Origin of the sequence: Candidatus Ruminimicrobiellum ovillum (assembly GCF_002392975.1) — a bacterium.
Taxonomy (GTDB): Bacteria; Elusimicrobiota; Endomicrobiia; order Endomicrobiales; family Endomicrobiaceae; genus Ruminimicrobiellum; species Ruminimicrobiellum ovillum.
In genome coordinates this window covers 1-57,671 of sequence record NZ_DGIC01000003.1, presented here as the reverse complement: position 1 = coordinate 57,671, position 57,671 = coordinate 1, and the positions used below count along the sequence as shown (strand labels likewise).

At 32.3% G+C, this 57,671-nt stretch carries 57 protein-coding genes (1 of these 57 running past the window's edge); 52 read left to right on the top strand and 5 right to left on the bottom strand.

The window, feature by feature from the left end; genetic code table 11:
- The 28 genes from B2Y85_RS01615 to B2Y85_RS01480 form a co-directional block, all read left to right on the top strand.
- Positions 1-993: the 3' portion of a S41 family peptidase gene (locus B2Y85_RS01615; RefSeq protein ID WP_372518728.1), read on the top strand. 363 nt of this gene lie to the left of the window's left edge; the window shows 993 of its 1,356 coding nt (coding positions 364-1,356); the start codon falls outside the window, past its left edge; its stop codon occupies positions 991-993.
- Between the two features lie 2 nt (positions 994-995).
- Positions 996-1,421 (top strand): hypothetical protein, encoded by a 426-nt coding sequence (locus tag B2Y85_RS01610; protein ID WP_372518727.1) that lies wholly within the window; start codon positions 996-998, stop codon positions 1,419-1,421.
- On the top strand, positions 1,418-2,443 hold the full coding sequence (tsaD, locus tag B2Y85_RS01605) for a tRNA (adenosine(37)-N6)-threonylcarbamoyltransferase complex transferase subunit TsaD (RefSeq protein ID WP_372518726.1): 1,026 nt from the start codon (positions 1,418-1,420) through the stop codon (positions 2,441-2,443). The genes B2Y85_RS01610 and tsaD overlap by 4 nt, the downstream gene beginning before the upstream one ends.
- A 4-nt stretch (positions 2,444-2,447) precedes the next feature.
- On the top strand, positions 2,448-3,422 hold the full coding sequence (dusB, locus tag B2Y85_RS01600) for a tRNA dihydrouridine synthase DusB (protein WP_372518724.1): 975 nt from the start codon (positions 2,448-2,450) through the stop codon (positions 3,420-3,422).
- Between the two features lie 141 nt (positions 3,423-3,563).
- Positions 3,564-4,037 carry a DUF116 domain-containing protein gene (locus B2Y85_RS01595; RefSeq protein WP_372518723.1) on the top strand — a complete coding sequence of 158 codons (474 nt, stop codon included), beginning with the start codon at positions 3,564-3,566 and terminating at the stop codon, positions 4,035-4,037.
- A 3-nt stretch (positions 4,038-4,040) separates the two neighbouring features.
- Positions 4,041-5,699 carry a DEAD/DEAH box helicase gene (locus B2Y85_RS01590; RefSeq protein ID WP_372518722.1) on the top strand — a complete coding sequence of 553 codons (1,659 nt, stop codon included), beginning with the start codon at positions 4,041-4,043 and terminating at the stop codon, positions 5,697-5,699.
- 1 nt (position 5,700) lies between these two features.
- Positions 5,701-5,925: an FmdB family zinc ribbon protein gene (locus B2Y85_RS01585; protein ID WP_372518721.1), complete on the top strand. Its 225-nt coding sequence runs from the start codon at positions 5,701-5,703 to the stop codon at positions 5,923-5,925.
- An 8-nt stretch (positions 5,926-5,933) separates the two neighbouring features.
- Complete coding sequence (locus B2Y85_RS01580) at positions 5,934-6,632, top strand: hypothetical protein (RefSeq protein WP_372518720.1); 699 nt, start codon at positions 5,934-5,936, stop codon at positions 6,630-6,632.
- The gene (locus tag B2Y85_RS01575; protein ID WP_372518719.1) at positions 6,625-7,953 is read left to right on the top strand and encodes an SPL family radical SAM protein; all 1,329 of its coding nucleotides are present in this window, start codon (positions 6,625-6,627) and stop codon (positions 7,951-7,953) included. The genes B2Y85_RS01580 and B2Y85_RS01575 overlap by 8 nt, the downstream gene beginning before the upstream one ends.
- 11 nt (positions 7,954-7,964) lie before the next feature.
- Positions 7,965-10,619, top strand: a complete 2,655-nt coding sequence (locus B2Y85_RS01570; RefSeq protein WP_372518718.1) for a valine--tRNA ligase — start codon at positions 7,965-7,967, stop codon at positions 10,617-10,619.
- Between the two features lie 15 nt (positions 10,620-10,634).
- The gene (gene rph / locus B2Y85_RS01565) at positions 10,635-11,366 is read left to right on the top strand and encodes a ribonuclease PH (RefSeq protein WP_372518717.1); all 732 of its coding nucleotides are present in this window, start codon (positions 10,635-10,637) and stop codon (positions 11,364-11,366) included.
- Positions 11,366-12,283, top strand: coding sequence for a glycosyltransferase family 2 protein (locus B2Y85_RS01560; protein WP_372518716.1), 918 nt, complete (start codon positions 11,366-11,368; stop codon positions 12,281-12,283). Before rph ends, B2Y85_RS01560 begins: the two co-directional genes overlap by 1 nt.
- Positions 12,284-12,486: 203 nt before the next feature.
- Positions 12,487-14,835 (top strand): DUF7657 domain-containing protein, encoded by a 2,349-nt coding sequence (locus tag B2Y85_RS01555; RefSeq protein WP_372518715.1) that lies wholly within the window; start codon positions 12,487-12,489, stop codon positions 14,833-14,835.
- 1 nt (position 14,836) lies between these two features.
- Positions 14,837-15,433, top strand: coding sequence for an XTP/dITP diphosphatase (locus tag B2Y85_RS01550; RefSeq protein ID WP_372518714.1), 597 nt, complete (start codon positions 14,837-14,839; stop codon positions 15,431-15,433).
- A gap of 2 nt (positions 15,434-15,435) precedes the next feature.
- A complete protein-coding gene (locus B2Y85_RS01545; protein WP_372518713.1) occupies positions 15,436-15,738 on the top strand; it encodes a TIGR04076 family protein in 303 nt (100 codons plus the stop codon).
- A gap of 41 nt (positions 15,739-15,779) precedes the next feature.
- Positions 15,780-16,685: a dihydroorotate dehydrogenase gene (locus B2Y85_RS01540; protein WP_372518712.1), complete on the top strand. Its 906-nt coding sequence runs from the start codon at positions 15,780-15,782 to the stop codon at positions 16,683-16,685.
- The gene (gene pyrF / locus B2Y85_RS01535) at positions 16,682-17,326 is read left to right on the top strand and encodes an orotidine-5'-phosphate decarboxylase (protein WP_372518711.1); all 645 of its coding nucleotides are present in this window, start codon (positions 16,682-16,684) and stop codon (positions 17,324-17,326) included. Before B2Y85_RS01540 ends, pyrF begins: the two co-directional genes overlap by 4 nt.
- 4 nt (positions 17,327-17,330) lie before the next feature.
- Positions 17,331-17,906: an orotate phosphoribosyltransferase gene (gene pyrE / locus B2Y85_RS01530; RefSeq protein ID WP_372518710.1), complete on the top strand. Its 576-nt coding sequence runs from the start codon at positions 17,331-17,333 to the stop codon at positions 17,904-17,906.
- Positions 17,907-18,202: 296 nt separating this feature from the next.
- Positions 18,203-18,790 (top strand): outer membrane beta-barrel protein, encoded by a 588-nt coding sequence (locus B2Y85_RS01525; protein WP_372518709.1) that lies wholly within the window; start codon positions 18,203-18,205, stop codon positions 18,788-18,790.
- A gap of 199 nt (positions 18,791-18,989) precedes the next feature.
- The gene (gene bioB, locus B2Y85_RS01520) at positions 18,990-19,943 is read left to right on the top strand and encodes a biotin synthase BioB (protein ID WP_372518708.1); all 954 of its coding nucleotides are present in this window, start codon (positions 18,990-18,992) and stop codon (positions 19,941-19,943) included.
- Positions 19,940-20,614 carry a dethiobiotin synthase gene (gene bioD, locus B2Y85_RS01515; protein ID WP_372518707.1) on the top strand — a complete coding sequence of 225 codons (675 nt, stop codon included), beginning with the start codon at positions 19,940-19,942 and terminating at the stop codon, positions 20,612-20,614. Before bioB ends, bioD begins: the two co-directional genes overlap by 4 nt.
- A 31-nt stretch (positions 20,615-20,645) precedes the next feature.
- Positions 20,646-21,791 (top strand): aminotransferase class I/II-fold pyridoxal phosphate-dependent enzyme, encoded by a 1,146-nt coding sequence (locus B2Y85_RS01510; protein WP_372518706.1) that lies wholly within the window; start codon positions 20,646-20,648, stop codon positions 21,789-21,791.
- A gap of 2 nt (positions 21,792-21,793) precedes the next feature.
- Positions 21,794-22,426, top strand: a complete 633-nt coding sequence (locus B2Y85_RS01505; RefSeq protein ID WP_372518705.1) for a pimeloyl-ACP methyl esterase BioG family protein — start codon at positions 21,794-21,796, stop codon at positions 22,424-22,426.
- Positions 22,423-23,163, top strand: coding sequence for a malonyl-ACP O-methyltransferase BioC (gene bioC / locus B2Y85_RS01500; RefSeq protein WP_372518704.1), 741 nt, complete (start codon positions 22,423-22,425; stop codon positions 23,161-23,163). The genes B2Y85_RS01505 and bioC overlap by 4 nt, the downstream gene beginning before the upstream one ends.
- Before the next feature lie 55 nt (positions 23,164-23,218).
- On the top strand, positions 23,219-24,574 hold the full coding sequence (gene bioA, locus B2Y85_RS01495; protein ID WP_372518703.1) for an adenosylmethionine--8-amino-7-oxononanoate transaminase: 1,356 nt from the start codon (positions 23,219-23,221) through the stop codon (positions 24,572-24,574).
- A gap of 83 nt (positions 24,575-24,657) precedes the next feature.
- Positions 24,658-25,386: an ABC transporter ATP-binding protein gene (locus tag B2Y85_RS01490; protein WP_372518702.1), complete on the top strand. Its 729-nt coding sequence runs from the start codon at positions 24,658-24,660 to the stop codon at positions 25,384-25,386.
- Between the two features lie 19 nt (positions 25,387-25,405).
- The gene (locus B2Y85_RS01485) at positions 25,406-26,323 is read left to right on the top strand and encodes a SufB/SufD family protein (protein WP_372518783.1); all 918 of its coding nucleotides are present in this window, start codon (positions 25,406-25,408) and stop codon (positions 26,321-26,323) included.
- Positions 26,324-26,359: 36 nt separating this feature from the next.
- On the top strand, positions 26,360-27,043 hold the full coding sequence (locus tag B2Y85_RS01480; protein ID WP_372518701.1) for a hypothetical protein: 684 nt from the start codon (positions 26,360-26,362) through the stop codon (positions 27,041-27,043).
- 450 nt (positions 27,044-27,493) lie between these two features.
- Here the strand turns inward: B2Y85_RS01480 and B2Y85_RS01475 are convergent, their stop codons facing one another.
- Positions 27,494-28,201, bottom strand: coding sequence for a thiamine phosphate synthase (locus B2Y85_RS01475; protein ID WP_372518700.1), 708 nt, complete (start codon positions 28,199-28,201; stop codon positions 27,494-27,496).
- Between the two features lie 77 nt (positions 28,202-28,278).
- Here B2Y85_RS01475 and B2Y85_RS01470 point away from each other — a divergent pair, with 77 nt between their 5' ends.
- Both B2Y85_RS01470 and B2Y85_RS01465 read left to right on the top strand, forming a co-directional pair.
- Complete coding sequence (locus tag B2Y85_RS01470; protein ID WP_372518699.1) at positions 28,279-28,887, top strand: outer membrane beta-barrel protein; 609 nt, start codon at positions 28,279-28,281, stop codon at positions 28,885-28,887.
- Between the two features lie 140 nt (positions 28,888-29,027).
- Positions 29,028-29,627, top strand: a complete 600-nt coding sequence (locus B2Y85_RS01465) for an outer membrane beta-barrel protein (RefSeq protein WP_372518698.1) — start codon at positions 29,028-29,030, stop codon at positions 29,625-29,627.
- Positions 29,628-29,976: 349 nt separating this feature from the next.
- Here B2Y85_RS01465 and thiH read toward each other — a convergent pair whose 3' ends face one another.
- The 3 genes from thiH to thiS all read right to left on the bottom strand — a co-directional run bounded on the left by thiH (position 29,977) and on the right by thiS (position 32,293).
- Positions 29,977-31,107, bottom strand: a complete 1,131-nt coding sequence (gene thiH / locus B2Y85_RS01460; protein ID WP_372518697.1) for a 2-iminoacetate synthase ThiH — start codon at positions 31,105-31,107, stop codon at positions 29,977-29,979.
- A 1-nt stretch (position 31,108) separates the two neighbouring features.
- A complete protein-coding gene (locus B2Y85_RS01455; RefSeq protein ID WP_372518696.1) occupies positions 31,109-31,876 on the bottom strand; it encodes a thiazole synthase in 768 nt (255 codons plus the stop codon).
- A gap of 222 nt (positions 31,877-32,098) precedes the next feature.
- Positions 32,099-32,293 carry a sulfur carrier protein ThiS gene (thiS, locus tag B2Y85_RS01450; protein ID WP_372518695.1) on the bottom strand — a complete coding sequence of 65 codons (195 nt, stop codon included), beginning with the start codon at positions 32,291-32,293 and terminating at the stop codon, positions 32,099-32,101.
- Positions 32,294-32,548: 255 nt separating this feature from the next.
- Between thiS and purM the strand changes: the two genes are divergently transcribed.
- The 12 genes from purM to B2Y85_RS01390 all read left to right on the top strand — a co-directional run bounded on the left by purM (position 32,549) and on the right by B2Y85_RS01390 (position 49,175).
- Positions 32,549-33,508, top strand: coding sequence for a phosphoribosylformylglycinamidine cyclo-ligase (gene purM, locus B2Y85_RS01445; RefSeq protein ID WP_372518782.1), 960 nt, complete (start codon positions 32,549-32,551; stop codon positions 33,506-33,508).
- Positions 33,508-34,101 carry a phosphoribosylglycinamide formyltransferase gene (gene purN, locus B2Y85_RS01440; RefSeq protein ID WP_372518694.1) on the top strand — a complete coding sequence of 198 codons (594 nt, stop codon included), beginning with the start codon at positions 33,508-33,510 and terminating at the stop codon, positions 34,099-34,101. The genes purM and purN overlap by 1 nt, the downstream gene beginning before the upstream one ends.
- Before the next feature lie 117 nt (positions 34,102-34,218).
- A complete protein-coding gene (gene purB, locus B2Y85_RS01435; RefSeq protein ID WP_372518693.1) occupies positions 34,219-35,514 on the top strand; it encodes an adenylosuccinate lyase in 1,296 nt (431 codons plus the stop codon).
- A 144-nt stretch (positions 35,515-35,658) separates the two neighbouring features.
- A complete protein-coding gene (locus B2Y85_RS01430) occupies positions 35,659-38,868 on the top strand; it encodes a cellobiose phosphorylase (RefSeq protein WP_372518692.1) in 3,210 nt (1,069 codons plus the stop codon).
- A gap of 136 nt (positions 38,869-39,004) precedes the next feature.
- On the top strand, positions 39,005-40,915 hold the full coding sequence (locus B2Y85_RS01425) for an aconitate hydratase (RefSeq protein ID WP_372518691.1): 1,911 nt from the start codon (positions 39,005-39,007) through the stop codon (positions 40,913-40,915).
- A 1-nt stretch (position 40,916) separates the two neighbouring features.
- Positions 40,917-42,179 (top strand): glutamate-5-semialdehyde dehydrogenase, encoded by a 1,263-nt coding sequence (locus B2Y85_RS01420; protein ID WP_372518690.1) that lies wholly within the window; start codon positions 40,917-40,919, stop codon positions 42,177-42,179.
- Positions 42,180-42,210: 31 nt separating this feature from the next.
- Positions 42,211-42,786 (top strand): nicotinate (nicotinamide) nucleotide adenylyltransferase, encoded by a 576-nt coding sequence (nadD, locus tag B2Y85_RS01415; protein WP_372518689.1) that lies wholly within the window; start codon positions 42,211-42,213, stop codon positions 42,784-42,786.
- Complete coding sequence (gene yqeK / locus B2Y85_RS01410; RefSeq protein WP_372518688.1) at positions 42,779-43,354, top strand: bis(5'-nucleosyl)-tetraphosphatase (symmetrical) YqeK; 576 nt, start codon at positions 42,779-42,781, stop codon at positions 43,352-43,354. Before nadD ends, yqeK begins: the two co-directional genes overlap by 8 nt.
- 1 nt (position 43,355) lies before the next feature.
- A complete protein-coding gene (locus B2Y85_RS01405) occupies positions 43,356-44,417 on the top strand; it encodes a LytR C-terminal domain-containing protein (protein ID WP_372518687.1) in 1,062 nt (353 codons plus the stop codon).
- Between the two features lie 232 nt (positions 44,418-44,649).
- Complete coding sequence (gene rsfS / locus B2Y85_RS01400) at positions 44,650-45,078, top strand: ribosome silencing factor (protein ID WP_372518686.1); 429 nt, start codon at positions 44,650-44,652, stop codon at positions 45,076-45,078.
- Between the two features lie 22 nt (positions 45,079-45,100).
- Positions 45,101-48,595: a DNA polymerase III subunit alpha gene (locus tag B2Y85_RS01395; RefSeq protein ID WP_372518685.1), complete on the top strand. Its 3,495-nt coding sequence runs from the start codon at positions 45,101-45,103 to the stop codon at positions 48,593-48,595.
- A gap of 73 nt (positions 48,596-48,668) precedes the next feature.
- Entirely contained in the window at positions 48,669-49,175 is a 507-nt protein-coding gene (locus B2Y85_RS01390) for a flavin reductase family protein (RefSeq protein ID WP_372518684.1), read from the top strand.
- A 96-nt stretch (positions 49,176-49,271) separates the two neighbouring features.
- On the opposite strand, the gene B2Y85_RS01385 is transcribed toward B2Y85_RS01390, so the two are convergent.
- Complete coding sequence (locus tag B2Y85_RS01385; protein WP_372518683.1) at positions 49,272-49,967, bottom strand: N-glycosylase/DNA lyase; 696 nt, start codon at positions 49,965-49,967, stop codon at positions 49,272-49,274.
- 289 nt (positions 49,968-50,256) lie between these two features.
- On the opposite strand from B2Y85_RS01385, the gene leuD reads away from it, so the two are divergent.
- The 10 genes from leuD to B2Y85_RS01335 form a co-directional block, all read left to right on the top strand.
- Positions 50,257-50,754, top strand: a complete 498-nt coding sequence (leuD, locus tag B2Y85_RS01380) for a 3-isopropylmalate dehydratase small subunit (RefSeq protein ID WP_372518781.1) — start codon at positions 50,257-50,259, stop codon at positions 50,752-50,754.
- 161 nt (positions 50,755-50,915) lie between these two features.
- Positions 50,916-51,980 carry a 3-isopropylmalate dehydrogenase gene (locus B2Y85_RS01375; RefSeq protein WP_372518682.1) on the top strand — a complete coding sequence of 355 codons (1,065 nt, stop codon included), beginning with the start codon at positions 50,916-50,918 and terminating at the stop codon, positions 51,978-51,980.
- Positions 51,981-52,174: 194 nt separating this feature from the next.
- Entirely contained in the window at positions 52,175-53,191 is a 1,017-nt protein-coding gene (locus B2Y85_RS01370; protein ID WP_372518681.1) for an aspartate-semialdehyde dehydrogenase, read from the top strand.
- An 80-nt stretch (positions 53,192-53,271) separates the two neighbouring features.
- Entirely contained in the window at positions 53,272-53,946 is a 675-nt protein-coding gene (locus B2Y85_RS01365; protein ID WP_372518680.1) for a carbohydrate deacetylase, read from the top strand.
- A 101-nt stretch (positions 53,947-54,047) separates the two neighbouring features.
- A complete protein-coding gene (locus B2Y85_RS01360) occupies positions 54,048-54,575 on the top strand; it encodes a prepilin-type N-terminal cleavage/methylation domain-containing protein (RefSeq protein WP_372518679.1) in 528 nt (175 codons plus the stop codon).
- 42 nt (positions 54,576-54,617) lie between these two features.
- Positions 54,618-55,127: a prepilin-type N-terminal cleavage/methylation domain-containing protein gene (locus B2Y85_RS01355; protein ID WP_372518678.1), complete on the top strand. Its 510-nt coding sequence runs from the start codon at positions 54,618-54,620 to the stop codon at positions 55,125-55,127.
- Between the two features lie 171 nt (positions 55,128-55,298).
- Positions 55,299-55,796 (top strand): prepilin-type N-terminal cleavage/methylation domain-containing protein, encoded by a 498-nt coding sequence (locus B2Y85_RS01350; RefSeq protein ID WP_372518677.1) that lies wholly within the window; start codon positions 55,299-55,301, stop codon positions 55,794-55,796.
- 133 nt (positions 55,797-55,929) lie between these two features.
- Positions 55,930-56,466: a prepilin-type N-terminal cleavage/methylation domain-containing protein gene (locus B2Y85_RS01345; RefSeq protein ID WP_372518676.1), complete on the top strand. Its 537-nt coding sequence runs from the start codon at positions 55,930-55,932 to the stop codon at positions 56,464-56,466.
- A gap of 141 nt (positions 56,467-56,607) precedes the next feature.
- A complete protein-coding gene (locus B2Y85_RS01340) occupies positions 56,608-57,108 on the top strand; it encodes a prepilin-type N-terminal cleavage/methylation domain-containing protein (RefSeq protein ID WP_372518675.1) in 501 nt (166 codons plus the stop codon).
- Positions 57,109-57,205: 97 nt separating this feature from the next.
- Positions 57,206-57,671: prepilin-type N-terminal cleavage/methylation domain-containing protein (locus B2Y85_RS01335; RefSeq protein WP_372518674.1), on the top strand; the 466-nt coding region annotated here is incomplete at its 3' end.

Genomic DNA, 57,671 nt, shown 5'->3' with positions numbered 1-57,671 from the left:
TTGCCGGAAGATAAAATCATTAAAATAGACGATAAATCTACTCAGGATATTACAAGCGATGAAGCGGTAAAACTTATGAGAGGAAATCCCGGAACAAAAGTTGTGTTAACCATATACAGACCTTCCACGAAAGAAGAACTTACATTTACGATAATAAGAAAAAAAATAAAAATAGAAACGGTTAAGAAAAAAATGTTGGAAGATAATATCGGATATATAAGATTATCGGAATTCAATGCACAAAGTTATAACGATGTCAGCAGTATGTTAAAAGAACTTTCAAAAGAAAATATGAAAGCCTTTATTTTGGATTTGAGAAACAATCCGGGCGGGCTTTTGGATTCCGCAATAAATATATGCAGTTTGTTTATTAAGGAAGACAGTTTGGTTGTATCCACAAAATGTAAAGATAAAACTATGGAACAATATTACTATACACAGAAAAAACCGGATTATTCCGATATTCCTGTTGTAGTATTAATAAACAGAGGTTCGGCTTCCGCATCCGAAATCGTTACGGGTACATTACAAGATTATAAAAGGGCACTGGTTATAGGTTCAAATTCGTTCGGTAAAGGAACGGTTCAAACAATACTTCCGTTATCCGACGGCAGTGCTTTAAGATTAACTATAGCAAAATATTGTTTGCCTTCCGGAAAAATGATATCTCATTCCGATAATAAAAAAGATAAGAAAAACGGGGTGGCACCGGATGTATATGTAGAAGTTTCTCCGGAAACGGAAGGAAAGTTGTATATGCAGGCAGAATCCGAAGGAACACCGAAAAATAAAGATAAAAAAGAAGAAATTGTAAGAGATGAAGTTTTGGATACTGCAATAAAGATAATAAAAGCAAATAAAGTTTCGGAATATATAGAAAAACCTTCAAAATACGAGCAAGATTTTCCTAAAGAAGAAAAGAAAGATTTAAAAGAAGAAGATAACACCGAAGCCAAAACCGAAAAAAAAGATTCAAAAAAAGAAGATAAATAAAAATGGCAAAAGAAACTAAAAAGAAAAAAAGTAAATTTTTAATAAAAGTATATTTGTTTATACTCTTTATTGCAGGTATAATTTTAGGCTTTTCATATTTGTCCGCAAACAAAAATACTCTTACCGCAATAGATGTGCCTTTGGATAATAATCTTGTTACGGCTCTTACATCAAGCGGTATAGAACAAATAAATGTTGTTTCACAATTTGTAAAAGAAGTGAAAATAAGCGGTGTTACTTGTAATGAATATTATAAAACAATAAAGCTTTCCGAAAAGCAAAAACCGGAAAACTTTGAACCTATATTTAAAACATTGGCAAGAAACTTTAAAATAGATTTATCAAAAACAAAGTATAAAGACGGTTCTATTCAATATACTTTCTACGATAAAAAAAGAACATATTCCGTAGTAACTTTAACAAAATGAGAATATTGGCAATAGAAACATCATGTGATGATACATCTTCTTCCGTTGTGGAAAACGGGAATAAAGTGTTATCAAATATAATATCTTCTCAAATATCCGTTCATGCAAAATATAACGGAGTTGTTCCCGAGCTTGCTTCAAGAGAACATATAAAAAATGTAAATATTGTGTTTGAACAAGCATTAAAACAGGCAAATATTTCTTTTGAAAATTTCGATAAAGAAATAGATTATATAACTTGCACTTACGGACCGGGACTTGCCGGTTCTTTGCTTGTAGGTGTAATGACGGCAAAGACTTTATCTTATATTTATAAAAAACCGTTAATCCCGATAAATCATATAGAAGGTCATATATTTTCCGCGGCAATAGAAAACAAAGAATTAAAACCTCCGTTTTTAGCGGTTGTTATTTCAGGCGGACATACGGAACTTGTAATAATAAAAGATTACGGTAAATATAAATTTTTGGGTGGGACAAGAGACGATGCTTGCGGTGAAGCATTTGATAAAGCCGCAAAAATTTTGGGCTTACCTTATCCCGGTGGTCCGATAATAGATAAACTTGCCGAACAAGGTAACAATGATGCCGTACATTTTACAAGACCGATGATGAAAGGTACTTGGGACTTTTCTTTTTCGGGAATAAAAACCGCAGTACTGAATTATTCAAAAAAAGTTGATATAAAAAAACAAAATATAATTAACGATATTTGTGCATCGTTCAGACAAGCCGTTGCGGAAACGGTTGTTACTAAATCCGTTGAGGCTGCAAAAAAATACGGACTAAAATCGATTGCTTTAGGCGGCGGTGTATCTTGTAACAGTTTAATAAGAAATATGTTTAAAAAAGAGTGTAAGAAAAATAAGATAAATATATTTTTACCGTCTCCTGTTTTTTGTACCGATAATGCCGCTATGATAGCTCATGTTGCATATCATAAAGCACTAAAGAAAAAATATGTTTATCCGAATAAACAAGTTGTTTCGATAAAACCTTCTTTGGAACTCGAAAATTGGTAATATTATGTTAAAACTTCCCAAACTTACCATCGGAAATATTAAATTAAAGAATTGTTTAATGCTTGCACCTATGGCAGGCATTACCGATTTACCGTTAAGACAGTTAGCCGTTGATGGCGGAGCGGGACTTGTATTTACGGAAATGGTGTCTGCAACAGCAATGGTTTACGGAGACAAAAAAACTTACAAACTTTTAACTACATCCGATAAAGAAAAAAATTGTGTTGCCGCACAAATTTTCGGAACCAAACCGGAAATTATGTCTGAATGTGCCAAAAGAGTTCAGGATTTGGGATACAAAATTATAGATATAAATCTGGGGTGCCCGGCAAAAAAAATTACTAAGGTCGGTGCAGGTTCAAGACTTTTGGCAAATCCCAAACAAGTAGAAAATGTTTTATCTGCAGTTGTAAAAGCGGTGTCTGTTCCGGTAACTATAAAAACAAGAATAGGTTTGTTGCAAGGGCAAAATGTTGCACCGGAAATTATTGAGATAGCACAAAATTGCGGAATTAAAATGGTGTCACTTCATGCAAGATATGCTGAATTTGCTCACAGCGGAGATCCCGATTTGGAAGCTTTTGCTTTAGCTTGCGAAGGTGCGAAAATTCCTATAGTTGCTAACGGTGGAATAGTTGATATAAAAACCGCGGAAAAGTTTTTGAAAATAAAAAATTGTTCAGGTCTTATGATAGGCAGAGGAGCAATAGGCAACTATGATATATTTAAACAGATAGAATACTTTTTTGATAAAGAACAAATGACACCTCCTTCAACAATAAAAACAAGGTTAAGATGGTTTAGACAGCATGCAATAGATTCCATACAATATTACGGGAAAGAAAAAGGGCTTGTCGTGTTAAGAAAAATTGCTCCTTATTATATTAAAGGGTTACCTAATGCCTGCAGTATAAGAAACAGTTTTAACAAAATAACAACTCTCGAAGAATTTGACAAAATTTTTAAAAATTTAGAATAACAAAAATATATGTTATTATAAACGAAGTGATGTAATTTATTGTTGTCGTTTCCATACTTCTATACATACATCTGTCCCTCAAAATCGCAAAGCGATTTTCTGCTTTGCGATTTTCGGCAGTATTTGATAAAATAAAAAGATATGAAACTATGTATTAATTTTAAAAATGTTAACAAAAATAATTACACTAAATTTATAAACAAGAAAAATTCGGCAATGGCGGAAAAGTTTAAAACAGTTCCTGTTTCCGAAAGGATTGTTCTTTTACCGCACTGTATGAGAAGCACCAAAAGTTGTAAAGCCGTAGATGAAGGAACTTATTATACTTGTATGAAGTGCGGAGCTTGCAAAATCGCACAAATACAAAAACTTGCCGATGAACTCGGATATAAAAAAGTTTATGTTATGAAAGGCGGAAAAGCCATTTATAATATTTTGGTGGAACAAAAAATAAAAGCTGTTGTTGCCGTTGCCTGCCACTTTGAAGGAGCGCAAGGCATAAAAATGACCGACGGGTTAAAAGTTATGGCTCAGTTTGTTCCGTTACTTAAAGACGGTTGTTGCGATACCGATGTTGATGTTGAAGCGGTTAAGAAAATTATGGAGCAAAAATAAATAATGGATAAACTAAAATTTACGGAACTGAATTTGTCACCCGAGATATTAAAAGCCGTTACGGATATGGGGTTTGAAGAAACGACTCCCATACAATCTTTGGCAATACCCAAGATGATAGAAGGTGTAGATTTAATAGGACAGGCACAAACAGGTACCGGGAAAACGGCTGCTTTCGGAATACCTATCCTTGAAAAAATAGTTCCTAAAGAAAAGAAAGTTCAGGCACTTATTATGTGCCCTACAAGAGAACTTGCAATACAAGTTGCCGAAGAACTTAAATCGTTATCAAAATATAAAAAAGGTATAAATATTGTTCCCGTTTACGGCGGACAACCTATAGTCAGACAAATGTCTGCACTTCATAAAGGTGCACATATCGTAATAGGAACACCGGGAAGAATTATAGATCATATCGAAAGACAGACAATAAAACTCGATAACACAAAAACCGTGGTTTTGGATGAAGCCGACGAAATGTTGGATATGGGGTTTAGAGATGATATAGAATTAATATTGAAAAATTTGCCTCAGGATAAACAGACGGTATTTTTTTCCGCAACTATGCCGAGAGAATTTTTGGTGCTTACAAAAAAGTATCAAAAAAATCCCGTAAACATAAAAGTTGTTCATGAAAAGTTGACCGTTCCTCAAACGGAACAATTGTATTGCGAAGTAAGAGAACATCAAAAACTTGAAGCATTGGCAAGATGCATAGATATGGCAGATGCCAAACTTTCGTTGGTTTTTTGTAATACAAAAAAGAGAGTGGACGAAGTTACAGCACAGTTACAAATAAGAGGTTATTCCGCGGATGCGATTCACGGAGACATGAACCAAACTCAAAGAGACAGAGTTATGGACAAATTCAGAAACTGCAAAATAGAAATTCTTGTTGCTACCGATGTTGCCGCCAGGGGTATAGATGTCGATGATGTTGAAGCCGTATTTAATTTCGATATTCCCCAAGATATAGAATCTTACGTTCACAGAATAGGCAGAACCGGCAGAGCCGGAAGAGCAGGTAAAGCATACAGTTTTGTTGCGGGGAAAGATATATACAAAATAAGAGATATTCAAAGATATACTAAAGTTACAATAAAAAGAATGCCTGTTCCGTCACTTGCCGATGTTGAAAATGTAAGAGTTTCTTCCTTTATGGAAAAACTTAAAGAAACTTTAAAGAAAAACACATTTGAAAAATATATAACTAAAATAGAATCTTTAATAACGGATAACATAACATCCGTGGATGTTGCCGCAGCACTTTTTGAAATGATGTTGCAGGTAGAAAATCCCGAAAAGCATGAAGATATAGATATGACCGTAAACAGTTTTGAAAGAGATTTTTCAAGAGACAGAAATTCCGGGAAAAAATTTTCGAAAAGCAAAAAAAACAGACACGGAATAGCAAAAGAAGCCGGTATGACAAGATTATTTATGAGTATCGGTAAAAGCAAAAAAGTAAGACCGGGCGATTTTGTGGGTGCGATAGCAGGTGAAACGGGGTTAAGCGGAGATATTGTCGGTTCCATAGATATTTTCGACAAATTTTCTTTTGTTGAAGTTCCGAACGAATATGCGCAACAGATTATTGATGCATTAAATAACAGTAATATAAAAGGTCACAAAGTAGCGGTAGAAAAAGCACAAGGAAAATAGTATGCCTTTATTTGAATTTGTTTGTAAAAAGTGCGGTTCGAAATTTGAGAAAATAGTTTTTTCAACGGATAAAGAAGAAATAGAATGTCCGCAATGTAAAAGTAAAGAAGTGGAAAAACAGTTTTCGACATTTTCCGCAGGAAACTCCAATACAACGGTTTCGTCTTGTGCGGCAAAACAAAGTTCGGGATGTTGTAACGGTTGTTGCCACCATCATCACCATTAGGAAAAACAATGTTAGATTTATCACTGAATTTAGGAATTAATTTAAAAGAAATAAAAAAAACTTGTGTAATTTGTCCTGTTTCGGATCATTCTTTGTTTTCTAAATTGGGAAAACCGAAAAGGAAAAACCTTTTCTTTGCGAAAATAATGAACTATGAAAATGTAACCGTAATTTCAACGAAAAATAATTTTTTGGTCGGCGATATAGTTTTATGTTTAAAAAATTCAGCTTGTGAAAATATAATATTGTTCGGCAGTTGCGGCGGTGTCGGAGATGTAAAAATAGCAGATAAACTTATAGTGAAAAAAACATTTAATTTTGAAAGCTTTTCCGAAATGCTTGAAATGAAAAGAAATCCCGATTCTTATTATCCGTCAACTATGTTATTGGAAACTTTTTTATCTAAAACCAAACAAGATATAAAACAGGTTAAATGTATTACATCAAACTCTATAGTTTTACAAAGAACATATAAAGATTGGTTTGATAAGAACAAGATAAATGCTGTGGATATGGAATGTTCGTCCGTGTTTTCTGCGGCTTCTGCGATAAACAAAAAAGCCATAGCATTGTTTTATGTTACCGACCACATATCGGAAGCAAGTCCGTTTGAAACGGAATTGGATGAAAGTCAAAAAGCTAAATTGTTATCCGTTCGCCAGGAACTTGCAGATTCTATTTGCGATTTTATAAGCAACAATGGATAGCAACATTTCTTTAATCAGCCGCAATATTCAACAAAAATTTCCTTTTTTCGGAATAAATAAAGTAAGAGAACTTACAAGACTTGTTTTTGAAATTTCCAAAAAAGAAAACATAAATTCGGTTGATGTAATAAATTCAATAGAAGAAAAATCTTACGAAAAAGTAAAAGAAATTCTTTTAAAAAGAAGATATCCGAAAACTTATTTAATATCAAAAAAAGAAAACTTTTATTTACCCGATATGACTTTAACAAACGAACAGGCAAAATTGGTTTCCGAAAAATTTAATCCTAAAAATGTTTATTATACGAACGAAGTTACAGGTTCCGCTTTATATAAAAGAATAAAAAATCTTTATCCCGATGCAAACTTTGTTGAAATAGAATCGTTAAAAAGTTTTTTAAAAAAAGAAAAATTTTCTGTTGCAAAATATAACGACAGAAGAGAAAATCTTTTTTTGGTAAACGAAAAGTACGACTTTTTTAAGCCGTGTCCGTGCACAAAAAATGTAAGATGCTGCAATTATTCCATATTAAACATAGGTTACGGTTGTTTATACGAGTGCAGTTATTGCTTTTTGCAGGGATACCAAAATGTTGCAGGAATAATATTGCCTTGCAACTTGCCGGACTTTTTAAACAGAGAAAAGATAAAACCGGTTGATAACAAAATGTTTTTTTTGCCGAGAGTCGGCAGCGGTGAATTTACCGATTCTTTAATATTTGATGATATAACACTTTTTTCAAACGACATTGTTAAATTCTTTAAAGAAAATAAAGATATATCTTTTGAATTCAAAACTAAAAGTGTAAACATAGATAATTTGTTAAAACTCGGCGGAAGCGAAAATATTGTGGTTTCGTGGTCCGTAAATGCACAACAGATGATAAAAGAAAACGAACATTGTACACCGAGCTTAAAAGAAAGGTTACAAGCTGCACAAAAGTGCATAAAAGCAGGTTATAGTGTCGGGTTCCATTTTGACCCTGTAATACTGTATGAAGATTGGAAAGACGGTTACAAAAAAACTATTGAAAATATATTTGATTTTATAGATGGAAAATATATAAAATGGATAAGTATCGGTTCTTTAAGAATGGTTGCAAATCTGAAAAAAGTCATAGAAAACAGATTTTCAGATAATAAAATACTCGATGAAGAACTTTTGTTGTCTCACGATAATAAGTTAAGATACGATGATAATACAAGAATAAAAATATACAAGTATCTTGTTGATTTAATAAAACAACATGACAGCAGTGTTGTTGTTTATTTGTGTATGGAAAACAACGATATTTGGAACAAAGTTTATAATAAGATATAAGGGCTAAAATTATGGAAATGGAAAAAGTTTACGATTCAAAAAAAGTTGAAGAAAAATGGGTAAAATATTGGATAGAGAACAAAACGTTTTCTTCTAAACCGGATAAAACAAAAAAATCTTTTACGATAGTTATACCGCCTCCGAATGTTACCGGTTCTTTGCATATGGGACATGCATTAAACGATTCTTTACAGGATGCGATTATCAGATTCAAAAAAATGCAGGGATATAACACTTTGTGGGTTCCGGGAACCGACCACGGCGGAATTGCAACACAAAACGTTGTTGAAAAACTTCTTAAAAAAGAAGGAAAAACAAAATACGATTTGGGACGAGAAAAATTTATAGAAAAAATGTGGCAGTGGAGACAGGAAACAGGTGACACGATATTAGACCAATTGAAAAAGTTGGGTTGCGGTCTCGATTGGGACAGAACAAGATTTACCATGGATGAGGCTTGTTCGAAAGCCGTTAAAAGAGCATTTAAAAAATTTTACGATAAAGGTTTGATTTACAGAGGAAAAAGATTAGTTAACTGGTGTCCGAGATGTAATACCGCTTTATCCGATATTGAAGTTGAATATCATCCCGAAAAAGGTAATTTGTGGTACATAAAATATCCTATAAAAGATTCCAACGAATTTTTAACGGTTGCAACAACAAGACCTGAAACGATGATAGGTGATACTGCCGTTGCAGTAAATCCCAATGATGAAAGATACAAAAATATAGTAGGTAAAACAATAATTCTTCCTTTGGTGGGAAGAGAAATAAAAGTTGTTGCCGATTATATTGTCGATATGCAGTTCGGAACGGGTGCGGTAAAAGTAACACCTGCTCATGACGCTGTTGATTATGAAATAGCAAGAAGACATAACCTTGAAATACTTGAAGTTATTGATGCTAACGGTAACATGACGGATATAATGGAAAAATATAAGGGTATGTCCGCAAAAGATGCAAGGGAACAGATAGTTGCGGATTTGCAGGAACAAGGATACCTTCTAAAAACGGAAGATTACAGTCATTCCGTAGGAAAATGTTACAGATGCGGAACTACAATAGAACCGATAATGTCGGAACAATGGTTTTTAAAAGTTGAAGAAATGTCTAAAAGAGCATCTCAGGCTGCAAAAGATGAAAAAGTAAAATTTTATCCGGCGTCTTGGAAAAAGCCTTACACATTATGGTTGGACAATTTAAGAGATTGGTGTATAAGCAGACAAATTTGGTGGGGACACAGAATACCTGTTTTCTATTGCGTTGATGAAAACGGTAACAAAACAAGTTGTCCTCCTATAGTTGAACAGGATACTCCTGCAAAATGTCCTCATTGCGGTAACACACATTTAGTTCAGGATAACGATGTTTTGGATACATGGTTTTCATCGGCAATGTGGCCGTTCAGTGTATTTAATTGGGGAGAAAACCCGGACAATGAAGAATTGAAATATTATTATCCTACCGGAGTTCTTGTAACAGGTCACGAAATACTTTATTTGTGGGTTGCAAGAATGGTTCAAATGGGACTTGAATTCTTGAACGATATACCGTTCAGAGATGTATTTATTCACGGTATAGTTAGAGATAAGCACGGACTGAAAATGTCTAAATCCAAAGGTAATGTTATTAATCCGTTGGAAATTATGGATCAATTCGGAACGGATGCTTTAAGGTTTGCTTTGGCACAATCCGCAGCTCCGGGAAGAGATATGCAAATATCGAACGATTCTTTCCTTGCCGCAAGAAACTTTGCAAACAAAATTTGGAATGCTTCAAGATTTATTCTTATGAATAAAGGCGAATTGGAAATATCCGATACTCCGCAGGTAAAAGAACTTTCGGATAAGTGGATTCTTAACGAATATAACCAAACAATAAAAACCGTTACAAGAGCATTTGAGGTTTACGATATAGATGTTGCTTCAAGAACTCTTTACGATTTTATTTGGACGAAATTCTGTGATTGGTATATAGAACTTTCAAAAATCAGAATGACATCCGAAAATGTTGAAGAAAAGAAACAGGTGTTGTCCGTTCTTATTTACATATTGAAAGGAACAATAAAAATGCTTGCACCTATTATGCCGTTTATAAGTGATGAGTTGTGGTCAATATTTAATAACACAACGGAAAGTATAGTAAATTCAAGTTTCCCTGTTTATGATGACAAACTTGTTTTTGCAAACGAAGCAAACCAAATGGCTGTAGTTCAGGAAATTGTTTCCAAAATAAGAAATGTAAGAAGCGAAATGAATATTTCACCCGCGGCATTTATTACAACAAAAATAAAAGTGTTGGATGAAAGTAAATTTTCTGTTGTTGAAAATAACCAAGCATACATAAAATCGTTAGGCAAAATAAAAGATTTGGTTATCGGTAAAGATATTCAAAGAGAAAAAAAATCCGCACTTGCTGTTGCTACCGGATTTGAAATGCTTATACCTTTGGAAGGTCTTATAGACATAGAAAAAGAAAAAGCAAGAATAAACAAAGAAATAAAAAATATTATAGCGGAACAGGAAAAATATAATAAAAAATTGTCTAATCCGAAATTCGTAGAAAAAGCTCCTGCCGAAGAAGTTGCAAGAATAAGACAAAAACTTGCGGATACACAAAGCAAGATTGCAACATTGGAAGAAACTTTAAAGAACTACGAAAACTAAAAACGGCAATGTATAATGTACAATGTAGAATGTATAATTTTGGAACGAAATGAGGAAAAGATGAGAAAAATTAAAATAGTAAAAAATTATTTGAAACATGCCGAAGGTTCGTGTATGTTTTCTTTAGGCGAAACAAAAGTTTTGTGTGTTGCAACCGTTGAAGAAAAAGTTCCGCCTTTTATAGAAGCGGAAAAAAGAGAACAAGGTTGGGTAACTGCGGAATATTCCATGATGCCTAGATCTTGCAACGACAGAATTTCAAGAAAAAAATTACAGAACGGCAGAGCACAGGAAATTTCAAGGCTTGTAGGAAGATCTTTAAGAGCCTGTGTGGATTTGGAAAAGTTAGGTAAAAGAACAATAACCATAGATTGCGATGTTATAAGAGCAGACGGCGGAACAAGAACAGCATCAATTAACGGCGGTTTTATAGCGCTTGCTCTTGCACTTAAAAAATTACAGAAACAAAAATTGATAGAAACATTGCCTTTAAAAGGTTTTTTAGCGGCAATAAGTGTAGGTTTTGTAGGTAAACAAATGGTGTTGGATTTGTCCGCAAAAGAAGATAATGTTGCCGATATAGATATGAATGTCGTTATGCTTGATAACGGTGATTTGGTTGAAGTTCAGGGAACAGCCGAAGGTCACACATTTTCAAGAAAAGATTTAGATAAAATGTTGGACAGTGCAAAAACGGGAATATTCCAAGTAATAAAAGCACAGAAAAAAGCATTAGGGAAAATTTAGTGCCTAAAACAGCAATATTAATACCTTGTTATAATGAACAATTAACGATAGCAAATGTAATTAACGAATGTAAAAAATATTTGCCGCAAGCGGAAATTTATGTTTGTGACAATAATTCTACCGATGACACCGCAAAAATAGCAAAAGAATCAGGTGCTGTTGTTATGTATGAAACAAGACAAGGTAAAGGTAATGCCGTAAGAAAAATGTTCAGAGAAATAGATGCAGATTGTTATGTTATGATTGACGGTGACGGTGCACATCCTTTAAGTTATGCTGATGATATGTGTAATTTAGTTTTAAAAGAGAACGTTGATATGGTGATAGGGGATAGATCTGTTGCATATTTTAATAAAAACAAGAGACCTTTTCATAATATAGGAAACAAACTTGTAAGGTTTATTATAAACAAAATTTTCAAAAGTAAAGTTAAAGATATAATGTCAGGTTACAGAGTAATGAGTAAGTTTTTTGTTAAAACATTTCCTGTTTTATCGGAAGGTTTTGAAATTGAAACGGAAATGACAATTCATGCACTCGACAGAAGATTTGCAATAAAAGAAGTGCCGATAGATTATAATGATAGACCCGAGGGCAGTTTTTCAAAATTGAATACTTTTTCGGATGGCATTTTAGTATTAAAAACAATATTTTCATTGTTTAAAAATTATAAACCGTTTTATTTCTTTTCAATAATAGCATTTATATTGTTTGCTGTTTCAATGATATTGTTTGTACCAATATTTATAGAGTTCTTACAAACAAGTAAGGTTCCGAGATATCCGACACTTATTGTTTCGGGTGCAATAGCTACAATGTCTTTAATCATGTGGATTTGCGGTATTATATTACAAACAATAGTCAGAAAACATAATGAAATATATGAAGTTATGCTGAACCAAATAAAAACTAAATGAGTATTCTTTCAAAAAAATTAAAATCATTAATTTTTATTTTTTTTATATCAATTCTAATATCTTCTTCGTTGTGTTTTTTTTATCCGGTAAAGAATAGAATCTTTTTTTCCGTAAAATCGTTTCTTTTTAAAACGCCTGATGTCGGATATTATAATTATAAACAAATTGATAATAAACTTGTTGCTACGGCGGATGAACATTTTTTGTATATTGATAATATAAATTCGTTTATAAAAGACATAAGAATAAATTTAAGAAAACCGTTGGATGAAAATATTTCTTTAAAGTTGTTTGTCGGTGATACGGATTTAGGCAGTTCTCTGTTGGTTTACGAAGCTGAAAATAAGCCTTTGTATCGGTATAATATACATATAGACAGAAATATAAAAGAAATTGTTGTTGTTGCAGGAGACAAAAAGGGAGACAGCTTTTATCTTGATAATATTGCTTGTAACAATAATACTTTTTATTTTTCCGGTATAAATTGGCAAGACTGCTTTTTACAATTGAAAAATATAAACTTTTGGATAAGGTTTTTAATTCTTTTAACATTTTTAATATTCTTGTTTTCGCATTTCTTTTTTAATGTAAATGTCTTGTATAATTGGCTATATAAAAAAAGATATTTTATAGGTTTGGGAATAATTTTATTTGCAATCGTTTTTGAGTTAAATAATTCTTCTATAGGTTTATGGAATTTATTAAGTACTGACTTTTCACAAGAACAATCGGATATTATTTTCGGTAAGGCAAGAGATATTAGATCTGATGAGTATGCTGTATATACACCTATGCTGTTTTCTCAAGATTCCGATTACGGATATTTTAATAATTATTTAAGGGGAACAAAAACAGATGTGTTTATGGTTTACGGTCAGCCCGTAAAAAATATTGTTTCCGTGTTTAGACCGTTTTTGTTGGGATTTCTTTTTTTAGGAACGGCAAAAGGTCTTTCTTTTTTCTGGATATTAAGACTTGTTTTACTGTTTTTAATTTCTTTTGAATTTTTAATGTTGATATCGAATAAAAATAAAATAATTTCTTTAGTCGGAACTCTGCTTATAACTTTTGCTCCTGTCGTTCAGTGGTGGTGGACTCCTTCCGGAATAGTAGAAATAATTATTTATGGAGAATTGTTAATACTGTTGCTTAGTAATTATATTGTGCAGAAATCTTTTATAAAAAGAGTGATAATGATTTTTTTTATAATGCTATTTATTGGAAGTTTTTTGTTTGTTTTATATCCGGCATGGCAAGTTCCGATTGGTTATATTCTTGCAGCGATTATTTTGTGGGCTTTTATCGAAAATTATAAGAATTTTAAATTTGATAAAAAAGATATTTTACCTATAAGTGTTTTTTCAATATTGTTTATTATTGCTCTAATATACATATTTAATAAATCAAAAGAAACAATGGATTTGGTTACTAACACTGTATATCCCGGAATAAGGTTTGAAACAGGCGGGGATAAATATACCGAATTTGATGCAGGTTGTAACTCTTTTGTTCATGTTTTTAGATATTGGGGAAATATATTTTTACCGATTTTTAATACCAATCTAAAAACACAGCCATGTAATTTTGCCGTTTTTTTTGATTTGTTTCCAATTGGGTTAATAGTGCCTGCTATTGTATTATTCAAAGATAAAATAAAAGATAAACTTTTAATTATGCTTTTATGTTTATATTTGTTTTTTGCGGTATGGTGTGCAGTAGGTTTTCCTAAATTTTTAGCTCAAATAACAATGATGAAGGTTTCTCCTGCTTATAGAACATTTGTTGTCTTAGGATTTTTAAATGTTTTGATATTTGTTAGAAGTGTTTCGTTAGTTAAATATAAAATGAACAAAATTTATTCATCTGTTGTAAGTTTTATACTTACCGCATTGATTGTTGTATCAAACATACTTATATATGGACAATACTTTGATATATTTAAAATCTTTATAGTATCTATACTAAGTCTAGTTTTGTTTTATTTAATATTGAGAAACAAAATAGACAAACTTTTCGTATTTTTGATAATGTTGATAATGATGGTTTCGGGGTTGTTTGTAAATCCTATACAAAAAGGAATAAATGTAGTGACCGATTTGGAACTTTCAAAAACCGTAAAAAAAATAGATGCACAAGAAAAAGGTTTGTGGGTGTTTGAAGGACACAATTTTATTTTAAATAATTTTTTGACATTCCAAAAAGTAAGAACATTAAATTGTACAAATACATATCCTAATTTTAAAATTTTAAAACAATTGGATGAGGATAATAAATATAGCAACATATATAACAGATATGCAAATATTTTGATGAATTTGGTTCATGAAAATAACATTATGGACAAATTTGTTCTGTTAAATCAAGATGCTTTCCTTATAAATATTACCGTTAATGATATTTTAAAACTGAATATTAATTATATTATGTCGTACAGACCTTTAGACGAATATAACAATGATAAAATAAAATTTGAAAAACTTTATTTTGCTAAAACAAAAAAGTGTGATATTTATATATATAAAGTAAATAGAGTTAATATTACAGGAGAATAAAATGAAAGAAATAATACTTGCCACTGGAAATAAACATAAAGTTGTGGAAATAAAAGATATTTTAAAAGATTTGTCGGTAACAATAAAACCTATGACCGATTTCGAAAAGTATCCCGAAGTTGTTGAAGACGGACAAACTTTGCAGGATAATGCAATAAAAAAAGCAACCGAAGTTGCAAAATATTTTAATTCTTGGACAATAGCCGATGATACCGGCCTTGAAGTAAATTATTTGAACGGTGCACCGGGAGTATATTCTTCAAGATATGCCGGAGAAAATTGTTCTTATGCGGATAACAATAACAAATTATTGAAAGCACTTAACGGTGTTCAAATGGAAAACAGACAAGCACAATTCAGATGTGTTATTGCATTAAGTGATCCGCAGGGTAATGTAAAAATACTCGGAGAAGGTAAAATAAAGGGATACATTGCCGAAAGTTTATCCGGAACTACGGGGTTCGGATATGATCCGTTATTTTATGTTCCTAAATACGAAAAAACTTTTGCGGAACTCGGTGAAGAAATAAAGAATCAAATCAGTCACAGAGCAATGGCTCTTAAAGATTTCAAAAATAAATTTTTATCTTTAAAATAATTATGAAATCCGTAAAAATTACCGTATTAAAACAAACTCAATACAAAGATTTAATACAAAAGTACGAAAATCCTATAGAACATGCATGCACTTTAAGAGTCGGAGACACTTTTGTTTCGGTAAATGCACAAAAACCGGAAAATTTATGTGACAGTGCATGGGAAAGTATGGAAAAATTTGTTAAAGAACTTGCCGAAGGCGGCGGAAACTTTTTTGACGGTTGGATGAAAAATAAATATTCCGCAATGATATCTTGCAACGATGGGTTCCGTCCGGTAACTTTTTATATTGAAACCGTAGAATAATAATTGAAAAAAATGCTCTTAAAAGATATAATAATACCGTTATGAACAGTTTAAGTACAAACTTTTTAGGAATAAAAATGAAAAGCCCGTTGCTCACCGCATCGGGAACTTTCGGTTACGGTAACGAATTAACGGATTTAATCGATATTACAAAAATCGGCGCCATAGTAACAAAAACCATAACTTTGGAAGAAAGGTTGGGAAACCCGCAACCCAGAATTGCTGAAGTTGCAAGCGGTATGCTTAACACTATCGGACTTCAAAATATCGGTGTAAAAAAATTTATAGAAACGAAGTTGGATGCAATATTGAAATTAAAAGTTCCTATAATCGTAAGTGTTGCAGGCGCTTGTGTAAGTGATTATGCAAGAACTGTAATGGAACTTAACAGATATCCTAAAATATCGGCAATAGAATTAAACCTTTCTTGTCCTAACTTAAAAAAAACAATCATATCACAAGATGTTGAACTTTTAAGTAATATAATAAAAAGCGTAAAACATATATCTAAGTTTCCCGTAATCGCAAAATTGTCACCGCAGGTACAAGATATTGCGGCACTTTCACTTACGGCACAAAATTGCGGTGCTGATGCCGTAACATTAACAAATACATTTCCTGCAATGGCTATAGATATAAACACATTTAAACCGAAACTTTCTACGGTTAAAGGCGGAATGTCAGGTCCTTGTGTAAAACCTATGGCTTTAAGGTGTGTTTTTGATGCATTTCAAAAAGTTTCAATACCTATAATAGGTTGCGGCGGAATAACAAACAGTGATGATGTTATAGAATTTATACTTGCCGGTGCAACTTGTGTAAGTATAGGAACACAAGTTTTGGTGGAACCGAAAGTATTTGAACACACATATGACGGTCTTGAAAAATATTTGAAAGATAAAAAAATAAAGAATATTAAAGAGTTGCAAGGTAAGGTCAAACTATGAACAAAACCATATTGGCATTAGATGTTTTTGATTTTAAAAAAGCGGAAAAATTAGTTAAAGATTTAAGTCCTTATATAGATGTTTTTAAAGTCGGTCCCATACTTTTTTTACAGTCCGGTAAAGAAATAATAAAAATGATAAACGATAACGGTAAAAAAGTATTTTTGGATTTGAAGTTTCATGATATTCCGGCAACCGTTCAAAGGGCGGTGCAATCCGCAAGAGATTTGGGAGTTTACAGTTTAACCGTTCATTCCTGCGGCGGAGAGGAAATGTTAAAACTTGCAACATCTGTTGAAAACAGGCCGAAAATTTGGGCTGTAACCGTTTTAACAAGCCAGGTTACAACTCCGGAAGAAGTTGTAAGAAGAGCAAAACTTGCAAAAGATTGCGGGGTTGACGGAGTAATATCTTCACCGCTTGAAATAGAAACAATAAAATCAAATTGTGGTAAAGAGTTTGAAGTCGTTACACCGGGTATAAGACCTGTTAAAGTTCAAGATGACCAAAAAAGAGTAGCAACTCCGGAATCCGCAGTTAAAGCGGGTGCAAATTTTATAGTTGTCGGAAGGCCTATAATTCAGGCGGAAAATCCTGTAGAAGTTGCAAAGAATATTTACGAATCCATTAAGGAGTTATAATAAAATGAACCAAGAAGAAATGAAAGAGTTGTTTAAAAAACACAATGCATTATTAAACGGACACTTTTTGTTGTCCAGCGGATTACATTCCGATACATATTTTCAGTCTGCACTTATATTGCAACATCCTGAAGTTGCACAAGTGTTGGCACAGAACTTAAAAGAAAAAATTGTACAAGCAGTAAAAGATATAGATGTTGTAGTTTCACCTGCAATGGGCGGAGTAATAATCGGTCATGAAATGGGCAGAGCTTTCGGAACAAGAGCAATTTTTACCGAAAGAGTTGACGGTAAAGTTACATTAAGAAGAGGTTTTTCCGTAAGTAAAGGTGAAAAAGTTCTTGTAGTTGAAGATGTTATAACAACAGGCCTTTCAACAAGAGAAGTTATAGAAAGTTTAAAAGAAACCGGAGCCGAAATTGTTGCCGTATGTTCTTTGGTAGATAGAAGTGCAGGCAAAGTGGATTTCGGTGTTCCGAGATTTTCATTGTTGAGTTTGGAAGTTAAAAGTTATAAACCTGAAGAATGTCCGTTATGTAAGGGTGGGTCGAAACCGATTAAGCCCGGCAGCAGAAAGTAACACATTCAAAAATAATTAAAGCTAAACGGATTTATCTTTTAAGCTATAACTTTATATTTGCCTCCTTCGAGTACCACTCGCTCCGCTACATTTCAGTACACTTCAGTCGTCAAATATTTCGTTATAGCTTAAAATCTGTAAATCCTTTGAATGTAAAGAGAAATGTAACCTAAAATCTTAAGGTCTTAAATGATAAACACAAAAAGATCTTTTTCTAAGGAAATTGTAAATAATATCAGAATTTTAGTAGAATTAAAACAATATTTATGAAGTAAAACTAAAAAAGGAGAAGGTAAATGAGAAAAAGTTTGTTGGCAGTTTTGTTGGCAGTAGCAATGGTAGCACCTGTATTTGCGGCAGATGAAGGAGCAATGGAATTGGATGTTAAGGTTGGTTTTAATCTCATGTCTAATGTAGATGTTGATTATAGTTTTGAAACAGTAAGTGAAAGTGTTGACCCTGCATTTACAGCAGGTGTAGATTTCTTTTATTATGTAATGCCTCAGTTGGCAATCGGTGCAGGTGTACAATATGTTTTCAATTCGGAAATATCAAATTGGGAAGGATTAAAAGCAGGTTGGACAAATCTATATGCTCAAGCAAAATATGTGTTTGAAACAGGAAATGATATTTTTAACAATGTTTATCCGTTAGTTCAAATCGGCTATGGTATTTTAAGAATGGATCCTGAAGATTGGAATGATGTGGATTCAAACGGATTATATTGGGGAATAGGTGCAGGAACAACAATAAAAGAAAATTTTGTTTTTGAACTTCTTTACTCAAATAACAATGCAGTAATTGGAGATCCGCATGGACCTGAAACTGCTGATGTAAAATATTCAACATTACAATTGAAAGTTGGATATAAGTTTGTATTTTAGTCATTGCGAGGCACTATAAGTGCCGAAGCAATCCATAAAATAACAAAAAGCAGGAAGAGCTTTTTCTTCCTGCTTTTTACATTAATTATAAATTGCCGTATTGTCGTTTCCATCTATCCATGCATCCATACATCTTTGCCTCAGTCGTTTTTATTTTTAAAATATTCTATAATCTTCGTTATATGGAGCAGAAAATATTATGTTAAAAGAACTTAGTAATAAAATTTTAAATGAAAATTATCATATAACAAAACAGGAAGCAATATCTCTTATAGATACAGATTTAAAAGAGCTTTCTTTGTATGCCGAAAAGATAAAACAAAAATTTTGCGGTAACAAATTCGATATGTGTTCAATAGTCAGCGGTAAAAGCGGTAAGTGCAGCGAAAACTGTAAGTTCTGTGCACAATCTTCACATTATAAAACAAGCATAAAAGAGTATCCTTTACTTGACAGTCCAAATATATTTAAAGAAGCAAAACATAATGCGGATAAAAAAGTTAAAAGGTTTTCCATTGTTACATCCGGTAAAAAACTTTCCGATACGGAAATAGATTCCGTTTGCCAAACTTATAAAGATATAAAAAACAAATGTGATATTTTGTTATGTGCTTCCATGGGACTTTTGTCTTATGAACAGCTTGTAAAATTAAAACAGGCAGGTGTTACAAGATATCATTGCAACCTGGAAACATCAAGAAGATTTTTCCCAAGTATATGTTCTACACACACTTACGATGATAAAATAAATACAATAAACCTTGCAAAGAAAGCCGGACTTGAAATTTGCAGCGGCGGAATTTTCGGGTTGGGAGAAACTTTTGAAGACAGAATAGATATGTTTTTTGATATTTATAATCTGGGTATAAAATCCGTTCCTGTAAATGTTTTAAACCCTATAAAAGGAACACCTTTTGAAAACAATAAAATTTTATCGCAGGAAGAAATTAACAGAACAGTTGCAATAGCAAGATTTATTTTACCCGATGCATTTATTCGTCTTGCCGGCGGAAGACTTTTATTTAAAGATAAAGGTGTATCGATGTTTTCTTCGGGTGCAAATGCCACAATTACCGGTGATATGTTAACAACTTCCGGTACTTCAATAGATGAAGATTTTGATACAATAAAAAAATTAGGATTTGAAAAATGACAAAATCGATTTTTATAGCGGGAACATCAACCGATATCGGTAAAACTTTCGTTACCGCTTTACTTGTAAAATATTTAAGAGATAAAAATATAAATGCCGGATATTTTAAACCTGTTTTAAGCGGTGCTGAAATTGTAGATAATAAGTTAGTTCCGGGTGATGCGAAATATGTTTGTGATATTGCAGGAATAAATGTTCAACCGCAGGATTTGGTTTCTTATACTTTTAAAACGGCTGTATCACCGCACCTTGCAGCACAAATGGAAAATACAATAATTTCGTTGGATAAAATAAAAATGGATTTTAATAATTTAAAACCCGGATATGATTTTTTGGTTGTTGAAGGGTGCGGGGGAATAATTTGCCAAATTTCTACACAAAAAAATAATGAAATTTTTCTTACGGATATAATAAAAAGTTTAAATCTTGATGTTATACTTGTTGCATCATCAGTACTTGGCACAATAAACTCTACAGTATTAACAGTGGAATATGCAAAAAAGTTGAACATAAATATAAAAGGTATAATAATGAACTTTTATGATAAAGAAAATTTTATGCATGCAGATAACAAAAAACAAATAGAATATCTTACCGGTATCCCGGTAATAGCAACCGTAGAAAAAAATGCCAAAGAAATTTTCATAGATAAAAATTTCTTTGATATATGAAATTGTAGTTTTAGTCGGAGAATTCTTTACAATGAACTTTTACGAACAAGAACTTACTAAATTAAAACAAGATGATTGTTTAAGAAAAATATCTGATATTTCTTATAAAAAAGACAAATATATTGTTGTAAACGATAAAAAATATATAAATTTATCTTCTAACGATTATTTAGGACTAAGTACAAATAAAACTATTATTCAAGATTTTGTTGAGGCAAATAAACAAGATAACGAATTTTTATTTTCTTCCGCATCCGCCCGCCTTTTAACGGGGACATCTTCGATATATTCAAAACTCGAAAAAAATTTAGCAAACCTTTTTAATAAAGAGTCTTGCTTACTTTATAACACAGGGTATCAGTGTAATTTAGGAACAATATCTTCTCTTGTTCAAAAAGGTGATGTTGTTTTTTGTGATAAACTTAACCATGCAAGTATTATTGCCGGTATGAAATTGTCGCAAACAGACTTTTACAGATACAAACATTTGGATTATCAACATTTGGAAACACTTTTACGAAAATACAGAACAAAATATAAAAAAGCTCTTATAGTTTCGGAATCTGTTTTTAGTATGGATGGGGATATTGCCGATATTAAAAAACTTGTTGAACTTAAAAATAAATATGATTGTATTTTGATGATAGATGAAGCACATGCTTTTGGTGTGTTCGGCAACAATTTATGCGGAATTTGTGAAACACAAAATTGTTTGCAAAATGTGGATATAATTACAGCAACTTTAGGTAAAGCGTTTGCATCCGTAGGTGCATTTTGTGTAGCAAACAAAACATATATTGATTATTTTATTAATAAATCAGGCTCGTTTATTTTTTCAACGGCACTTGCTCCTGTAAATGTAATGTGGACAAATTGGCTTATAGAGAATAAAATTAATTTAATAAAAGAAAAACAACAAAAATTAAATACTTTATTTAAACAGGTTCATGAATATATAAAAGATAACGGGCAAACTCAAATAATACCTGTAATTATAGGTCAAAACGATAAAACGATAAAAACGGCAACATATTTACAAGAAAAAGGATATTTTGTGTTACCTGTCAGAGTTCCTACTGTTCCGCCAAATACTGCAAGGTTAAGACTTTCATTAACCGCCGATATAACATTTGAAGAAATGAAAACTTTTTTTGAAATAATAAAGGAACAATTGTAACTATGAAATCTTTATGGTTAAACAAGAAAAACAATAAAAACATAATTGTTTTTTTTAACGGGTGGGGAATGAATGAAACAATAGTTTCTCATCTTGATTATAAAAATAATGATGTTTTAATGTTTTGTGATTATAGAAATTTGGATGTTGAAGTTTTTGATTTATCACAATATGAAAACAAATATTTGGTTGCTTGGTCTATGGGTGTATATATAAGCAACTTGTTTTATGATAAGTTAAAAGATTTTAATAAAAAAACAGCACTTAACGGAACATTTTATCCTATAGATAACAATTACGGAATAATACAAAAAATTTACGATTTAACAGTAAACAATTTTAACGAAACATCTTGTAAAAAGTTTGTGCAAAGAATGCTTATAAATAAAGATTTTGTTTTTGACAGGGCAATACAAGAACTTAAAGATGAACTTGTATCAATAAAACAATATGCAAAAATAGAGTTACAAAAGACTTTGCAATACAATAAAGTTATAATTTCTTTACAAGATAAAATTATACCGACTAAAAGCCAAATGAATTTTTGGAAAGATAAATATGTTGATATTGAAAATATAGATTGCGGACATTATCCTTTTGGTATATTTAATAATTGGAACGAGATAATAAAATGACAGATAAAAAGTTAATCACAGACAGATTTTCCAAGAATTTTTCAACTTACGATGATAATGCTTTTGTTCAAAATATTATGGCATCGAATCTTACAAAGTTTGTTCCCGTGAACAATTTTAATTCCGTATTTGAAGTAGGTTGCGGAACCGGAGTACTTACAAAATATATAAAATCTTTTTTCTTGTATAAAAGTTATACGGCAAACGATATAGTTAAAGAAAGTAAAAAGTATGTTCAAAAAATAATAAAAGATGTTAATTTTGTTTGCGGAGATATTGAACAGGTTAAAATAGATAAAAAGTTTGATCTTATAATATCCAACGCTTGCCTTCAATGGTGTAACAATTTAAATGCAACAATTATAAAGTTGGTAAATATGCTTAACAAAAACGGAATTTTGGCAATTTCAATTTTTGGACAACAAAATTTATGCGAAATAAAGAAATTGTTAAATGTTTCGTTAAATTATCCTAAAATTGCAGATATAATAAACAATGTCGATAATTGTAAAACTGTTTATATAGGAGAAGAAATAAAAAGAATTTATTTTGATAGTCCCATAGATATAATAAAACATTTTAAACAAACCGGGGTAAATGCTGTTTCTTCTGTAAAATTTACAAAAACAACATTGAAAGAGTTTGAAATAAAATACAAAAAACTTTTTATTGAAGATGAAAAATGCTACATAACTTACAATCCGATATATGTCGTACTTCAAAAGAACTTTATCTAAAAATCTTATATTGCTAAAATATCAAGTAATATAATTGCAATTTACGGAGACTACAATGTTTAAAGATAAATCGTTAGAGCAAAAAGATTTGAAATATATTTGGCATCCATGCTCACAAATGAAAGATTATGAAACTTTGCTTCCGATGATAATAGATCATGCCAAAGGTTTATATTTGTACGATATATACGGCAAAAAGTATGCCGATGTTATAAGTTCGTGGTGGTGTAACCTTTTAGGACATTGTAATCCTAGAATAAATAAAGCAGTATCAAACCAATTAAAAAAGTTGGAGCATGTTATATTTGCAAATTTCAGTAACAAGTCAGCAATAGATTTATCCGAAAAACTTATATCTGTTGCACCGAAAGGTTTATCAAAAGTTTTTTTTACGGATAACGGTTCATCTGCTGTTGAATCAGCACTTAAAATGAGTTTTCAGTACCATTATCAAACAGGTAACCCGCAAAAGAAAAAATTTATGGCTATATCCGATGCTTATCATGGTGAAACAGTTGGTGCATTGTCTGTAGGAGGGGTGGATTTATATTCAAAAATATTTCAACCGTTGCTTATAGATATTTTAAGAGTGCAAGGCCCGGACTGTTACAGGTGTCCGTTTAACAAAGATAGAAAAAGTTGCAATGCCGAATGTTTTTGTTATGCCGAAAAAGTATTGGAAAAACAGCATAAAAATATTGCCGCATTTATAATAGAACCTATGTTGCAAGGTTCTGCAGGTATGCGAATTTATTCACCGAACTATTTAAAAAAGTTAAGAAAAGTATGTACAAAATATAATATCCATTTAATAGCGGACGAAATTGCTTCCGGTTACGGAAGAACCGGTAAAATGTTTGCATGTAATCATGCAGATATAACACCGGATATTATGTGTGTGGGTAAAGGGTTAACAGGCGGTTATTTACCTATGGCACTGACATTAACCAACAATAAAATTTATAAAGCATTTTATGCCGATTATAATAAAGGAAAAATGTTTATACATTCACACACTTTTTCAGGTAATCCGCTTGCAAGTGCTGCCGCTTTGGAAGTGTTGAATATTTTAAAAGATGAAAAAATAATAGAAAAAGCACAAAAAAAAGCTGTATTTTTTAACAACTTAATAAAAGAAACTTTTTCTCAAAATAAGTTCGTTGGCGATATAAGAAGTATAGGTTTAATAAATGCTATAGAGCTTGTTAAAGATAAAAAAACTAAACAGCCGTTGGATTCCAAAAAAAGAACAGGTTACCAAATATATAAACAAGCGTTGAAACTTGGACTTTTGTTAAGACCGTTGGGTGATATTATGTATTTTAATCCGCCGTTAACGATAACCGAAAAAGAAATGAAACAAGTTGTAAAACTTTGTAAACAAGCTTTTATAAATACCGGAATAAATTAAAAATAAATTGGTTTAATGCTTTATTTAAAAAAAATATATTGGTACAATATGAAAACATTTAATAACAATTTTTGGAGAGAACAATGTTAGAATTAAAAAATATTTCTTTTGATGTTATGGTAAACGGACAGAAAAAAGAAATATTAAAAAATCTTAATATAAAATTTGATAATAACAAGTTTATAGTTATTACCGGTCCTAACGGAAGCGGTAAATCCACACTTGCAAAAATAATTGCGGGTATAGTAATTCCCACACAAGGACAAATCTTGTTTGATGAAACAGACATTACGGATAAAAGTATAACCGACAGAGCAAAATCCGGAATAGGTTATGCTTTTCAACAACCCGTAAAATTTAAAGGATTACAAGTTTACGATTTATTAAAAATCGCATCTAAAGGAACTTTAAGTTTGGAACAGGCATGCAACTATTTAAGTAAAGTTGGTTTGTGTGCAGGCGAATATATAAGAAGAGAAGTTAACGGTTCTTTGTCCGGCGGGGAACTTAAAAGAATCGAAATAGCAACTATTCTTGCAAAACAATCGAAACTGTCCGTTTTTGATGAACCTGAAGCCGGAATAGATTTGTGGAGTTTTCAAAATTTAACAAAGATATTTAATTCTATGAGACAAAATATCAATAACGGAACAATAGTTGTTATTTCTCATCAGGAAAGAATTTTGGAAATTGCGGACGAAATTCTTGTTCTTGCGGACGGTAAGATAACAATGCAGGGTTCAAGAGACGAAATTTTACCGAAAATTTTAGGAACGGAATCAGCAGTTACAACTTGTGCAAAACTAAATTAGGAGCATCAAAGATATGGAAATGAACGAAATACAAAAAAGATTAATAGCCGAAGTTGCCGATTTACATGATGTTCCTATGGGAGCATACAATTTCAGAGCTAACGGCAAACTTGCAGGCAGAAATACTACCGCCAATATAGATATTCAAACAAAAACAGAAGGCAGCGGAATAGATATAAGAATAAAAGATAATACCAGAAACGAAAGTGTTCATATTCCCGTAGTTTTAAGTGACAGCGGGTACAAAGAAGTTGTTTATAACGATTTTTATATAGGTGAAAATTGTGATGTTGTTATAGTTGCCGGTTGCGGTATAGATAATTGCGGTAACCAGGATTCGCAACATGACGGTATTCACAGATTTTATGTAGGCAAAAATTCTAAAGTGAAATATGTTGAAAAACATTTCGGGTCAGGTACCGGAACAGGCAAAAGAATATTAAATCCCGGAACGGAAGTTTATTTGCAGGATAATAGTGTTATGGAAATGGAAATGGTACAAATTAAGGGAGTAGATAACACTAACAGACAAACCGTTGCAAAACTTAATAAAGGAGCAAAACTTATTGTAAGAGAAAGACTTTTAACTCACGGCAATCAACAAGCCGTAAGCGGTTACACCGTTACTTTGGACGGTGAAGGTTCAACTGCGGATATAGTATCAAGGTCGGTGGCAAAAGAAAAATCTTACCAGAAATTTGAAGTTAAACTTACCGGAAACAATCGTTGCAGCGGTCATACAGAATGCGATTCCATAATTATGGATGAAGGTAAAATATTGGCAATTCCGTCACTTGAAGCAAACAATATAGATGCCGCATTAATTCACGAAGCGGCTATCGGTAAAATTGCGGGGGAACAACTTATAAAGTTGATGACACTCGGTTTAACTGAACATGAGGCCGAGGAACATATTATCAACGGATTTTTAAAATAAAATTTAGAAAGTAAAATTTAAAATAGGGGGAAGTAAATGAAGAAAGGATTATTGGCTTTGTTGTTGGCGGTAGCAATGGTAGTACCTGCATTTGCAGCAAAAGGTGACATGGAAATTGTAGGTAAATTAGGTTTAAATTTAAATCCTAATGTATCGGCAAGCGGTGAATACGTAAGGCAAGGAGCTTTTAAACCTTATTATACAAATTCCGATTGTGATTGCGGTGTAAATATGTCTGCTTTAATCGGAGCGGAATTTTTTTATTATTTAAATAAAAATGTTGCTTTGGGGTTTGGTATAAACAATAATTTTAATGCGGATTTAAAAGGTACGAGTTCGAGTTATTATTCTGGTTATAAAATTGATAGTGAAATCGGTTTTACGAATTTTTATTTTGCCGTAAAACCGAAAATAGATTTGAAATCGGAAAAACTTAACAGTGTATACTTTTTAGGACAATTAGGTTATGGACTTTTAAGATTTGATAGTACTTATATAAATTCTGAAAACAACAAACTCAACCTTGCAGAAGTAGATAGTAACGGACTTTATTGGGGAATTGGTGTGGGAGTTGAAATTAAAAACTTTATATTGGAATTATTATATTCGGTTAATTATGGCACAATTAAATTAGATAAAATTATTGCGGGTGATAATATTACAGCAGATTTAACATATAAAACTCTTGCTCTAAATATTGGTTACAAGTTTTCTTTATAATTATTGCGACATTATCTTTTGAATTTATACTTTGTTACAGCACGGCTCATTTACCTTTTAGTGTAAACTTCGCCGTGCTGTTGCCTTGTCTAAATTCAAAATATTTAGTCGCTCAAAAATTGTTGTGAACAATTTTTGAAATGTTGTTTTTTCCTGTCCTTATATTAATTGCTAATTGCTGTTCCGTCTGTCATCCCGAACTTGATGCGGGATCTCTGCTTTTGTCGTTAATTATAAATTATAAATTGTAAATTATAAATTGCCGTTCCGTCTGTCATTGCGAGCCGATTTATCGGCGTGGCAATCCATAAAAATAATAAAAGACGGGAAGATGTCTCTTCTCGTCTTTTACATTAATTATAAATTATAAATTTCCGTTCTCGCCGTTGCCGTTCTAAACCATAAGCAAAAAAATCTGTAAGATTTTTTTAATAAGCTTTAAGCTGCTGTTCATATCTTCCAATCTTCCAATCTTCCAATCTTCAAGAAATCACTCTGTGATTTCTTCATAAAAACCGACATTGAACAAACGCCTTCGATGTTTATACCTTTCAGTTGTTTTATTGTATTTTTGTTTATTCCGCCTATTGCAAATACGGGAATTTCTACATTGGCACAAATCTCTTTTAAAAATTCTATACCTCTCGGCTCTAATCCTTTTTTACAGTCTGTTTCAAAAATATGTCCCGCAATAAGAAACAAATTTAAACTGTCATTGCGAGGCGACTTGTCGCCGTGGCAATCTGTTTGTTGTGTTTGTAGTTGTCGTTTATTATACATTCTACATTGTACATTATACATTGTCGTTTCTTTCTTCCAATCTTCTGCCATTTTCGCTTCTTCCAACGAGTGTACCGAAACAGCAACGGTATCAAACGAATTTAAAATATCTTTGTTGTTAAAAAAATCTTTAAATGAAACCTGTATGTTTTTTATATTTAGTTTTTTTGCAATGTTAATTTTTGTGTTTATAAAAAACAATACATTATTTTTTTTACAAATATCATTACATTTAACGGCAAACTCTTCGTAGGTTTTATCATCCAAATCTTTTTCTCTTAAAACCAAGGCATAAAGATTTTGTTTGCAAATATATTCTATTTGCTCGAAAAAATCATTTCTACATAATAGTCGGTTGGTTATACAAACGGTTTTCATAATTTCTGTTGACTATAAGATATAAAATAAATACAATAAAAACAATAATGAAGTAAATTTATAAAAGGAGGAAGTAAATGAAAAAAGTAGTTTTGGCAGTATTGTTGGCGGTAGCAATGGTAGTACCTGCATTTGCAGCAAAAGGAGATATGTCCGTAAATGCAAAGTTAGGTTTGGGCATAAATAATAGTGTGTCTATTGATATGGTAGATGATATTTATTATAAGTTTGACATGGAAATGCCTGTTTCGATTGGTGCGGAATTTTTTTACGGATTAATGGATAATTTGTCTGTAGGTTTAGGTGTAAATTATGGTTTTGATTCTAAATTTAAAAAATCACCTTTTCCTCCTGATATAGAGGTAGGAGCAACAAATATTTATGCAGCGGTAAAACCCGAAGTAAAATTAGAATCTAATATATTTTCAAGTATATATTTAATAGGACAATTAGGTATATCTATGTTGAGAGCGGAAATTGATGATTCACATGCACCTGATTTAGATATGAAGAGCGGTTTATATTTAGGTTTCGGTATAGGAACAATAATAAAAGATTGTTTTATTGTTGAACTTGTATGCTCATCGGCTAACGGAACATTAGAGAAATTCTTTTTGGGCGGTGAAGATGTTGATGTGCAGTATACAGCAACAACAATTAATGTAGGTTATAAATTTGCATTGTAAGCAGTTTGTGGTTTGTAGTTGATAGTTTGTAGTTAATATAAATTTTGTGAAACAAAATTTTACCGAAAACTATAAACTGTAAGCTCTAAGCTATAAGCAAAAAATTATGAAATAATTTTTTATATAAGGAGAAAAAAATAATGAAAAAAAGTTTATTGTCTTTAATATTGGCAGTAGCAATGGTAGTACCGGCATTTGCACAAAAAGGAGATATGTCTATCAACGGAAAATTGGGTTTGGGTGTAAGTAATAATTTAAATATAAGTTATGATAGTATGCCGGATGGTATGCAAGAAGGTTTTAAAATGGAAATGCCTGTTTCAGTAGGTGCGGAATTTTTTTACGGATTAATGGATAATTTATCCATAGGTGCAGGTATAAATTATAATTTCGGTTCCGAGTCTAAAGCTGATATGGGAGGCACAAAGCCCGAAGCAAAAACAGTTAACTTTTATTTGGCAGTAAAACCTGAATTTAAAGTAGAATCAAATATATTTTCAAGTGTATATTTAATCGGACAAATCGGCGGAAGCAGTATTACTGTGGAAGCAAACGGTGAATCCGATACTGCAGATATCGGAATACATTTAGGTTTCGGTGCGGGAACAATAATAAAAGATGCATTTATAGTTGAATTGTTAATATCTTCATCTAACGGCAGTATGTCCGAAGATGGAATGAATGGTGATTTACAATATACGGCAACAACGATTAATGTAGGTTACAAATTTTCTTTATAATAAAAAAACAATTAAATAAAAACACAGAAAGAATTTTTCTTTCTGTGTTTTTTTTTGTTTTGTTATTATAGCGAAGCGACTTTATCTTTTGAATTATAACTTTGTATTTGGCTCAATCGAGTACCAATGCTTCGCTTTCTTTTACGTACACTTCATTCGCCAAATACTTCGTTATAATTAAAAATCTTAAAAGTCTTCGAGAGTAAAGAACAAGGTACACAAAATCTTTTCTGTTTTTTTTGTGTCCTTATATTCCTATTGATAATAAATAGTTTGTCATCCCGTACTTGATACGGGATCTCACAGTTGGTTGTTAATTATAAATTGTCGTCTTGAATTACTAATTGTTTTATAGTCTAATGTGGTTACTGAACACAGGATAAAGTCCTTTTTGTTTTATCGTATCCACAATTTCCGCAACTGTTCTTGAATCGGAAATTTCAAATTGTTCGTCACCTTTAGCATCGTCTTTATGTCCGCCTACGGAAGTTTTTACACCTGCCGAAATTTTTGTTGCACATACACCTATAACATTATCTCTGAAACCTGCTCTTTCTCTTGTGGAAATTGTAATATCGGAAAACGGCATAAATAATCTGTAAGCACACAATGCCTGGAACAATTGCTTTTCGTTAACATAGTGCGGGTTTTGTTCTTTATGTTCGTGAATGTAAGGTCTTAATCTGGGAACGGAAAAACCTATTTTAAGATCCGGATATTTTTGTTGTAACAAATAAGCATGAACCGCGGTGGAAAAAGCATCTTTCCTGAAATCGTCTAACCCGAAAAGAATACCTAAAGATACACCTCTCATACCTGCAAGAGCTGCTCTTTCCTGGGCATAAAATCTGTACTCAAAAACGGATTTCGGTCCTGCCAAATGTAACTGTTTATATCTGTCTTTGTTGTATGTTTCCTGATAAACACAAACAAAATCCGCTCCGCATTGGCAAAGATATTTATATTCATCGGTATTTAAAGGATAAATTTCTATAGATATGGAAGAAAAATATTTTTTTGCCAGTTTTACTGCTTCACCGATATATTCCACACTTGATGCCGTTCTTGATTCGCCCGTAAGAATAAGAATATCTTCAAGTCCTGTTTGAGATATTGCTTTAAATTCTTTTTCTATTTCTTCAATTGTAAGTTTGCCTCTGTGTATATTGTTTTTGCAATTGTATCCGCAATAAGTGCACTGATTTTCGCAATAGTTTGAAATGTATAAAGGTGTAAACAAAGATATACTTGAACCGAAATGTTTTCTTGTTTCATATTGCGCTTTGTGTGCTATTAAGTTTAAAAAATCCGTCGCTGCGGGAGATAACAAAATTTTTAAATCTTCAATATCCAAAATTTCTTTGTTTAATGTTTTTTGAACATCGTTTTCGGTATAGATATTGTAATCATAGCCCTTAGTTAAGTTTAAAACTTGTTCCAACATATCGGAGTTTATTTGTTCCATATTTTTGTAATACATTTTATTTGTCCTCCAAAAAGTCTATCAAAGGACTGGATGCTTCCGCTTTAAAATTTAACACTCTGCCAAGACCTGCAAGATAAGCTTTTCTTCCCGCAATAATTGCAAGTTTAAAAGCTTCTGCCATTTCGTTTATGTTTTTAGCAGTTGCAATTGCTGTGTTTACCATAACGGCGGCAGCACCTTCCTGCATAATTTCACAAGCTTGAGAGGGTGACCCGATACCTGCATCAACAATTACAGGCAATTTTATTTCATCTATAATTATTTTAATAAAATGTTTTGTAAGAAGTCCTAAGTTGCTGCCGATAGGTGCGGCAAGCGGCATAATTGTTGCAGCTCCCGCATTTGCCAAATCTCTTGCTGCATTTAAGTCAGGATACATGTAAGGCATTACAACAAACCCTTCTTTTGCAAGAATTTCCGTTGCTTTTATAGTTTCATAGTTATCCGGCAACAAAAATTTTGTATCTTTTATAACTTCAATTTTTACAAAATCTCCGCATCCGAGTTCTCTGGAAAGTCTTGCGATTCTAACGGCTTCTTCCGCAGTTCTTGCACCCGAAGTGTTAGGTAAAAGAGTTACCGTTTTAGGTATAAAATCCAATATATTATATTCTGTTTTAGTGTTTGCTCGTCTTAATGCAAGTGTTACGATTTCCGCACCTGCCGATTCAACCGCAGCTTTTACCAAATCCAACGAAAATTTTCCCGATCCTAAAATAAATCGAGAACTAAACTCGTGCCCTGCAATTATTAATTTATCCATAAATTCTCCTATATAACGACCGCAGATTTTAAACTGCACCTTTACATTTGGCTCCTTTATGTGCCAACCGCTTCGCTTTCTTTCAGCACACTGCAGTCGCCAAATGCTTCGGTTCGTATTAAACTTTGCGGTCTTAAAAAATCGCCCTGCGATTTTTAGTAATATTTTTGCTTTGCAAAAATTCCATGCATCTATACCTCTAAAAATTTGCTTTGCAAATTTTTAGCCGCCGCCGACAAAAGTCAGCACTTCCATAACATCCGTATCTTTTAAATTTACAGTGTTATATTTATCTTTGGAAACAATTTTACCGTTTAACTCAATTACAATTCGTTCCAAATTGTAGTTGTTTTCTTTTAAAAAATCGGCTAATGTTTTTGTTTCTTTTAATACTATATCTTTTCCGTTAACTTTCATTTTAACTCCTTAATAAAAAAATAGAATATGAATGAAGTTTTTGCCACCCGAGGTGGTGACCCCCATAACATATTCTATTTAAAATGATAATTTATGATACTATAAAAATTCACCTTTTGTCAAACAAAAAAATATATTGATTTTTCTTTTGTCTTTTATCAATAAATATTCTATAATTATAAAATATATTTTGTCTTTAATTATAAATTATAAAATATAAATTATAAAATGCCTTATAGTGGGGGAAAAATGGCTATTACTTATCAAAAAGCAGGCGTAAATATTGATGCTGGAAACGAGTTGGTTAAAAGACTTAAGAAAAAACTTCCTAAAGTCGGCGGATTCGGAGGAGCATTTCCCGTAGAAAACACGAAATATAATTTGGTTAGTTCCACCGACGGAGTAGGAACAAAATTGAAAATTGCGTTTTTGGTAAATAAACACGATACCGTAGGTATAGATTTGGTTGCAATGAATGTTAACGATATAATTTGTGTTGGAGCAAAACCTCTTTTCTTTTTGGATTATTTTGCTTGCGGAAAATTAAATGTTTCTCTTACGGAAAAAGTTGTAGGCGGCATTATTAACGGTTGCAAACAATCCAATGCTCAACTTATCGGTGGTGAAACAGCGGAAATGCCGAGCTTTTATAAAGGTGAAGAATACGATTTGGCGGGTTTTGCCGTAGGTATAATCGAAAAAGGTAAAGAAATTACAGGTAAAGATATTAAAGAAGGGGATGTTGTAATCGGTCTTCCTTCAAGCGGTCCTCACTCCAACGGATACTCTTTGATAAGAAAAGTTTTTAGTGAAAAAGAATTGAAAAAATATTCCAAAGAATTGTTGGCACCTACAAAAATTTATGTTAAAGAAGTTTTGGCGGCACTTAAAAAATTTAATAACGGTAAAAAGAATAAAATAGTCGGTATTGCACATATTACGGGCGGAAGTTTTTACGATAAAATCGGAAGGATTTTACCGCAGGATGCACATGTAATAATAAACAAAGGTTCTTGGAAAGTTCCTGAAATATTTAACATAATTCAAAAGAAAGGTAATGTTCCGGAAAAAGATATTTACAGAACATTGAATATGGGTATCGGTATGGCAATATTTGTCAGACCGGAACATGCACAAGCCGTTCACAAATTTTTGAAAGGTTCTAAAGTTATAGGATTTGTTCAAAAAGGGAAAAAAGGTGTGGAAATAATATAATGAAAAAGTTAGCGGTATTAGTTTCCGGCGGCGGTTCAAATTTACAATCTATAATAGATTCAACAAAAAGCGGAATATTAAAAAATATTGCCGAAGTTGTTATCGTTATATCAAACAATCCTTCCGCTTACGGACTTGAAAGAGCAAAAAAAGAAAATATAAAAGCAGTCGCTCTTGATTATAAGAATATGGATAAACAGGATTATGACGATAAAATGTATAAACTTATAAAAGAATCCGGTGCGGACATAATTTGTTTGGCGGGGTATCTTAAAAAAGTTTCCGACAAAATTGTTAAAGAATATAAATCAAGAATATTAAATATTCATCCGGCTTTACTTCCGAAATTCGGCGGTAAAGGAATGTACGGACATTTTGTTCACGAAGCTGTAGTAAAAGCTAAGGAAAAAAAGTCAGGTCCTACGGTTCATTATGTGGATGAAAATTATGATACCGGTTCTATAATACTTCAAAAAGAAGTGCCAGTTTATGAAACGGATAGTCCGGAAGATGTGGCTGCAAGGGTATTGGTTCAAGAACATATAATATTTCCTCAAGCAATAAAAAAAGTTATTGAGAAGTTGAATGGGTGAAAGGGTGAAAAGTCGAAAGGTTGGTAGTTGTTATGGCTTAATGTAAAATTTGCAGAGCAGATTTTTTAATAATAAAATACCGAAAGTACTAATTTAAAAAAAGGACGGATTAAAAGTATGATACCAAGATATGCAAAACCTGAAATGGAATCAATTTGGACCGATGATAACAAGTTCAAAATAATGTTGGAAGTTGAGATTTTAGCATCCGAAGCTATGAGCAAGTTGGGAGTAGTTCCGAAATCGGCAATTGCAAAGGTAAGAAAAAAAGCTAAGATAAACAAAGACAGAATAAACGAAATAGAAAAAACGGTTAAGCACGACGTAATTGCATTTTTAACAAGTGTCGTTGAGACGGTAGGTCCCGAAGCAAGATTTTTGCATATGGGTATGACATCTTCCGATGTTTTGGATACTTCACTTGCCGTTCAAATGAGACAGGCATGTTTGCTTCTTATAAAAGAAACTAAAGAGTTAATGGAAATAACAAAAAAGTTGGCTTTCAAATATAAATATACTCCTACAATGGGAAGAAGTCATGGTGTTCATGCAGAACCGACAACATTCGGTTTGAAAGTTGCAAACTGGTACAGCGAACTTAGTCGTTCTCTCGACAGATTAAACTATGCATTGGAAACCGTAAGTTACGGAGCAATTTCCGGCGCTGTAGGAACATTTGCACATTTAAGCCCGAAAGTTGAAGAGTATGTTTGCAAAAAATTAAACTTGAAACCGGAACCTGTTTCAACACAAATAGTTCCCAGAGACAGACATTCAATATTTTTATCAACAATTGCACATGTTGGTGCTAACCTTGAAAGAATAGCTCTTGAAATAAGACATTTACAAAGAACAGAAGTAGCAGAAGCCGAAGAACCTTTTACAAAAGGTCAAAAGGGATCATCCGCAATGCCGCATAAGAGAAATCCGATAATATCGGAAAATGTTTGCGGTTTCGCAAGACTTTTGAGAGGTTATGCAGTAACCGCTATGGAAAACATTGCTTTATGGCATGAAAGAGATATAAGTCATTCTTCGACGGAAAGAATAATGTTGCCGGATGCAACAATGGGACTTTTCTATATTTTAAAAAGAATGCAGGGATTACTTTCGGGATTAAATGTTTATCCTGAAAACATGAAAAAAAATCTTAATAAAACACAAGATGTTATTTGTTCCGGAACACTTTTGTTAACATTGGTAGATAAAGGGTTAACAAGAGAACAAGGATATGCAATTATGCAAAGACTTGCATTTTCGGCAAGAGAAAAAAATGTCAGTCTTGAAGAAGTGGCATTGAAAGATGAAGAAATAAGAAAATATATGAACGAAAAAGAAATAAGAAGAGATTGCGATTTGTCACCGCACTTTAAAAATGTAGATTTTATATTTAAGAGAGTTTTTGGAAAGTAAATACGACAGGTGAAAAGGTGAATGGGTGAAAGGGTGAAAAGTTTTTGGAAAATCTGATAATTAGATTTTTTGCTGTAGTAAAAAATACATTAAACTATTCAACCATTCAACTATTCAACCATTCAACTAAATAAAAGAGGTAATATGAACAAATTCAAGTACTATCTAAACAATGAAGGAAAGTTTACAATTGAAAATTATAATTTGGCACCGACTTTTTCAAGCTTTTTCCCGGGGATTTCCGGAGTAAAAGGTATTCCGATGTGGGCATATTATGTTAACAGAGGGCAGGGAATTTGTACATTCGGTATAAAGAATAAAAATTATGCAATAATGGAATTTTATCCCGCAAATGTAAGTTATAATTTAGTTAATACTTTCGGATTCAGAACATTTTTAAAAATAAAAAAAGGTAAAGAAACAATTTGTTATGAACCGTTCAAAAATAATAGTGCCGATATAAAAGATGTAAAACAAAATATGTATGTTTCCGCTTACGATTTAACGATAGAAGAAACAAATACAAAAATCGGTATCAAAACAACGGCTACATATTTTACGTTGCCTAACCAACCGTTAGCCGGTCTTTTAAGAAAAGTTACGGTTGAAAATATATCCAAACAAAATATTCAGGTAGAAATTGTTGACGGTATGCCGAAAATTCTTCCTTATTATATTAATTCCTGGTCGCAAAAATATATGTCTACAACAATTCAAGCCTGGACGAAAGTTGATAATTTCGATAAAACCGGAGTTCCTTTTTATAAATTGAAAGTTGAAACGGCAGACAGTTCCGAAGTTGTGGAAATTACCGAAGGTAACTTTTATTATTCTTTATTACAAGACAAAAAAGTAAAGAAAGCAGATATCATAATTGATCCGGACATTTTGTTCGGTTCCGATACAAGTTTTGCTTGTCCGGAAAAATTGTTTAATGAAAATTTTGTGTACCCTAAAAAACAGTTTGCGGATAACAAGTATCCTACGGCTTTCAGTTATGCAAAACAAAATTTGAAATCAAAAGACAGCTTTAAAATATATTCTATTGTCGGTCACATTGAAAGTGCAAAATCTTTAAACAGTTTTGTTAAAAAGTTCGACATAAAATATTTTGAAGCAAAACAGGAAGAGAACAAAAATTTAATAAATTCCATTACTTCCAATATGGAAACACATTCTTCAATACCTGAATTTGATATGTATTGCAGACAAAATTATCTTGATAATGTTATGAGAGGCGGTCTTCCGATAGAGTTTAAATATAACGATAAATCCGCAATGTATTATGTGTTTTCAAGAAAGCACGGAGATTTGGAAAGAGATTATAACGAGTTCCAAGTATCACCCAACTATTATTCGCAGGGTAACGGAAATTACAGAGATGTAAACCAAAACAGAAGAAAAGATATTTTCTTTAACCCCAATGTAAAAGACAGTGCGGTAAAAATATTTTATAACCTGCTACAAATAGATGCCTGTAACCCGTTGGTGGTTAAAGGAACACTTTTTGTTCTTGATACAAAAAGTAAAGAATATAAAAATATAATAAGTGATTTAAGTAACAAAAAAGATGAAGAAAAATTGAACAAATTTTTCCAAAAACCGTTTGAGCCGGGTTCACTTGCAACATTTATGGAATTTTCAAACATAAAAACAAAAATAAAGTTTGAAGATTTTATTTCAAAAGTTGTAACAACGGCAAAAGCTCAAAACGATGCAAATCACGGTGAAGGATATTGGGTAGACCATTGGAAATACAATTTCGATATATTGGAAAGCTTTTTAACAATATATCCCGATAAGAAAAAAGATATTTTCTTTAACGATAAATCTTTTATTTATTATGATAACGATCATTATGTTTTACCGAGAAACCAAAAGTATGTTTTAACTCCGAAAGGAACTGTAAGACAATATAATTCCGTAGCAAAATCCGATGAAAAAGCGGAACTTATAGCATCAAGAAAAGTTAACCCCAATGCGTTAAGAACAAATAACGGTAAAGGTGATATTTATTATACGACGCTTGCTTCAAAGTTTATAACAATAATGTCTGTAAAGTTTGCAACTTTGGACAGTGAAGGTATCGGTATAGAAATGGAATCGGATAAACCGGGTTGGTACGATGCATTAAACGGTTTGCCGGGTCTTTTCGGTTCGTCGACTCCTGAAGTTTTTGAGTTGAGAAAGATGATGGTTTTCTTTTCAAATCTTTTGAAAGAAAATAAAGATGAAAAAATATTTGTACCTGTAGAAGTTGCAAAATTGTTTAAAGGACTTTTGTCCTTATTAAAACAAAAACTTTCTTCTTTCGATTTCTGGGATAAAGCAACAACATTAAAAGAAGAGTACAGAAAATCCGTTATATTCGGTATAAACGGTAAAGAAGAACAAATAAATATAAATTCGGTAATAGAATTTATAGATAAAGCTGTAGCAAAAATAAATGCAGGTCTTAAAAAAGCTATAGATCCGAAAACAGGATTATATGTTACTTATTTCAGATATGAAGCAACAAAATATCAGAAGAATAACGAAAAGAATTGTAAAGGATTACCTTGTGTTAAAGTTTTCAAATTCCAAAGATATCCGTTACCGTTATTTTTGGAATCCGAAACACATTATATGAGAATGTCTGAAGATAAAAAGGAAGCAAAACAACATTTTGCATCTATTAAAAAGAGCGGACTTTACGATAAAGAGTTAAAGATGTTTAAAGTTTGTTCTTCATTGCTCAGCGAGTCCAACGAAATAGGAAGATCGAGAGTATTTTTACCGGGTTGGCTTGAAAATGAATCAGTATTTATGCATATGGAATTCAAATATTTGTTGGGCCTTTTAAGAGCTGGTTTGTATGAAGAATTTTTCTCATCCATAAAAACATGTTTTCCGTGCTTTTTAAAACCTGAAGTCTACGGAAGAAGTATACTTGAAAATTCTTCATTTATTTCTTCAAGTGCATTCCCTGATAAAAGAAATTGGGGCAGAGGCTTTGTTGCAAGACTCAGCGGTTCAACAGCCGAGTTTATAGATATGTGGCTTACAATGAGTTTAGGGTATAAACCTTTTTCCGTAAACGATAAAAATGAGTTGGTGTTCAGTTTAAAACCTATAATCAGCGGAGAATTCTTTGATAAGAAAGGCGAATTTAAGGCAAAATTGTTTTCAACAACCGATTTGGTTTATGTAAACAAATCTAAAAAGAGCACATATTTACCGAATATGAATATCAAAAAAATCGAAATTTTATGGAACGATAATTCAAAAGATGTTGTAGACGGTGACGTTGTTGCGGGAAAAAGCGCCGAAAAAATAAGAAACAGACAAGCAAAACAAATAACCGTTACATTCTAATTTAGTATTTGTTTTAAATATAAAAGAGCAGGATTTTAATTTATAAAATTTTGCTCTTTTTTTATGTAAAAATTTCTTATAATTTTGTAAAATATTAAAGATAATAAAATAATACTTTATATATACGGAGTTTGTTATGAATTTAGCAAGAAAAATTATTAAAAAGCATTTGGTTTCGGGATCAATGGAAGTAGGCAGTGAAGTTGCATTAAAGATAGATCAGACATTAACTCAAGATGCAACGGGAACTATGGCATATTTACAGTTTGAAGCAATGAACGTTCCTAAAGTAAAAACGGAACTTTCCGTAAGTTACGTTGATCATAACACATTGCAGTCCGGTTTTGAAAATGCCGATGATCATAAGTTTTTACAAACTATAGCAAATAAGCATGGAATAGTTTTTTCACCTGCAGGTAACGGAATTTGTCATCAGGTACATTTGGAAAGATTCGGTGTTCCGGGTAAAACATTGATAGGTTCCGATTCACACACACCTACGGGCGGCGGAATCGGTATGCTTGCTTTCGGAGCGGGAGGACTTGATGTTGCATGTGCCATGGCAGGGCAGCCTTTTTATATAACAATGCCTAAAATAGTTAAAGTTAATTTAACGGGAAAATTAAGAGATTGGGTAAGTGCTAAAGATATAATTCTTGAACTTTTAAGAATATTGTCCGTTAAGGGCGGGAGAGGAAAAATATTTGAGTTCGCGGGTGAAGGTGTTAAAACGTTGTCTGTTCCGGAAAGAGCGACAATTACGAACATGGGAACGGAACTCGGTGCAACAACTACAATATTTCCTTCGGACGAAATAACGAAAGATTTCTTAAAAAGACAAAACAGAGAAAAAGATTGGGTTGAAATGGTTGCAGATTCCGATGCAACATACGACGATGAATTGACAATAAATTTGTCCGAACTTGAACCGTTGATTGCTATGCCGCACAGTCCCGATAATGTAAAAAAAGTTAAAGATTTGAAAGGAACAAAAGTTGATCAGGTTTGTATCGGTTCCTGCACAAATTCATCTTATGCGGATATGATGTTATGTGCCGAAACATTAAAAGATAAAAAGATAAACAAAAATACAAGTTTAACTATTTCTCCGGGATCAAGACAAGTGTTTTCAATGCTTGCAAGTTCCGGTAAATTGTTTAACATAATAAATGCCGGTGCAAGAATATTGGAATGTGCTTGCGGACCGTGTATCGGTATGGGACAAGCTCCAAAGACTAAAGCGGTGTCACTTAGAACATTTAACAGAAACTTTGAAGGCAGAAGCGGAACAAAAGATGCTCAAGTCTATTTGTGTTCACCTGAAGTTGCTTTGGCTGCAGCTTTAACGGGAGAAATAACAGATCCTACAACTTTGTTCGGTGCAAAACCTAAAATAAGTTTGCCGGACAGTTTTTATATTAACGATGACCATTTCCAAAAACCTTCCAATGAAGGAGAAATTGTAAGAGGTCCGAATATAAAACCGTTACCGAAATTCGAACCGATGCCCGATTCGATTTCGGCAGATGTAGTTTTGAAAGTCGGTGACAATATTTCTACCGACCATATATTGCCTGCAGGTGCAAAGATTTTGCCTTTAAGATCTAATTTACCGGCAATATCGGAATATACTTTCGGTGCCGTAGATAAAGATTTTGTTGCAAGAGCAAAATCCGTTAAAAACGGAGTTATAGTAGGTGCGGAAAATTACGGACAGGGTTCTTCAAGAGAACATGCGGCACTTGCACCGAGATATTTGGGAATAAAAGTTGTTATTACAAAAACATTTGCAAGAATACATTTGGCAAACTTAATAAATTTCGGAATTATTCCGTTAACGTTCGATAATGTTAACGATTACGAGTTGATAAAACTTGCAGATAAAATAGAGTTTAAAGATATAAAAAATATTATAAAAGAAAATAAAGATTTGGTTATAACCGTTAACGGTAAAAATATTAAATTAAATTACAGTTTTACCGAAAGACAAAAAGAAATATTGTTTGCCGGCGGTTTGTTAAATTGGATTAAAGAGGGAATAAAATAATATGGAAGAACAGGAAATAAAACAAATAGTTAATAAAAAAGTTTCTTTGGCAAAAGTTGCTTCCATGCAGTTGGGACTTTTGGATTTTAAACAAAGAAACGCAATTTTATTATCGATAGCCGATGCTTTGGAAAAAAATATCAGCGAAATACAGTTTCATAACGATATAGATGTTGAAACCGCGAAAAATTCCGGTATGGATAAAGTTTTGATAGAAAGACTTACATTAACGAATAAAAGAATTGAAGATATGATACACGGTGTAAGAAGTATCGTTAATCAAAAAGATCCGATCGGCGAAATTATGGAAACAAGAGATGTTGACGGTATAAATATTCAAAAAATAAGAGTTCCTATAGGAACTATAGCTATGATATACGAATCAAGACCTAATGTTACCGTTGATGCTGCGGCATTATGTATAAAGTCCGGTAATGCTATCATTTTAAGAGGCGGTTCGGAAGCTATAAATTCAAACAAAATACTTGCGAAGATTATTTCTTCCGCAGGAGAATCCGCAGGTATGCCGGTAGGTGCGATTACTTTTATAGATGTGGTTGACAGAGCTGCAGTTTCCGAAATGATAAAACTTGATAATTATATAGATTTGTTGATACCGAGAGGAAGCGGGAAAATGATAGAGTTTATAAAACAACATTCCACCATTCCTATACTTTCTCATGGCAGCGGGTTGTGTCACACTTACATTGATAAAGCCGCCAATATCGATATGGCAATAAAAGTTACCATAAATGCCAAATGTCAAAGGCCGGGAGTATGTAATGCTACCGAAACCGTTCTTGTTCACAGAGATATAGCAAACAAAGTTTTACCGAAATTATGTAAACAGTTTTTTGCCAATGATACCGAAGTAAGAGGTTGCAAGTTAACAAAAGCTATTGTTCCGGAAGTTAAAGATACTACCGAACAAGATTGGGCAACGGAATATTTGGATAAGATAGTATCAATAAAAGTTGTTAACTCTTTGGAAGAAGCAATAAACCATATTAACAGATACGGTTCAAAGCATTCCGACTCAATAATTACGGAAGATAAACAAAGAGCGGAAAAGTTTTTGAAAGAAGTTGATTCCGCGGCGGTATTCCATAATGTTTCTACAAGACTTCATGACGGCGGAGTTTTCGGGTTGGGTGCGGAAATAGGAATATCTACCGGTAAATTGCATGCAAGAGGTGCAATGGGTGCAAGAGAGTTAACTACAACGAAATATGTTGTCAGAGGTAACGGAGTTATAAGAAAATAATTTTTAATATGTTTGGAGGTGCAAGTAAATTATGAATATCGGGGTTTTGGGCGGTTCTTTCGATCCTGTTCATAATGCACACCTTCAAATGGCGGAAGTTGCTTTAAAAGAGTTTGAGTTAGACAAAATTATTTTCGTTCCCGCATATGTTCCTCCTCACAAAAAGAAACTTGTTGCGTCGGATAAAGACAGATATGCCATGCTTTTTGATGTGACAAAAGATATAGAACAATACGAAATTGATACTTACGAACTTGATTCAAAAAAATCCGTTTATTCTTATGAGATGTTAGATTACATTAAAAGTAAACATAATTCAGATAATATAAAAATGATAATAGGTGCGGATTCGTTTAATAATTTAACTTTGTGGAAAAACACGGACTATATAGTAAAAAAATACGGGTTTATAGTTTTTCCGAGGCCGAACATAACGATAGATATTGAAAGCCCGTATTATAAATATTGCAAGTTTTCAAAATATGTTATGAAAAACATATCATCAACGGATATAAGACAATATTTGACCGATAAAAAAGATATTTCCGAACTTGTACCTAAACAAGCGGCTGACTATATAAAAAGAAACGGACTTTACAGTGAATAAAAGTACAGAACAAAAAATATACAACTATTTATCATCACATTTAAAACCGGAAAGATACAATCATGTGTTGGCGGTTAATGATTTAGCTGTGAAACTTGCAAAAACTTATAAACTTGATATTATGAAAATATCGACTGCCGCTTTGCTTCACGATTGTGCAAAAAACATGACTTTGGAAGAAAATATAAAATATATAAAAAAACACAAACTAAAAATAAAAAATATAGATTTTGTTGTAAAGTATCTTCCGCAGGTTTTGCATTCTTATATAGGTGCCGATATTGCAAAGAAAGAATTTAATATAAAAGATAAAGAGATTATAAATTCGATATATAATCATACCATCGGAAGAATAGGTATGAGTGATTACGAAAAGGTAATTTTTATAGCGGATGCGTTATCTTTAGACAGAAAATATAAAAAGGCTTTTGTGTCAAAAAAAATAATGTTTAGCGATTTGGATGAAACATTTAAGTTGGTGTTACAAAGCAAAATAAAATATGTGATATCAAAATTTAAAGTTTTGCATCCCGATATTATAAAGATATGGAATTATTATAACAGGTAAAATGATAAAAAAAATTTTGTTGCTTTTAATAGTTGCCGTGTTAGGTGTATTAATTTATTTTTCCGCAACTTCTAAAATTGTTAAAGATTTTAAAGACGGGAAAAATATTAATGTGTTGTTTGTTTTAGATGATGTTGATAATAATGAAAATATAAAGTTTTTTGTTGTAAAATACAATTCTTTAAGTGAGTATATAAAAGTATTGTTTACGGATGAAAATATTACAATACTATACAAAACTAAAAAAGCAAGAGTATTAAAAGATATGATTTTAGAAACTTCTCCGGAAAAGAGAATAGATTTCATAAAATCCGAAACACAAAAACTTTTAGATGATAAGCTAAGTATAGATTATTATGTATGCTTAAATAACGAAAGTTTTAAAAATATTATAAATGTTTTTTCCAAACAACAGGATTTGGGAAATAATTTAAAATTATTTGATATGTGCTTGCAACCCGAAATTGACAGAGATACAAGAATGGTTGCCTGGATAAAAATTTTCAATTATATATACAACAACTTTAACAGATTTTCTTTTATAAAGTTAATAAAAGATTTGTATAATAAAAATATTGTTATAAATACAAACTTTGAAGCGAAAGATTTGTTTTTATTGTATTCCTATTTCTTAAACGAAGACAAAACGATAAAATATGCCGATATACCTACTGTGAACAAAAGAAAAAGAATAGAATTAGACGAAGAAAGCAGAACAAAAATCGTCGACTTTTTTGATAATGATTATTCAAACAGCGGAAATTATTTAAAAGTTGAAGTGTTAAACACAACAAACAAATCAAGGCTTGCAATAAAAGCTGTTGATAAAATAAGAGACAATGATTTTGATGTTATGGATTGGGGTTCATCTTCAAAAAAATATGAATTTACAACGATTTTTGACTTTGTAAATGATTATGAAAAGATAAAAGAAATAAAAGATATTTTAGATTGCGGTGAAATAATTTTCAGGCCGAAAGAAAACTCATTAATGAATGTATCTGTACTTTTGGGACAAGATTGTACAATATACGATAAATTGGACAGAGAATCGGAAGATTAAACTTTTTGCAAAGCAAAAAGTTGATGCATAGAAGTATAGAGGTATAGAAACAAAATGCAAAGCATTTTGTTGAAGTATGGAAGAATAGAGAAATAGAAGTATAGAAACAGACAAGCTTTTTGTCATCCCGCACTTGATGCGGGATCTCGCCGTTAGTCGTTATTGTTTCCATGCATCCATATCTCCATACATCTATACTTCAAAAATCCGTAGGATTTTTTGGGGGGGACAAATGAAAAAAATAGATTTTTTAAAGCTTGCAAAAAAGGCAGTAAAAATAGCCGAAGATAAAAAGGCTGAAAATGTTGTCTTGTTGGATGTGCAGGAAAAAACTCCTATCACAAATTATTTTGTTATTGCAACCGCAAATTCTATGCCCCAAATAAATGCAATTATAAACGAAATAGAAAAAACTTTTAAATATGATTATTCCGTTGAAGTATTAAGAAGAGATGGCGGAAATGCTGCGGTTAATTGGAAAGTCTTGGATTTCGGCGGTATCATCATTCATGTTATGAGCCAGGATTTAAGACAGTTATATAATCTTGAACATATATGGGAAAGTGATGAACCTAAACCGAAAAAAAGAAAAGTCGTTAAAAAAGTTGCCGCCAAAAAGACTGCAACCAAAAAGACGGTAAGTAAAAAAGCAAAGAAGTAATAACTGAAATTTGAGGTAAAAAGTGGCTGCGGAGTTTGTACATTTACATAATCATACCGAATATTCATTGTTGGACGGTTTAACCAAATTAACCAAAAAAGGTAAACCGTTGGAACTTTTTAATATTATAGGAAAACAATATCAAATGCCGGCACTTGCAATTACCGATCACGGTAATATGTATGGTGCAATGGAATTTTATTGGGCATGTTTGGACAGCGGCATAAAACCCATTATAGGGTGCGAAGTTTATATTGCTAAAAAAAGCAGATTCGATAAAGATAAAGAAAACGGCGGGTATCACCATTTGATACTTCTTGCTAAAGATAACGAAGGTTACAGAAATTTATGTTATCTTGTAAGTGCGGGTTTTACGGAAGGTTTTTATTATAAACCGAGAATAGATAAAGAAATATTACAAAAATATTCTAAAGGACTTATTTGTTCTTCAGCCTGCTTGGCAGGAGAAATTGCGACGCTTCTTTCCGCAGGCAATAAAGAAAAAGCAAAAGAAGTTGCAGGTTGGTATCAGGATGTGTTCGGTAAAGGTAACTACTATCTTGAAATTATGGATAACGGGCTTGAACAACAAAAAGCAATAATCGCGCCTTTACTTGAACTTTCAAAAGAAACGGGAATACCGCTTGTAGCAACAAACGATTGTCACTATTTAAAACAGGAAGATGCATATTATCACGATATCTTGTTGTGTATAAACACACAAAAAAGTGTTAATGATCCTAACAGAATGAGAATGGGTTCTGACTTGTTTTATTATCGTTCACCGGAAGATATGATAAAAACATTTTCTTATGTTCCCGAAGCAATAAAAAATACACTTGTTATTGCCGATATGGTAGATGTTAAAATAAGAAAAGGTAACGGAGACCTTTTACCTAACTTTGAAGTGCCCGAAGGATATACATCTCAAACTTATCTCGAACATCTTTGCAGAGAAGGTCTTAAAAAAAGATATCCTGTTATAGAAAAAAAACATACCGACAGGTTGGAATATGAGCTTTCCGTTATTAAAAAAATGGGATTTGCTTCATACTTTTTAATTGTTTGGGATTTCATAAAATATTCAAAAGATCACGGAATTCCTGTAGGTCCCGGAAGAGGTTCCGGAGCAGGTTCGATTGTAACTTATACACTTGGAATTACGGATATTTGTCCGTTAAAATACGATTTGCTTTTTGAAAGATTTTTGAACCCCGAAAGAGTTTCCATGCCTGATCTTGATATCGATTTTGCGGATTTCGGCAGAGAACAGGTTATAGATTATGTTAGAAACAAATACGGTCAAAACAACTGTGCTCAAATTATAACTTTCGGAGCTATGGAAGCGAAAATGGTAGTAAAAGATGTAGGCAGAGTTTTAGGGTTTACACCTGCCGAAACACAAAAAATAGCAAATGCAATTCCCGCGGGCTCTTCAATACCTGATGCTATGGTAGGTTCCAAAGAATTACAGGAAATTATAAAGAAAGATTCCAGAGTTGCCGAACTTATAAAAATATCATCAAAACTCGAAGGAACAAAAAGACATACCGGAGTTCATGCCGCGGGTTTGATAGTCGCTCCTGAAGATGTAAGGCATTTTTCACCTCTTGCAATAGGTAAAAAAAATGTAGTAACTACTCAGTACGACGGTAGAATTTTGCCGGATTTAGGACTTTTAAAAGTTGACTTTTTGGGACTTCAAAACTTAACAATTATAAATGAAGCTGTAAAACTTATAAAGAAAAAAGAACCGGATTTCGATTTGGAAAAAATTTCTCTTGAAGATAAAAAAACATTTAAACTTTTACAGGAAGCCAAAACGTTCGGTATATTCCAGCTTGAATCGGAAGGTATGAAAGATTTGGTTAGAAGAATGAAACCGACAACTATAGAAGATATAACAGCTTTAAATGCTCTTTATCGTCCGGGACCTATCGGTGCCGGTATGCTTGATGTTTTTGTTGATTGTAAACATGGCAGAAGAAAAGTTACTTACGATCATCCTTTGCAGGAACCGATACTTAGAAACACTTACGGTGTTATTTTGTATCAGGAACAAGTTATGCAAATGGCTATGGCTATAGGCGGTTTCACGGCAGGTCAGGCTGATGGTTTAAGAAAAGCTATGGGTAAAAAACTTATAGATAAAATGCAGGCCGCAAGAGAAAAGTTTGTTGAAGGAGGAAGAGCGAAAGGAATAGATCCTTCAATAACAAATAAAATTTACGATAATATGGTAACTTTTGCAGGCTACGGTTTTAATAAATCCCATTCCGCAGCATATGCTTATGTTACGTACAGAACCGCATATTTGAAAGCTCATTATACGCTTGAATACATGACGGCATGTATGAACAACGAAATAGGTAAATCTGCAGACAGTAAAATAATAGAATATATCGATGATGTTAAACAGTTCGGTATAAAAACTTTACCGCCTGATATAAGATATTCACAAAGCGAATTTTCGGTTGAAGGAAAAAATATAAGATTCGGCCTTCTTGCCATAAAAAATGTCGGTGAAGGTGCGGCACAAAATATAGTTGAAGCAAGAGAAAAATTCGGTAAGTTTGAATCTTTTGAAGACTTTTTATCGAAAATAGATTTATCAGCGGTAAACAAAAGAGCAATAGAGTGTTTGTGTAAAGCCGGTGTTTTTGATTGTTTCGGTAAAAATAAGTTGGAAGTAAGAGCAAAGATACTTGATAATATAGAAGAGACATTGCAACAGGCAATAAAAACAAAAAAAGAGCAAAACGATAGTCAGGGCTTTTTGTTCGGCAGTGACGAAATATCTACGGCCACTGTTAGTGTAATGGACAAAAAAATTCCTCCTTTGGATGAAACAGTAGCATTGGAATATGAAAAAGAAGTGTTGGATTTCTATCTTTCGGGACATCCTTTGGAAAAATATAAAAGAGACATGATAGCTTTTTCAATGTACAGGCTTGATACAGTTCCTGTTCCGCCAGAAAACACTACTTTTGAAACGGCAAAAATTATAAGAGTTGCCGGAATGATAACATCTTTAAAACATTTAACGGCAAAAAGCGATAAAACAAAAACTTATGCGACGTTCAGAGTTGAAGATATGTACGGTTATTTGGATTGTATAGTGTTCCATAAATTGTACGAAAAGATAAGTGATAAGTTGCAGGAAAAGATGATAGTTGTTGTTAAAGGTAAAGTGTTGCACGATAAAGGTAAACCTAAACTTTCAATAGAAGAATTTTATTCCATGGAAGAAGCAAAGAAAAAATTTCCGCCGTTTTTGGGCTCGTTAAGAATACAAGTTTCGGCTGTTGCTTTAGATGATGCAATGTCCGACAAAATTTTAAAAACAATTGAAAAATATCCCGGGAAATCTAAAGTATATTTGGAAATTAAAGATTATAAAACGGAAGATTATACCATAGAAACCGAATATACGGTAAAATACAGTGACGAATGTATAAAAGATTTGGAAACATTGTTGGGACCCGGAACAGTCACACTTCAGTATAGAGATATTTAAAAATTGCCAAAGGCAATTTTGGAAGATTGGAAGAATAGAAGATTAGAAGATTAGAAGAGAATGGAGGAATAAAATGAATACTTTGGCATTAACAAAGATACCTTACGGAATGTTTATTATTACATCTGCTTTTGACGGAAAAATCGGCGGGCAGATAGCAAATACTGTCTTCCAAATAAACTCTAATCCCGCGACTATAGCAATAAGTATTTCAAAACAAAATAATACTCACTCTTTATTATCCAACAGCAAAAAAGCAGTTATATCTACAATAACCGAAGAAGCAAGTTTCGAATTTATAGGAAAATTCGGTTTTAGAAGTTCAAGAGATTTTAATAAATTTGAAGGCGTGGAATATAAAACAAATGAAAACGGGCTACCTATAGTAACTCAATTTGTAAATTCATATTTTGAAACAGAAATCATTTCACAGTTTGAAACGGAAACTCATACAGTGTTTTTATGTAAGGTAATAAATTGTGAAGTATTAAACGATAATCCTACAATGACTTATGATTATTATCACAAAGTAAAGAAAGGTTTAACTCCGAAAAACGCTCCGACATTTATACAAAAATAATTAATAACTTAGATCTAAAAATTTATAGTTTAATAAAAAAGGAAGATAAAAATATCTTCCTTTTTTGATTACTAATTGCTAATTTCTAATTACTAATTATTTAAATATTCCGCCTGTCTGCATGGCCCACATAAGTAAATCCATATGTGACATCGGTATTTTTATATCATTACAAAATTTTATCATTTTTTGTTCTGTCTCTAAATAAATTTTAGGCGTTAAAGTTGAAGGAATTTCGTCTATTGCATTATAAAATTTCAAGTTTCTTAAAATATGCCTGTCTAAAATTGCCAAATCAAGACCTAATCCGATATTCCTTAAAAAATGTCCCGCTTCTTTATAACCGATACCTTTAATATTATCGATAATCCATTTTCTTAAAGTTACAGGATCATCAAAAGATTTTAAGAAATTTTTTATATCAAGTTTCCCGTTGGAAGTAAACTGTTTTCTTGCTTGAACCAAAAAGTTTGCTTTGTTGTTTTGAAATCTTACATTGTTTATATTTTTTGATATTTCTTCAGCGGAAGCGGTAAATAAAAGTTTCTTATCGTTTAAAACATTTACGGCGTTCCAACAAGACAATGCTTTTGATTGCGGAGTAAAAATACAAAATGCGAGTTCCGCAAAAATTGCTTCATCGTTCCCTTTTACGAACACATCTTTATAATGTTGAACTCTTTTTGATATCGGTTCTTTTGCGACTGTTTTCCACAAATGTACCAATTCTTTAACAGTTTCGGGTTTTGCTTTTATGTTTTCTATTTCTACGAACTTTATTGGTATAATCATAAATTTTTTCTCACTGATTTAATGTTTAAAATCTAACATAAAAAATTATTGTTGTCAACAAAAAATCACGGAGTGATTTTTGGAAGATTTGAAGAGTAGAAGAATAGAGGATTAGATAGGAAGAAAAAATAAATAATAATAAAATTTGCGAAGCAAATTTTACATTTGAACTTCCAATCTTCTAATCTTCCAATCCTCAAATCATCAGTTCTTTTGATTTTTAGTTATAAATGTTATAAAATCTACTATTGAATTTAAATCCAAAGTCAAAGAGGTTTTTATGGCTAATATAATCTTAAAAGGTAAAGTTTTTAAGTATGGCGCAAATGTTAATACCGATGAAATTATTCCCGCAAGATATTTAACAACTTCAGATCCTAAAGAACTTGCAAAATTTTGTATGAAAGATATAGACGACAATTTTGCATCACAAGTAAAACCGGGTGACATTATCGTTGCAGATAAAAATTTCGGCTGCGGTTCTTCCAGAGAACATGCTCCTATATCAATCAAAGGCGCAGGAGTTTCTTGTGTTATTGCAAAATCTTTTGCAAGAATATTTTTTAGAAATTGTATAAATATAGGCCTTCCGATTATAGAATCCGATGAAGCTGTTGATAACATAGATAAAGGCGATAAACTTGAAATAGATTTGGCAAAAGGCGAAATAAAAAATGTGACAAAAAAACAAACATATAAAGCTCAACCTTTTCCGGAATTTATGCAGAAATTAATAAAAGCCGGCGGTTTGCTTTCTTACATAAAAGGAAACGCTGATAAATCCTGAACGGAAATCTTGAGGCATATTTTGCCTCTAAATTCGTTGGAGTTTCTCAAGATAAGTTACCAACTATCCCTACGAAACTCCGCCTATTTACAGACAAAATCTGTTCTCAATCTTTGCTCATTCAGAATTTATCAGAGTTCCCTTAAAGGAGGAAAATAAAAATGTCTAAAACTTATAAAATTGCTCTTATTCCCGGTGACGGAACAGGTCCTGAAGTAATAGCGGAAGGTGTAAAAGTTATAAATGCCGTTGCAGCTAAAACAGGTGCGAAATTTGAATTTACAAATTTTGATTTAGGCGGAGAAAGATATAAAAGAACAGGCGAAATTTTGCCTGACAGTTGTGTTGAAGAATTTAAGAAATTTGATGCAATGTATCTCGGAGCAATTGGTCATCCCGATGTTAAACCGGGAATACTTGAAAAAGGTATTTTGTTAAGATTAAGATTTGAACTTGACCAATACATAAATTTAAGACCGGTAAAACTTTATGAAGGTGTAGATTGTCCTTTAAAAAATAAAGAACCGAAAGATATAGATTTTGTAGTGGTCAGAGAAAATACCGAAGGTCTTTATTTGGGAGCGGGGGGATTTTTGAAAAAAGATACTCCTTACGAAGTTGCAACACAAGAATCCATAAATACAAGATTCGGTGTAGACAGATGCTTAAAATATGCTTTTGAATTAACAAAGAAAAGAAATAAAGATAAAAAACTTACATTGTGCGGTAAAACAAATGTTTTAACATTTGCATCTAACTTGTGGGAAAGAGCATTCAGAGCAATGGGTGCAAAAAGTTATCCGGATATAGCATTAAACTATGTAAATGTTGATGCAGTATGTATGTGGATGATAAAAAATCCCGAATGGTTTGATGTTATAGTTACAGACAATTTGTTCGGCGATATAATTACGGATTTAGCAGCAATGATTCAAGGCGGTATCGGTATTTCCGCAGGCGGAAACATTAATCCTGAAGGGGTGTCAATGTTTGAACCTATGGGCGGATCCGCACCTAAATATACGGGACAAAATGTTATTAATCCGTTGGCAGCAATTAGTGCCGGTGCTATGATGCTTGAAACATTAGGTCTTGAAAAAGAAGCTAAAATGGTAGAAAATTCCATGGCAAAATCTTTGGCAAGCGGTAAGATAAAATCGTTGGCGGCAGGAAAGATGGGAATGGGAACCAATCAAGTCGGAGATTTGATTGCAAACAATTTATAACGATTTTAATATTTTGGCTGCACCTTTGCATTTTTCTAATTCATTTACCGCAAAGAGTAAACTTCATTAAAAAAATGCTTCGGTTCGTCTAAAATCTTAAAACCTAATTAAGTGTTTCGGCAAGAACTAAGAAAAGTTAATATAATTTTGCAAAGCAAAAATATGACATATTAAGGTCAATATAGGAGAAGAAAATGAAGAAGTACAAAGTTGCAGTAGTAGGTGCTACCGGAGTAGTAGGTAACGAAATGATAAAAATGTTGGAAAACAGAAATTTTCCGGTAGAATCAATAAAACTTTTAGCATCACAAAGAAGTGTAGGTAAAAAATTAAAATTTAAAGGACAAGATATACCTGTAGAACTTTTAACACACGACAGCGGTAAAGGTATGGATTTGGCTTTGTTCAGCGCCGGCGGAGGAACATCAAAAGAATTTGCACCTTCGTTTGCAAAAGACGGTTGTTTTGTTGTAGATAATTCAAGTGCTTGGAGAATGGATGACAATTGTCCGTTAGTAGTTCCTGAAGTTAATCCTAACGATTTAAGTAAAGATAAAAAAATCATTGCTAACCCTAACTGTTCAACAATTCAAATGGTTGTTGCGTTAAAACCGTTACACGATTATGCAAAAATTAAAAGAGTAATAGTTTCTACATATCAAGCGGTTTCGGGTGCAGGTTCAAAAGGTATTCATGATTTGGAAAACCAAACAAAAGCTTTGGGTAAAGGCGAACCTATACCTCCGTTGGAAAAATTCCCTTATCAAATAGCATTTAATTTGCTTCCTCATATAGATGTTTTCGAAGAAAACGGATATACAAAAGAAGAAATGAAAATGACAAACGAAACCATGAAAATTATGGGTGATAAAAGTATAAAAGTAAGTGCAACTTGTGTAAGAGTTCCTGTTTTAAGAGCTCACAGTGAATCCGTATGGATTGAAACAGAAAAAGAATTAACACCTGAAAAAGCGAGAGAACTTTTGTCTGCTGCAAAAGGTGTGGAAGTTATAGATAATCCCGCGGAAAACAAATATCCAATGCCGTTATTTGCACAAAACCAACAAAAAACATTTGTCGGCAGAATAAGAAAAGATATTTCTTGTGACAAAGGTTTAACATTTTGGGTAGTATCGGATAACTTGTTAAAAGGTGCTGCACTTAATGCCGTAGAAATTGCGGAAATGTTAGTATCTAAAGGTATTTTGTAATATAAAGTTCTATAAATAAAAGCTCACATCTTTGATTTTTAGGATGTGAGCTTTTTTATTTATGGTATAATAACACTGATATGAAAAAAATTATAGTAAATGCCGATGATTTCGGATACAGAACACAAATAAATAATGCCATTGTTTATGCTTATAAAAATGGTGTTGTAAGAAGTACTTCAATGCTTGTAAACAGAGATGCTTTTGAAGAAGCTGTTTTATTGGCAAAAGAAAATCCGGGGTTGGGTATAGGTCTTCATATAGATTTGGACAAATACTTTGATATTGAACATGGTGTAGGTACAGTAAAAGGATGGGTTAATAATACTATTCCTACACAACAGATTATAAAAGACGAAATAAAAAAACAAATAGAAAAGTTGTTGTCCGCAGGTATACAAATAGATCATTTTGACAGTCATCACCACACGCATCTATTTCCGGGTGTATTACCGATAGTTGTAGAACTATGTAAAGAATACAATGTTAATAAAATAAGATTTTTTAACAAATTCGGTGATTACGATAAACAAAAAGAATTGTTGGTTTCTAATGGTATAAAATTTCCGGAACATTTTATTGAAGGTTGGTATTACGGTAATGTCGATGAAGATTATAATGTTTCCGAAATTATGACTCATCCGGGATATGGTGAAATTTGGAGAGAAAAAGAACTTTTAGTTTGTTGTGATGTTTTATTGAAAGAGTATTGCCAAAGAAACAATATAGAATTAATAAAGTTTTCAGATTTGTAATTAAAATTTGAAACAAAGTTTTTATTGAAAATGTATAAGTTTAATATTATACTTATAGTAGGACATACTTGTGATTATGTGTAGTAAAGGAGGAAAAAACTATGAATAATATAATAAAAAAAAGAAAAGGTTTTACCTTGGTAGAGTTGGTGATAGTGATAGTTATTGTAGGTATTTTATCCGTAATATCCGTGCCGATATACAGAGGATATGTAGAAAAGGCAAAAATGACTGAAGGAAAGGTATTGTTAAATGCAATAGCAAAAGCGGAACTTGCATTTCATGTTCAATATGGCTATTTTGTTAATGACGGTTGTTATTATGGAATAAGACCTCAGTATCTCGATATAAACTCAGAAGGAAATAAGTACTTTACAATGTGGGAGACAATGGCAGAAAATAATTCAAGGCTCGAAAGAGCAAAAAGTGCGGTAAATAAGTTAAAAGAAGGTATCGATTATGGCGATTATGAGGATTTTGTTGAAATAGCCGTGGGTTATGAGTCACCAAAAGGTATAGTGACTCTTTTTATGACGGTAAGCTCCAATGGCGGATGTTCCGATATCAGAAACGATATCATGGGGTATTACGAAGGTGGCTACGATGATACTCCTACGGCCTGTTGTTGATATTTTGTATACAAAAGTAGTTTTTAGTATAGGAGAAATTATATGAAGAAAACAAAAAGAGGTTTTACCCTTGTAGAATTGGTAATAGTAATAGTAATAGTGGGAATATTGTCTGTAATATCTGTTCCGATATACAGAGGATATGTGGAAAAGGCAAAAATGACGGAGGGAAAGGTATTGGTAAGTGCAATAGCTAAGTCTGAGTTAGCATACCATGTACAACATGGATACTTTTATAATACTCCTGGAACAATTAGCCGAGACTCTGTTCTTGATATAGATGCAAGTGGAAATAAATATTTTAGATTGTTTTTTGCCCGTTCAAATACGCCAATGACTGTAACTACTCGTCAGCAAGAATCATTGAATTCTATTAGCAAAGGTGCACTTGTAGCGAATGAAATTATAGATTCTGTTTTAATAGAGGCAGGATATGAATCTCCGCAAGGGTGGTTAGTTGTTTCCATGATTGCATATTCTAATGGTGGCTTTTCTGATATGGAAACTTATAGATATGGATATGGTGGCGGAGGCGATGAAGAAATTGCATAGGTTAGATAAAATTTAATAGAAAAAATATATAATATGATTGTAACAAAAAAGGCTTACTTAAATGTAAGCCTTTTTTGTTGTTGAATATAAAAAAAATTGCATTATACTTGAAGTAGAAGGGTATATATATATGAGATTGTATATATAGCGGTAGTAAAGGAGGAAAAAACTATGAATAATATAATAAAAAAAAGAAAAGGTTTTACCCTGGTAGAGTTGGTAATAGTGATAGTTATTGTAGGTATTCTATCCGTAATATCTGTTCCGATATACAGAGGGTATGTAGAAAAGGCAAAAATGACTGAAGGAAAGGTATTGTTAAATGCAATAGCAAAAGCGGAATTGGCCTATCATGTACAATACGGAGAATTTTATTCTACCTGGGATATTGTTTCTTGGGATACGGTACTTGATATAAATGCAGAAGGGAACAAATATTTTAAATATTGGTTAACCTATGCACATAATTATTCCGGAAAGAAAATGAAAGTTGAAAGTTATGTCAGTAAAGGTATGATTGGTTATGATGATTATGAGGATTATGTTGATATTTATGTGGGGTATGAATCTCCGCAAGGCAATGTTGTTCTTCATATGACGGTAAGTTCTAATGGCGGTTGTTCTGATATTGATAATGGTTACATGGAAGATTATTATGAGCCAGTGTAGCTTTTTCTTGTTAAAATTTTTATATAAGTAACAAAAAAGATCTGTTTAAAAGCAGGTCTTTTTTTTGTTGCGGATATGATTATTTTATATTATACTTAAAGTAGAAAAATTGCATATATGAGTTGTATATATAGTGGTAGTAAGGGAGGAAAAAACTATGAAAAATATAATAAAAAAAAGAAAAGGTTTTACCTTGGTAGAGTTGGTAATAGTGATAGTTATTGTAGGTATTTTATCTGTAATATCTGTTCCGATATACAGAGGGTATGTAGAAAAAGCGATGATGACTGAAGGAAAGGTGTTAATAGGGGCAATAGCTAAGTCAGAGTTAGCTTATCATGTAGAACATGGTTATTTCTTAAATGTCGGATGGACAAATTCATCACGAGAACTTGATATAGATGTCAGAGGAAATAAATATTTTAGAGAATTTTATGCCCAGTCCGGTGGAGGTTCTTATTATACTTCCTCTAATATATCGGCAGTAGCATCAATTGAGAAAGATTCATATAACTATGATAATGACAGTGTTTATATTGAAGTTTATGGTTGGAACAATGGAAAAAGTTGGAGACTTAGAGCAATGCAATATGCAGATGGCGGATTGTGGGGGTATGGACCGAATGGTGACATCGTTGACGAAAGAGATGAACTCCCAATGCTTCTGTAATTTTAAGGAACAAAAAAACTAATATAAAAAAGGCCTGTTTAAAAGCAGGTCTTTTTTTGTTGCAAATAAAACAAAAATACACTATAATTATCTTGATGGAAAAACTTTTTATTGTATAAATAAAAAAATAGGAGAAAAATGATGATAAAAGCAAAAAAAGGTTTTACGTTAGTAGAGTTGGTAATAGTAATAGTGATAGTAGGAATATTGTCTATAATATCTGTGCCGATATACAGAGGATATGTGGAAAAGGCAATAATGACGGAAGGTAAAGTGTTAATAAACGCAATAGGAAAAGCGGAGCTTGCATATCATGTAAAAAACGATTGTTTTTATAGTACCGGCAGGGTTGAAAATGATAGTGTATTAGATATAGATGCGAGAGGAAACAAATATTTCAAGGAATTTAATGCAACATCAGGTTCCGGTTCAAATTATTATGGATCAAGTATTAATGCAAGTGCTGTTAGTAAAGTTGGCAGTGATGAATATAATGATGTTGTTGAAATTCGAGTTTATGGCTGGAATAATGGTAAAAGTTGGACACTTAGGGCAGTACAACAGGCAAATGGTGCATTGTATGGATTTGGCAATAACAGGGAAATTGTAGATTCTGAACATGAAGTTGTTAGGGTTGAATAAAAAAATTAAAAATTTTTATTTGTTGCAATAGAGAGAAATTTAAACTATAGTTTTTGTGATAAGGCTTATGTTTAATTTTTTTCAAAGGATGGGAAAAATGGACAAAATAATAAAAACAAGAAAGGGATTTACCCTTGTAGAGTTGGTAATAGTGATAGTTATTGTAGGCATTCTATCTGTAATATCCGTGCCGATATACAGAGGATATGTAGAAAAAGCAATGATGACTGAAGGAAAAGTGTTGTTAAGTGCAATAGCGAAAGCGGAATTGGCATATCATGTAGAACATGGTTATTTTTGTGATACAAATGGAGAGACCGATTATTCAAGAGAACTTGATATAGATTCGTATGCTAATAAATATTTTAACTGGTTTAGTGCGAGTTCCGGACAAAAATCTTATTATGATGCCGGCGAATATAATGATAGTGTTTATATAGAGGTTTATGGTACGAACAATAATAACAAATATTGGACTCTTAGAGCAGAACAGACAGCAAACGGTGCTTTGGTAGGTTATGGACCTAATCGTGAAATCGTTGAATATAATGATGAAATTCGTA

Bases quoted from the DNA above. Each gene is read 5' to 3' on its own strand.
- nadD (WP_372518689.1), top strand. From the start codon at position 42,211: ATGAATATCGGGGTTTTGGGCGGTTCTTTCGATCCTGTTCATAATGCA.
- bioA (WP_372518703.1), top strand. From the start codon at position 23,219: ATGTTTAAAGATAAATCGTTAGAGCAAAAAGATTTGAAATATATTTGG.
- bioB (WP_372518708.1), top strand. From the start codon at position 18,990: ATGTTAAAAGAACTTAGTAATAAAATTTTAAATGAAAATTATCATATA.
- thiH (WP_372518697.1), bottom strand. From the start codon at position 31,107: ATGTATTACAAAAATATGGAACAAATAAACTCCGATATGTTGGAACAA.
- B2Y85_RS01540 (WP_372518712.1), top strand. From the start codon at position 15,780: ATGAACAGTTTAAGTACAAACTTTTTAGGAATAAAAATGAAAAGCCCG.
- B2Y85_RS01405 (WP_372518687.1), top strand. From the start codon at position 43,356: ATGATAAAAAAAATTTTGTTGCTTTTAATAGTTGCCGTGTTAGGTGTA.
- purN (WP_372518694.1), top strand. From the start codon at position 33,508: ATGAAAAAGTTAGCGGTATTAGTTTCCGGCGGCGGTTCAAATTTACAA.
- B2Y85_RS01490 (WP_372518702.1), top strand. From the start codon at position 24,658: ATGTTAGAATTAAAAAATATTTCTTTTGATGTTATGGTAAACGGACAG.
- B2Y85_RS01370 (WP_372518681.1), top strand. From the start codon at position 52,175: ATGAAGAAGTACAAAGTTGCAGTAGTAGGTGCTACCGGAGTAGTAGGT.
- B2Y85_RS01580 (WP_372518720.1), top strand. From the start codon at position 5,934: ATGTTAGATTTATCACTGAATTTAGGAATTAATTTAAAAGAAATAAAA.
- bioC (WP_372518704.1), top strand. From the start codon at position 22,423: ATGACAGATAAAAAGTTAATCACAGACAGATTTTCCAAGAATTTTTCA.
- B2Y85_RS01465 (WP_372518698.1), top strand. From the start codon at position 29,028: ATGAAAAAAAGTTTATTGTCTTTAATATTGGCAGTAGCAATGGTAGTA.
- B2Y85_RS01365 (WP_372518680.1), top strand. From the start codon at position 53,272: ATGAAAAAAATTATAGTAAATGCCGATGATTTCGGATACAGAACACAA.
- B2Y85_RS01360 (WP_372518679.1), top strand. From the start codon at position 54,048: ATGAATAATATAATAAAAAAAAGAAAAGGTTTTACCTTGGTAGAGTTG.
- B2Y85_RS01480 (WP_372518701.1), top strand. From the start codon at position 26,360: ATGAAGAAAGGATTATTGGCTTTGTTGTTGGCGGTAGCAATGGTAGTA.
- B2Y85_RS01430 (WP_372518692.1), top strand. From the start codon at position 35,659: ATGAACAAATTCAAGTACTATCTAAACAATGAAGGAAAGTTTACAATT.
- B2Y85_RS01455 (WP_372518696.1), bottom strand. From the start codon at position 31,876: ATGGATAAATTAATAATTGCAGGGCACGAGTTTAGTTCTCGATTTATT.
- B2Y85_RS01470 (WP_372518699.1), top strand. From the start codon at position 28,279: ATGAAAAAAGTAGTTTTGGCAGTATTGTTGGCGGTAGCAATGGTAGTA.
- B2Y85_RS01385 (WP_372518683.1), bottom strand. From the start codon at position 49,967: ATGATTATACCAATAAAGTTCGTAGAAATAGAAAACATAAAAGCAAAA.
- thiS (WP_372518695.1), bottom strand. From the start codon at position 32,293: ATGAAAGTTAACGGAAAAGATATAGTATTAAAAGAAACAAAAACATTA.
- B2Y85_RS01505 (WP_372518705.1), top strand. From the start codon at position 21,794: ATGAAATCTTTATGGTTAAACAAGAAAAACAATAAAAACATAATTGTT.
- B2Y85_RS01525 (WP_372518709.1), top strand. From the start codon at position 18,203: ATGAGAAAAAGTTTGTTGGCAGTTTTGTTGGCAGTAGCAATGGTAGCA.
- B2Y85_RS01590 (WP_372518722.1), top strand. From the start codon at position 4,041: ATGGATAAACTAAAATTTACGGAACTGAATTTGTCACCCGAGATATTA.
- B2Y85_RS01595 (WP_372518723.1), top strand. From the start codon at position 3,564: ATGAAACTATGTATTAATTTTAAAAATGTTAACAAAAATAATTACACT.
- B2Y85_RS01585 (WP_372518721.1), top strand. From the start codon at position 5,701: ATGCCTTTATTTGAATTTGTTTGTAAAAAGTGCGGTTCGAAATTTGAG.
- B2Y85_RS01475 (WP_372518700.1), bottom strand. From the start codon at position 28,201: ATGAAAACCGTTTGTATAACCAACCGACTATTATGTAGAAATGATTTT.
- B2Y85_RS01485 (WP_372518783.1), top strand. From the start codon at position 25,406: ATGAACGAAATACAAAAAAGATTAATAGCCGAAGTTGCCGATTTACAT.
- B2Y85_RS01510 (WP_372518706.1), top strand. From the start codon at position 20,646: ATGAACTTTTACGAACAAGAACTTACTAAATTAAAACAAGATGATTGT.
- rph (WP_372518717.1), top strand. From the start codon at position 10,635: ATGTACAATGTAGAATGTATAATTTTGGAACGAAATGAGGAAAAGATG.
- B2Y85_RS01570 (WP_372518718.1), top strand. From the start codon at position 7,965: ATGGAAATGGAAAAAGTTTACGATTCAAAAAAAGTTGAAGAAAAATGG.
- B2Y85_RS01550 (WP_372518714.1), top strand. From the start codon at position 14,837: ATGAAAGAAATAATACTTGCCACTGGAAATAAACATAAAGTTGTGGAA.
- purB (WP_372518693.1), top strand. From the start codon at position 34,219: ATGATACCAAGATATGCAAAACCTGAAATGGAATCAATTTGGACCGAT.
- B2Y85_RS01390 (WP_372518684.1), top strand. From the start codon at position 48,669: ATGAATACTTTGGCATTAACAAAGATACCTTACGGAATGTTTATTATT.
- pyrE (WP_372518710.1), top strand. From the start codon at position 17,331: ATGAACCAAGAAGAAATGAAAGAGTTGTTTAAAAAACACAATGCATTA.
- bioD (WP_372518707.1), top strand. From the start codon at position 19,940: ATGACAAAATCGATTTTTATAGCGGGAACATCAACCGATATCGGTAAA.
- rsfS (WP_372518686.1), top strand. From the start codon at position 44,650: ATGAAAAAAATAGATTTTTTAAAGCTTGCAAAAAAGGCAGTAAAAATA.
- B2Y85_RS01355 (WP_372518678.1), top strand. From the start codon at position 54,618: ATGAAGAAAACAAAAAGAGGTTTTACCCTTGTAGAATTGGTAATAGTA.
- B2Y85_RS01545 (WP_372518713.1), top strand. From the start codon at position 15,436: ATGAAATCCGTAAAAATTACCGTATTAAAACAAACTCAATACAAAGAT.
- B2Y85_RS01425 (WP_372518691.1), top strand. From the start codon at position 39,005: ATGAATTTAGCAAGAAAAATTATTAAAAAGCATTTGGTTTCGGGATCA.
- dusB (WP_372518724.1), top strand. From the start codon at position 2,448: ATGTTAAAACTTCCCAAACTTACCATCGGAAATATTAAATTAAAGAAT.
- B2Y85_RS01575 (WP_372518719.1), top strand. From the start codon at position 6,625: ATGGATAGCAACATTTCTTTAATCAGCCGCAATATTCAACAAAAATTT.
- pyrF (WP_372518711.1), top strand. From the start codon at position 16,682: ATGAACAAAACCATATTGGCATTAGATGTTTTTGATTTTAAAAAAGCG.
- tsaD (WP_372518726.1), top strand. From the start codon at position 1,418: ATGAGAATATTGGCAATAGAAACATCATGTGATGATACATCTTCTTCC.
- B2Y85_RS01375 (WP_372518682.1), top strand. From the start codon at position 50,916: ATGTCTAAAACTTATAAAATTGCTCTTATTCCCGGTGACGGAACAGGT.
- B2Y85_RS01350 (WP_372518677.1), top strand. From the start codon at position 55,299: ATGAATAATATAATAAAAAAAAGAAAAGGTTTTACCCTGGTAGAGTTG.
- B2Y85_RS01420 (WP_372518690.1), top strand. From the start codon at position 40,917: ATGGAAGAACAGGAAATAAAACAAATAGTTAATAAAAAAGTTTCTTTG.
- B2Y85_RS01340 (WP_372518675.1), top strand. From the start codon at position 56,608: ATGATAAAAGCAAAAAAAGGTTTTACGTTAGTAGAGTTGGTAATAGTA.
- B2Y85_RS01610 (WP_372518727.1), top strand. From the start codon at position 996: ATGGCAAAAGAAACTAAAAAGAAAAAAAGTAAATTTTTAATAAAAGTA.